Here is a 56,603-nt window from a genome sequence, read left to right on the forward strand (position 1 = left end):
GGGCGCTGATGGGCTGGGCGGCGGCGTTCGGCACGCTCGCGCTGGCGCCGGTCGCGCTCTACATCGCCGCCATCGCCTGGACCATCGGCTACGACACGATCTACGCCCACCAGGACAAGGAGGACGACGCACTGATCGGCGTGCGCTCCACCGCGCGCCTGTTCGGCGAAAAGACGCGGCAATGGCTAATCGGCCTCTACGGCCTGACGGTGGCGCTCATCGCGCTGTCCTTCTGGCTTGCCGGCGTCGGCGTGATCGCCTGGCTCGGCCTTGCCGCAGCCGCGCTGATGCTCGCCTGGCAGATCCGGTCGCTCGACATCGACGATCCGGTGCAGTGCCTCGCGCTGTTCAAGTTCAACCACGTCGTCGGCTTTGCCATCTTCCTCGCGCTGGCGATTGCCATTCCCTTCGCCTGAGCCGGACGCGGAAAAGCCGGCCGCAGGGACGGCCGGCTTTCCGAGGTCAGACGTTCATCGCAGGCTCAACGGCGGGCGATGATTTCCCGGCCGTCGATCTTCATCTGGACGCCGAGCTTGCCCGTCGTGCGGCGCACGAGGAAGCGCGGGCGGCGGTCCGCGAAATAGGAGTGGCGGCGGCGCTGCCTGGCGGGGCGGCTGCCGACGGTCAGGCTGTCGTCGAGCGGGCGGGCGATGCCGTCGGCTTCCACCATCAGCATGGGGATGCGGTAGGCGTCGGCCCAGCTTCGCCAGTCGGCGGCGATGTCGCACAGATCGTGCGCCACCAGAAGCGGGATGCACAGGTCCGGATCGTCGTGATGCAGTTCCAGCGTAACCGTCACGTCGCCGTTGCCGTGGTCGATGGCGCGGGCGGCAACGCCCTTGAAGGCGCGGGCCGGCAGCGCGATGGAGAGCGGCAGGCCACTGGAGGGGAGGACCTTGCGCAGCACGGCGCCGCGCTCGTCGAGGGTGATCGTGGCGTCGGTTCCCTCCGTGCGCAGCTCAAAGGTCACCTGCTGCGGAAAGCGCCTGGGATCGAGCCGGAGCGTGGTGTCGGCCCAAGCCGGCTTGGAAACGGTATTCAGCATGTCTTTCGCCCTTGTTTTCCTTGAGAGCCGTGTCCGGTCTTCTCATCGGGACTTTGCGTCCTCTGTGGGGGAGAATAGGCGCACCCCCTTCCACGCCGCTTAAAAATTGCGGTTAAGAAAACTTTGCAGTTCCTGATGGTTAGCAAAACCGAACGGGCTAGGGTTTAGGAGACGTGAACGCCGCGAGCGCCTTTGCCGAAGGAGAGCCGACAGGCCGGGACAAGCCTCGCGCGCGACAATGCCGGCGATCGGCCTGCGCGCGGCCGGTGACCGGAAGGAACGGGTTCTCCATGCTGTCGACCTATACGAGCTACAACCTCATCTCGAAGGACATGCTGAAGTCGCTGGACCGCACGGCGGCGGAGACGAGCAATGCGCGCGAGGCCGAGTACTACAAGGAGAACATCGGCAAGGTCGGCTCGGTCGACGCGTTTCTCGATGACTACCGGCTCTATTCCTATGCCATGAAGGCCTACGGCCTCGACGACATGACCTATGCCAAGGCCTTCATGCGCAAGGTGCTGGACAGCGACCTGACCGACGCCAACAGCTTTGCCAACAAGCTGTCCGACGAGCGCTACCGCAACTTCGCCAGCGCCTTCAGCTTTTCCGCCTCGACCGCAACGCCCCAGACGGAAACCCAGCTCGACGAGATCATCGGGCTGTATTCCGCCACGGCCGCCAATGCCGGCTCGGCGATCAAGGAGGAGACGCGCTACTACAATATCGTCATCGACACGGTGACGAGCGCCGATCAGCTCCTCAACAACGACCGTCTGCGCAACTATGTGTTCACGGCCTTCGGCATCGATCCGAACACCTATTCGCGCACGGTGGTGCGCGGCGTCCTCGGCAGCGATCCCGACGATCCGGGCAGCTATTTCAACACCACGTTCGGCGTGCGCGCCGAAGAGGCAGCCACGGCGATCGAGGCGGCCAATGCGGAGCTGGCCGGCCTTCCCTCCAACGATGCCAACAAGGCACGGATCGCCGAACTCAGGGCGGAAATCACACGGCAGAACGCGGTCATCGCCAATGCCCAGAAGTATCGCGCGCTGGCGGAGGCCTACAGCTTTGCCAGCGACGGGACGGCGACGGCCGGCACCGTGCAGGATGCGGCGCAGAAGGCGGGCACGAACCAGCTCTACACGCTCTCCAATCCGCGCGTGACGTCCGAGGCGGCGCTGATGAACAAGGACTATTTCGAGAGTCGCATCGGAAGCATCACGACGGCGCACGAACTCGTCAGCGATCCCCGCCTCCTGAACTACATCAAGGTCGCCTTCGACCTCAACAAGGCGTCCGTCGTCAGCTCCACGATCTCCAATATCCTGACGAGCGACCCCGACCCGAACGACGCGACGAGCTACATCAACCTCTTCGGCGGCGCCGACAAGGCGAAGTACGTCGCGCTGCGCGCCGCCTTCAACTTCCAGGAGGACGGCTCGCTTGCGGCCGGCGACACGGCGCAGACGGCCGCACAGACCGCCGCTGCCGCCCGCGGTTACATGGTCCACTACAACGACAAGGACGACGATGCGGACGCGACCGCCGTCAAGCGGTTCAAGAGCCAGATCGGTGCGGTCAAGTCGGTGCAGGACTTCGTCGGGGAGGCGTCGGTCTACAACTTCGCATTGAAGGCGTTCGGGCTCGATCCTGCCAGCGTCTCTGCCTTCACCGTCAAGAGAGTGCTCAAGAGCGACCTCAACGATCCCAGGAGCTATGTGTACCAGCTCAAGGACGACCGCTTCGTCCAGCTTGCCAAGGCGTTCAATTTCGGTGCGGACGGCAATATCACCGCGCCGAAGCTGGCGCAGTCGGAATCCGAGATCCTCGTCATGTCGCGCGCCTATGTGACGGCGAAATCCCGTTTCGGGACGAAGGACGACAAGGCGAAGGCTGAGGAAGAGGCGAAATATTACGCCACGCAGATCCAACGGGTCGAAACGACCAAGGAATTCCTCTCCGATGAGCGTCTCGTCTCCTTCGTGCTGACGGCGAACGGCATCGATCCGAAGAGCGTCGATCCGGTCTTCATGGAGAAGATCTTCGCGTCCGACCTCGACGACCCCAAGAGTTTCGTGAACCGGCAGGCGGACCGCGGCTTCCGCAAGATCGTCGCCTCGTTCAACTTCAACGCCGAGGGCAAGATCAAGCAGCCGGACGATGCCGAGATCCAGTCGCGCCGCGGCATCTACGAGACGATCGACAGCCATGTGCGCCAGATGCTGGAGGAGGAGGCGGGCAACGACAATGCCGGCGTGCGCCTTGCACTCTATTTCGAACGCAAGGCCGCGACGATCACGACCCCCTACGACATCCTTGCCGACGACGCGCTCTTCGAGGTCTTCAAGGTGGTCTACCAGCTTCCCGACGAGGTGGGCAGCGCGAACATCGACGCCCAGGCCGAAATGATCAAGCGCCATCTCGACCTCAAGGAGTTGCAGGACCCGCAGGCAGTTTCGAAGATGATCGTGAAGTTCTCCGTGCTCTACGACCTGAACAATCAGGCGACCACCGATCCCGCCCTCTCGGTGCTGACGAATTCGGGTTCCTCCGGCATCAGCGCGGACCTCATGATGTCGCTGGCGCAGCTTCGCACCGGCGGGGCCTGATCAACCGGCGACGACCTTGCCGGGATTCATGATCCCTGCGGGGTCGAAAGCGCGCTTGACCCTCCGCATCAGGTCCATCTCGATCGGCTCGCGCACGGCGGCAAGCTCGTCGCGCTTCAACTGCCCGATGCCGTGCTCGGCGGAAATCGAGCCGCCGTATTTCAGCACGATGGCGTGGACGAGATGGTTGATCTCGCGCCAGCGGGCAAGGAACGCCTCCTTGTCGGCGCCGACGGGCTGCGAGATGTTGTAGTGGATGTTGCCGTCGCCCATGTGGCCGAAGGAGCAGATGCGCGCGCCGGGGATCGCCGCCATCACCGCCGCATCCGCTTCCGCCATGAAATCCGGAATGGAGGAGACGGGCACGGAGACGTCGTGCTTGATCGATCCGCCCTCGGGCTTCTGCGCCGGCGACATGCTCTCGCGCATGTGCCACAGGGCCTTGCGCTGTTCCCCGCTTGCGGCGATGACGGCATTTTCCACCAGCCCGGCCTCGATGCCTTCGGCCAGCAGCGCCTCCATCATCCGTGTCGCCGTTTCGGCGGCGTCGGAGGTCGAGATGTCGACCAGCACGTACCAGTCGTGCCGGGTGGCCAGCGGATCGCGCACGCCCGGAATGTTTCGCGTGGTGAAATCGACGCCGAGGCGCGGCATCAGCTCGAAGCCGGTGAGCGCCGTGCCGCAGCGGCTGGAGGCGCGTTCGAAGAGGGCGAGCGCGTCCTTCACCGATTTCAGGCCGGCAAAGGCGACCTCGTGGCCGAGCGGACGGGGAAAGAGCTTCAGCACCGCCCCGGTGATGACGCCGAGCGTGCCTTCCGCGCCGATGAAGAGGTCGCGCAGGTCGTAGCCGGTATTGTCCTTCTTCAGCCGGCGCAGGCCGTTCCAGATTTCGCCGGTCGGCAGCACCACCTCCAGGCCAAGGCACAGATGGCGCATGTTGCCGTATGCGAGCACCGCGGTGCCGCCGGCATTGGTGGAAAGGTTGCCGCCGATCTGGCAGGAGCCTTCCGAGCCGAGCGACAGCGGGAAGAGCCGGTCGACGGCTTCGGCCGCCTTATGGATGTCCGCAAGGACGCAGCCGCCGTCCGCGACGATCACGTTGCCGACCGGGTCGACGTCTCGGATGCGGTTGAGGCGGGAGAGGGAAAGCACGACATCCGCCGCCCCCTCGCGCGGCACGCTGCCGCCGACATGGCCCGTATTGCCGCCCTGCGGCACGATCGCGGTGCGCGTTTCCGTGGCGAGCGCCAGGATCGCCGAGACCTCCTTCACCGAGCCGGGCCGCAGCACCAGCGGAGAGGTGCCGTGGTAGAGCCCGCGGCTCTCGACGAGATAGGGGGCGATGTCCCTGTCGTCGGCGAGGGCATATCCGGGGCCGGTGATGTCCGCGAAGCGGGCGATGAGATCGGGGGTGAGCGTCGCCTTGACCATCGCGCGTTTCTCCTAGCTGCGGGGCGCCGCCGCGCGCTGCAGGCGGTCGTTGATCGCCTCGCCGAGGCCGGTCGTGGGGATCGGCGAAACGGCGATGGAGCGCGCGCCCGCCGCATCCGCCGTCTTCATGTAGCCGAAGAGATTGGCGGCCGCTTCGGCAAGGTTGCCGCTGGGGCTGAGGTCGAGCACCAGCGCGGCCTCGCCTTCTCCGGGAAGCGGCGTGCCGCCGAAACGGATCAGCGCCTCACCGGGTTTCACGTCGCCGGCATCGAGGCGCACCGGGGCGTCGGGCGCATAGTGCGAGGCCAGCATGCCGGGCGCCTCGATCGTTGCGCCCGCCTTGTCGCCGCGCGTGACCGGGCGGCCGATGACGCGCTCGACGTCTGCGGCGTCGAGCCCGCCGGGCCGCAAGAGCCGGATCGTCTCCCCCTCGACCTTGAGGATCGTGGATTCGAGGCCGACGGTCGTGGGGCCGCCGTCGAGCACCAGTTCCAGCCGGTCACCGAAATCCTCGGCGACATGGCGGGCGGTGGTGGGGCTGATGCGGCCGGAGGTGTTGGCGCTGGGGGCTGCGAGCGGCCGGCCGAAGGCGGCGATCAGGCGGCCTGCGATGCCGGTCGGCACGCGGATGCCGACCGTGTCGAGGCCGGCGCGTGCCAGCGGATGGATGGGACTTTCCGGTCGGATCGGCACGATCAGCGTCAGCGGGCCGGGCCAGAAGGCCTCGGCGATCCGGCGCGACAGCGGGTCGAAGACCGCGTGCCTTTCCGCCATGGCAAGATCGGCCATGTGGCAGATCAGCGGATTGAAGCGCGGCCGGCCCTTCATTTCATAGATGCGGGTTATGGCCAGCGGATCGGTGGCGTCGGCGGCAAGGCCGTAGACCGTCTCGGTGGGAATGGCGACGGGCACGCCGCGCGCGAGCGTCTCCACGGCGCGTGCCAGCGCGGCCTCGCCATCCGTCCGGGTATCCACGATATCCGCCATGTCGTCCTTCCGTCTTTCTGCTTCCTTTACAGGGCTTTGGCCGTGGCTGCCAAGACCGCGCGGTTGCCTAAAATTCGAGCGACCGGGTTAGAGGGGCCGAAAGAGCCGCCTGTTATACGGGGGCCAACAGTCCCGCACGCAGGTCCCCATCATGACTCACAGAAAATCCTCGAAAACCGACATCGCCTTGCGGATCGCGATGGCGATGAAGCAGATGGGCATTGACGGCCTGCCGCGCAATTACGAACTGGTCTACGAGGCCTATGCCGGCAGCAATCCGGATCTCGTGCGCGACTTCATCGCGCTCGGCAAATACAAGTCGCAGGCCGCCCTCGACGAACTCGGCCGCAAATACCTGCCCCACCAGCACGAGGCGAGCGTGCTGCAGCGTTCGGCGGGCGCGCTCAGCAGCGAGATGAGCAACTTCATGCACCTGCTCAGCCAGGAGCGCTCCTCGCTCAACGACTACGGCCGCCTGATCGGCGAGGCCTCGCAGGTCATCCGCGATGCCGGACGCCTTGGCGAAGGCGCGCTCGGCAGCTCGCTCGAGGCGCTGCAGCGGGCGACCGAGCAGCGCGTCAACCATGCGGCGGAAATGGCGGAGAAGGTCGCGGCGCAGACCGCCGCCATGGAAAGCATCCAGAAGGAGATGGTGGAGTTCGAGGCGACGAAGTTCATCGACCCGCCGACCAGGCTCGGCAACCGCCGCGCCTTCAACAAGGCGCTCGCCCGCGTCTACGCCAATCCGCAGATGCCGCTGCTGTGCGGCGTGGCGATTGCGGAGGTCGATGCCGAGCGGCGGTTCTCGCCCGGCCAGATCGAGGCGCTGTCGGACCATCTCGTCACCTTCTATGGCGGCCTCATCCGCCAGGCCTTCCCGGCGCAGGACCTTGCCGTGCGCTTCGACGGCCTGCGTTTCGGTTTCCTGTTCAACACCGCGGACGAGGGCGAGGTAACGCGCCTTGTCGATCTCCTGCGCGCGGCCTTCCAGGCGGTGCCGCTGCGTGATCCGCGCACCGGCCGCAATCTCGGCAATCTCACGCTTTCCACCGGCGTGTGCATGACGGACCGGGCCGACAGCGCGCTCGACCTTTCGTCCGCCTGCGAACGGGCGCTGGCGGAGGCGAAGGCGGCGGGGGGCGACCAGATCGTCGTCTACGGCCGCGGCGACGAGGTGCCGGCCGGCAAGGAGTGGATGCTCTACAAGGCTTCGTGAGCCCGCGTCAGAGCGCCTCGATGGCCCTGCGCAGGGTTTCGTTGCGCGCACCGAGCATCAGCACGTTCTTCATGGCGAGCTTCGGGTCGTCCGTGCGGAAGATGACGCCGTTGCCGCGCACCGTCCGGTCGATCGTCAGGCGCCCTTCATCTTCCGCCGGCGCGATGGCGACGGCGAAATACATGCGTCCCGGCTTTTGCGAAATGCCGGCGAAGAACTGTTCCCCGTCGCCGATCTCGGCGAGGAAATTGGCCATGTAGAAGGCCCATTGCACATTGTCGAACTCCGCAAAGCGCGAATTGGCAACCGTGATGTGGCAGTAGCCGAGATGCGGCGTCCCGGCGAGCGTGCGGTGGAAGATCAGCTTCGGGAACTGGATCGAACGGTGGAAGCCGTTGATGCGCTCGTGGGTGACGTTGCCCGCCCGCTCCAGCTTGCGGCCCGTCCGCTCGGCCACCTCCTGGTAGCTGAGATAGCGCTTCTCGTTCGGGCTCCAGCTAAAATTGCGCTCGATGCGGCCGGTGCGCAGGAATTCCGTATGAACGGCGGAGCGCGGCGGGTTCGCGCGCTTGAACGCCACGGCGTCGTAGTATCGGAATTTCGTCTGCTGCACGCTTCGACACCCCGTCCTCGCGCCCGGATTGCCGGAAAGCTTATGAAAACGTCGTTAAGCATTCCTTTCCGTGCGGCTGCCTTCTTTTGCGCGTCACAATCATGGTCGCAATATGACAAGAGACTGATCGCGGATGCGGGCGTGCCGAAAGAATGGGCGGCCTGCCGTGAAAATCGGCATATGTAGTTGAGTTAAGTGGAGAAAACCGGATTCTATCTGTGCTCCATGCTCCGTCTTGACTGTCGTCAAATCAGAATGGCATGTCGTTTTCCGACATGCCGCGCCGCCGCGCTTGCGGTTAGATGGAGACACTCAAGGTGCTGCCCCCGCAGGGGGGTGGAGAATTGGGAAGCCGGTTGAAGTCCGGCGCTGCCCCCGCAACGGTGTTGGAGCAAGGTGCAGCAGCGGCCACTGGACGGGAGGTCTGGGAAGGCGTTGCACCGGTCAGGCAAGGCACGACCCTCGAAGCCGTCCGGCTTCGAAAAGGGAACGGCCCGGCAGGACGCTCCTCAGCCCGGAAACCAGCCTGGAGAAACGATCGTGACTGGCTGCGGCGGGCGGCCGGGAAGCGTGCAGCCCGTGCGGTCTTCCGCCCGGATGCCGTCTCCTCCCGTGCGCCTCGGCCCAAATCTGGATTAGTTGAGGATCCGCCATGGACATCAGCAGCGACGTGCTCCGCAAGCTCAAGAACCGGCGCGAGGGCTACAGCCTCGAGCAGGCCTTCTATATCGACCCCGACCACTACAAGCTCGACCTCGAGACGATCTGGTATCGCGACTGGCTGTTCATCGGCCATGACTGCGAGATCCCGAAGGCCGGCAACTTCTTCACCGTGCAGGTCGGCGATTATCCCGTCGTCATCACCCGCGACCGTTCGGGCACCGTCCGCGCGCTGCACAATTCCTGCCGCCATCGCGGTTCGCGCGTGTGCACGCAGCACAAGGGCACCTCGGCCAAGCTCGTCTGTCCCTACCACCAGTGGACCTACGAGCTCGACGGCTCTCTGCTCTTTGCCCGCCACATGGCGGCGGATTTCGACAAGACGCAGCACAGCTTGAAGCAGATCCACTGCGAGACCGTCGGCGGCTACATCTTCATCTGCCTCGCCGACGAGGCGCCCGACTTTTCCGCCTTCCGTTCGACGGCTGAGCCTTATCTCGCCCGCCACCGCCTCGGAGAGACGAAGGTCGCCTTCGAGAGCACGATCATCGAGAAGGGCAACTGGAAGCTCGTCTGGGAGAACAACCGCGAGTGCTACCACTGCGCCGCAAACCACCCGGAGCTCTGCCGCACCTATCCGGAAGCGCCGAGCGCGACCGGCGTGCAAGGGGCGAAGGACGATCCGGTCATCGCCGCGCATTGGGCGAAGTGCGAGGCCGCGGGCCTGCCGAGCGAATTCCGCATCTCGCCGACCGGCCAGTTCCGCGCTGCCCGCATGCCGCTCATCCAGGATGCGGAGAGCTACACCATGTCCGGCGCGCGCGCGGTGCAGCGCCCGCTCTCCAACGACATGCTGGAAAGCCATGTCGGCACGCTGCTGCTCTTCCACTATCCGACGACGTGGAACCACGTCCTCGCCGACCACGCCATCACCTTCCGCGTGCTGCCGCTCGGCCCGGAACTGACGCAGGTCACGACGAAGTGGCTCGTCAACAAGGATGCGGTCGAGGGCGTCGACTACCGTCTCGACGAACTCACCCATGTCTGGACCGAGACCAACGACCAGGACCGCCGGATCGTCGAGGAAAATGCCTTCGGCATCCGCTCGCCCGCCTACCAGCCCGGCCCCTATTCGGCCGAGGACGAGGGCGGCGTCATGCAGTTCGTCGAATGGTACTCGAACTTCATGATCGAGCGGCTCGACGGCGCCAAGAAGCCGCTTACCAAGGTCGCGTGACATGACGGTCGTCAGCCATTTCCACCATTTCGACGAACTCAATCCCTGGCACGACCGCCACAACCTGCTGGAGTGCATCGCCGTCACCGTGGAAACGGCTGATGTGATGACCTTCACCTTCAGCTCCGACCAGAAGAACTGGTTCCGGTATCTGCCGGGCCAGTTCGTCACGCTGGAGCTGCCGGTGTCGGAGGACGATCCGGTCATGCGCACCTACACGCTGTCCTCCTCGCCATCGCGCCCGTTCTCGGTCGCGGTGACGGTGAAGGCGCAGAAGAACTCCATCGGCACGCGCTGGATGTTCGACAACCTGCGCCCCGGCATGAAGCTGAAGGCCTTCGGGCCGCTCGGCGACTTCTCCTTCGTGCGTTATCCCGCGGAGAAGTATCTCTTCATCTCCGCCGGCTCGGGCGTCACGCCGATGATGTCGATGACGCGCTGGATGGCCGATTGCGCGCCGCAGTCCGACGTCGCCTTCGTCACCTGCGCGCGCAAGCCGGAGGACCTGCTGTTCAAGGGCGAGCTCGAATGTCTTGCCGCCCAGATGCCGAACCTTGCGCTCGGCTTCGTCGTCGAGGGCCACAATCCGCGCGACGGCTGGCATGGCCTTCGCGGCCGCATCGACGCGGCGCGCCTTTCGCTGCTCGCCCCGGATTTCCGGGACCGCACCGTCTTCTGCTGCGGTCCGGAACCGTTCATGCGCGGTGTGCGCGACATGCTGAAGGTCTGCGGCTTCAACATGGACCGCTATCACGAGGAGAGCTTCCAGCCGTCGAGCGCCCCCGCGCCGGAGGAAATCGCCATACGTGCCGGCGCCGGCGAGCAGGAGGTCGATGCCGATGCCGTCGCGACCGTCAGCTTCACCATGGCCGGCAAGGAGGGCAAGTGCCCGCCCGGCCAGACGATCCTGCAGACGGCCCGCGCGGCCGGCGTGCGCATCGGCGCGGCCTGCGAGGGCGGGCTTTGCGGCACCTGCCGGGTGATGAAGGTCTCTGGCGAGGTGGAGATGCGCCACAATGGCGGCATCCTCGACGACGAGATCGCGGAAGGCTACATCCTCGCCTGCTGCTCGCGGCCCATCGGGGATGTCTCCATCGAGGCGTAAGGCAAGGAAAAGCCCCCGTCATCTTGGATGATGGGGGCTTCGATGTTTGCTCGACGGCTACCTCCGCACGCGCGTCACCCTCGGGTTTGACCCCGAGCATCCAAGCCACGGTGAGGCTGTGGGGATGGATGGTCGGGTCGAGCCGGACCACGACGGAGGGGAAGCGGTGCTTCCTGCCACCGCAACGAAGCGTGTCAGTCCGCCTTCGCCCGGCGTGCCGGGAAGAGGATGACGTCGCGGATCGACGGGGCGTTCGTCAAGAGCATGATCAGGCGGTCGACGCCGATGCCGAGGCCGCCTGCGGGCGGCATGCCCTGGTCGATGGCGTCGAGGAATTCGTCATCGAGCTGCTTGGCCTTCTCGCCGCGGGCATGGGCCTGTTCGAGCTGCTCGACCATGCGGGCGCGCTGCTCTTCCGGGTCGTTGAGCTCGGAGAAAGCGTTGCCGAGTTCCCAGGTGTTGCAATAGGTCTCGAAACGCTCGACGAGGCGCGGCTCGCCCGGCACTTCCTTGGCGAAGGGCGAGATGTCCTTCGGGAAATGCGTGACGTGGCTCGGCTGGATCAGCGTCGGCTCGACCTTCTCCTCGAAGATGAAGGCAAGGCATTCGCCCCAGGTCCAGTCCTTCTCGATCTCGAAGCCGGCGGCCTTGGCGGCGGCGCGGGCTTCCTCGTCGCTCTTCATGGCGAGGAAGTCGAGGCCGGTTGCTTCCTTGACGGCATCGGGCATCGGCACGCGCCTGAACGGGCCCTTGAAGGAAAGTTCCTTGTCGCCATAGGCAAATTCGGTCGAGCCGTGGATCTTCACCGCAAGCTCGGCGAAGAGGCGTTCCACGAGGTCCATGATGTCCTCGTAGTCGGCATAGGCCCAGTAGCATTCCATCATCGTGAATTCGGGATTGTGCCGCGTCGACACGCCCTCGTTGCGGAAGTTGCGGTTGATCTCGAACACCTTGTCGGTGAGCCCGGAGACCAGCGTGCGCTTGAGGAACAATTCCGGCGCGATGCGCAGGTACATGTCGAGCTTCAGCGTGTTGTGGTGCGTCTTGAAGGGCTCGGCCGTCGCGCCGCCATAGACCGAATGCAGCATGGGCGTCTCGACTTCCATGAAGCCGTCGTTCTCCATGAAGCGGCGGATGCCGGAGACGATCTTCGAGCGCTGCTGGAAGCGAAGCTTGGATTCCTCGTTGGTCATGATGTCGAGATGGCGCTTGCGGTAGCGGATCTCGACATCGGCAACGCCGTGCCACTTTTCCGGCATCGGCAGCAGGGTCTTCGTCAGCATGACAATCTGCTGCGCGTTGATCGTGAGTTCCCCGCGCTTGGTGCGGCGGACGATCCCGGTCACGCCGATGATGTCGCCGATATCGATCATCGGCAGCAGGGCGCGCGCCTCTTCCGGCGTCGTGTCCTTATGGGAGAAGATCTGGATCTTGCCCGAGGCGTCATGGATATCCATGAACATGCCCGAATTGCGCGAGGAATAGACGCGGCCGGCGACGGTCACGATGTCGCCGCTCTCCGTGTCGGGTTCCAGGCCCTCGTATTTTTCCGCAAGCTCCGCATTGGTCATCGTACGGTGGAAATGCGCCGGATAGACCTCGCCGAGCGTCTCGCGGAGCTGGCCGAGCTTCTGGCGGCGGACTTCCGTCGGGTCGGAGGAAAGGGCGGTGTCTGTCTTCGTGTCGGTCATCTTTTCGAACCCTGTTGCGGCTTTCGCCGCGCAATTAATTGCAAACTGGTGCCTGCTGCCCCCTCACCCTGGCCTTCTCCCCGAGGGGAGGGGACCGGAGTGTGTTGCGGGCGCCGCATTCCCTTCTCCCCGCGGGGAGAAGGTGCCGGCAGGCGGATGAGGGGACCCCCTTACTTTCCGCTGCCCACCATCGAGGCCACCACCTGCGCGGCGACCTTCAGGCGCTGGCGCACGACGGAGCGGCCAAGGATGGCCATGCTATCGAAGAGCGGGAGCGAGCGCGACGAGCCGGAAACGGCGACGAAGAGCGGGGCCACCACGACCTTGAGCTTCTTGCCGAGCCGGTCGGCGCTTGCGCGCAGTTCCGCCTCGATGCTCTCGACGGTCCATTCCGGCATCTTTTCGAGATCGGGCTGCACCTGGTTCAGCACTTCGAGGATTTCTTCCGGCGTCGACTTCACCTTGGCGAAGGATTCCGGCGTCAGGCCAAGGTCCGACTTCAGCAGGAAGCCGGCGAGGTCCGGCAGTTCGCCGAGCTTGGAGATGCGCGACTGCGAGAGCTTGAGACCCTCGCGGATGCGGTTGTTCTCCATCGCCCATTCCAGAACGCGCTGCGTGAAATCTTCTTCCGAAAGCTGTTCGCGCAGCCAGCGGCCGTTCAGCCAGTCGAGCTTCTGGATGTCGAAGATCGCGCCGGCCTTGGAGAGGTTCTCCGGGTCGAACTTTTCGGCGAGCTGATCCATGGTCAGCAGCTCCTCGCCCTCGGAGATCTGGATGAAGAACAGGCCGAGGAAGTTCATCAGCGCTTCCGGCAGGTAGCCGAGCGCCGAGTAATAGGAGATCGAGGTCGGGTTCTTGCGCTTGGAGAGCTTCGACTTGTCGTGATTGCGCATCAGCGACAGGTGCATGAAGACCGGCGGCTCGAGACCGAGATATTGATAGATGAGGATGTGCTTGGGCACCGAGGCGAGCCATTCCTCGCCGCGCGCCACATGGGTGATCTTCATCAGGTGGTCGTCCACCACATTCGCCATGTGGTAGGTCGGCATGCCGTCGGCCTTCAGCAGCACCTGCATGTCGACGGCTTCCCACGGGATCTCGACCGGGCCGTAGACGCCGTCGACGAACTTGCACGAGCCCTCGGTCGGGATCTTCATGCGCACGACATGCGGCTCGCCGGCCTCGACGCGCCGCGTCACTTCCTCGGCCGAGAGATGCAGGCACAGTCCGTCGTATTTCGGCGGCTTGCCGGCGGCGCGCTGTTCCTCGCGCATCTTCTCCAGCCGCTCGGGCGTGCAGAAACACTTGAAGCCATGGCCGTTCGCGACGATCTGGTCGACGTAAGGACGATAGATGTCCTTGCGGTCGGACTGGCGGTAGGGGCCGTAGGGGCCGCCGATGTCAGGGCCTTCCGACCATTCGAGGCCGCACCATTTCAGTGCGTCCAGCACCTTCTGCTCGAATTCCGGCGTCGAGCGCGTGGCGTCCGTGTCCTCGATGCGCAGAATGAAGGTGCCGTTGTTCTTTTTCGCAAAGAGGTAGTTGAACAGCGCGATATAGGCGGTGCCGACATGCGGCTCGCCGGTCGGGGAGGGTGCGATACGGACGCGGACGCCGGAAGTGCTCATGGATAGGGCCTGTCTTGACATTTCAGGAGGGGAGAGCCCGGATTTTCGCCGTTTCGGGCGGCGGGAAGAGGCTTTCCATTGGGCTGGGTGAGACCATATTCAGCCCGGCGCGTCAAGAAAAACTCGGGTCCCGCCTATTGCACCGGCCAGACGTAGAGCAGCGCCGGCACGCTGACGATGACGATGAGGACGGAGAGCGGCAGGCCGACGCGGGGATAGTCGGCGAACTTGTAGCCGCCCGGGCCCATGACCAGCGTGTTGCACTGGTGGCCGACGGGGGTGAGGAAGTCGCAGCCCGCGCCGATCGCCACGGCCATCAGGAAGGCCTCGGGCCGGTAGTGCAGGGCGCTTGCGAAGCTCGCCGCGATGGGCGCCATGACGAGCACCGTCGCGGCATTGTTGAGGAAGGGCGTCACCGCCATCGCCGTCAGCAGGATGAGGCCGAGCGCGCCGAAGGGCGGCAGGTGCACGGCGATATCGCCGAGCCAGCCGGCGATGAGCTCGCTCGCGCCCGTCGTGCGCAGGCTGTCGGAGACGGGAATGAGGGCGGCGAGCATGACGAGGATCGGCCCGTCGAGCGCGGCATAGGCCTCGCGCAGCGGCACCGCGCGGAACAGCACCATGGCGACGGCGGCGGCGAAGAAGCCGGTCGCGACCGGCACGAAGCCGAGCGCGGTGGAGGCCATGGCGGCGATCAGCACCAGCACGGGGATGATCGCCTTGCGCGGCGCGCCAAGCAGGATCTCGCGCTGGGCGAGGGGGAGGAGGCCGAGCTCGGGCAGCAGCGTCGGCAGCGCCCGGTTGTTGCCCTGCACCACGATCACGTCGCCAGGACGAAGGCGCACCTCGGAGAGCTTTTCGCGCAGGCGCTGACCCTGCCGGCTGACGGCGAGCAGGTTGATGCCGTAGGAGTGGAACAGCGCGATGGAGCGGGCGGAAATGTCGATGAGGCGGGATTCGTTGCCGACGACGACCTCGATGGCGCTGATCTCGCCCGACTCGCCGCGGCCGGTCTGGATGGGTTTGCCGGAGAGCGACAGGCCGGCGGCGGAGACGACCTTGTCGAGCGCGCCGGCGGTGCCCTCCATCAGGATCGTGTCCCCGGCCGCCAGCCGGACATCCGGCAGCGGCGCGATGTGGACGTGGCCGCGGATGATCGCGGTCGCGATGACCTCACCGTCGCCGTTCCTCAGCACCTCGTTGAGCGACTTGCCGATGGAGGGAGAGCCTTCCTCCACGCTCGCGTCGGAGGAATAGGCGGCCGCTTCCAGCGATTCCTCGATGCTGGCGTTCTTGTTGCTCCGCTCCGGCACGATGCGGTTGAAGAACAGCATGAAGAGGATGCCGCAGACCGTCAGCGTCGCGCCGACGGGGGTGAAGTCGAACATGGTGAAGCTCTCGCCGGTGATCTCCTGGCGAAGGCGCGAGACGACGATGTTGGGCGAGGTGCCGATCTGCGTCATCAGGCCGCCGAGAAGCGCGGCAAAGGCCATCGGCATCAGGAATTTCGAGGCGGGGGTGCCGGACTTGCGGGCGAACTGGAAGGCGAGCGGCATCATGATGGCGAGCGCGCCGATGTTCTTGATGAAGGCCGAGAGCACCGCGACGGAGACCAGCAGCAGCGCGAGCTGGCTGCGCTTCGATGTCAGGTTCGGGAAGAATCGCTTGACCGCGAGGTTTACGATGCCGGAGCGGGCGACCGCCGCGCTCACCATCAGCGCGCTGCCGACGATGATGACGATGTCGTCGGAAAAGCCGGAGAATGCCTTGTCGAAGGGCACGATGCCGACGGCGAGCGCCAGCAGCAGCGAACAGCAGGCGACGAGATCGTAGCGGAACCTTCCCCATATGAACGCCGCCATCATCAGGCCGATGACGACGAAGGCGAAGGTCTGCTCAAGGGTCATATGTCAGTCCGTGCGGCGGGGTGATGCGCGGCATGAATTCCCTTGAGGCCCTGCCGGTTCCACTGAGATCAGCGCAACCGGCCAAAACTTTCGCGGAACAATCCACCCGTTCGAAGATTTGCCAAGAGAAGGCGGGCCGTGTCAACCGGACACGACGGAGATGGAGAACACGGGGATTTTTCCGGTTTCTCCCCGTGGCCAACGAAACGGCAGGCGAGCTCCCCACCCGTCCGGCCCGTCTTCGACAGCTTCTCTGCCTGCCGGCATCTCCCCACAAGGGGTAGAAAGCTGGAGGCTTGCTCATCATCAAAAATTGAATGCCAACGGAGCGGCAGGTTAAGCCCCTCCCCCTTGCAGGGAGGGGCCTTCCGGCTCAATCTCAATGCCCGCCCGCGCCCCTGCTCTTCTGCCGCGCATTGCGCGAGAGCATGTTCAGCAGCTCCACAAGCGCCGAGAACGCCATGGCCGCGTAGATGTAGCCCTTGGGCACATGGAAGCCCATGCCTTCGGCGATCAGCGTCGTGCCGATCATCAGCAGGAACGCGAGCGCCAGCATGACGATGGTCGGGTTCTTCTCGATGAAGTTGGCGAGCGGCGTTGCGGCCAGCAGCATGACGGCGACGGCGACGAGCACGGCGACCACCATGATCGGCAGGTGCGGCGTCATGCCGACGGCGGTGATGATGCTGTCGATCGAGAAGACGAGGTCGAGCAGCAGGATCTGGCCGATGGCGGCGGTGAACGACGTCGTGACCGCGCCGCCCACCACATCCTCCTTGTGGTCGAGCGGGTCGACATTGTGGTGGATTTCCTTCGTCGCCTTCCACACGAGGAAGAGGCCGCCGGCGATCAGGATCATGTCCTTCCAGGAGAAGCCGTGGCCGAAGGCCTCGAAGACCGGGGTGGTGAGCTGCACGATCCAGGCGATTGTACCGAGCAGGGCAAGGCGCATGACGAGCGCCAGGCCGATGCCGATGCGGCGGGCCTGCACCCGGTGCTCTGCGGGCAGCTTGTTGGTCAGGATCGAAATGAAGATGAGGTTGTCGATACCGAGAACGACTTCCATCACGACCAGCGTGACAAGCGCGATCCAGGCGGCCGGGTCCTGCATGAGCGCAAGAATGCTGTCCATCCGGTCTTCCTCTCCATGAATACGGGTGTGAGAATGGACTTCCGTATTTATGCAGAATTCGACCGCTGGCAAGCGGGCGCGCCTGCCCGCCGATCTTATTTCACGAATTCGTCATTCGGCGGCGTCCGGCCGCAAGGGTTTTGTGCCATAGGCGGCGAGGAAGACGCGGATCGCGGACGTCACGTTCCTCTCGATGGCGCTGCGCGGGGGCACCTCCTCCATCGAGCCGAAGATGCGCGGCTTGAAGAGGCCGACGGTGGTGAGCTCGATGAACTGCTTGGCGGCTTGCACGGTGTCCTCGCAGGCGATGATGCCCGCCGCCACCTGCCGGTCGAGATATTCCTGCAGCACTGAGACGGGGTTGATCGGCGTCGCGGAGAAGAAGCGGCTGCAGAGCATCGGCAGGCGGTGATTGGCGGCGATCACCATGCGCATGGCGCGGATCGTCTGATCCGCCGTCATGTGCGTGGCAAACAGCATGCCGAAATCCGCCAGCGTCTCGGTGATCGGCTTGTTGCCGTCGAGCGCATGGCGCACCGTCTCGGTGATCCGGCTGCGCTCGCGCTCGATCATGTAGCCGAAAAGGTCTTCCTTGTTCTCGAAATAGACGTAGATCGTACCCTTGGAGACGCCGGCCGCGCGCGTGATGTCGTTCATGCTGGCGGCCTCGAAGCCCTGCTCCATGAACACGCGCTTTGCGCCGTCGAGGATCTGCTCGCGCTTGGCGGGGTCTTCTCCCGCCGCGCGGCGACCCGCATGCGGGGCGGCCAACTTTTCTACCGTGGTGTGCATTCCCGTGTCAGAGCCCGATTCCAGTATTTCGAACCGCTTGGTTCGATTTCACTTGATATGCGGGAAAAACAGGATTATGTCAAATCGAACCGTACGGTTCAGTTCGAAATTTTCATCCAGAGAATGGTGGAATGCGCATGTCGACTTCACATGGCGCCGGCACGGCGAAGGTTCGCCCGGTCAACGACGATTTTGAGGCCGAGACCGCCGAGGCACGGCCGGTGACGACGGCGGAGGCGCCGGCCCCTGCCGCTGCAGTCGCGCAGCAGCCCGAAAAGAAGAAGGGCGGCCGCCGCATGGCGCTGCCGGTCCTCGGGCTGGTGCTGCTCGCCGCCGCCGGTTGGTACGGCTACCAGTGGTGGACGCATGGCCGCTTCATGATCTCGACGGACGACGCCTATATCGAGGGTGACATCGCGTCCATCTCCCCGAAGGTGTCCGGCTATGTCGCCGCGGTCAACGTCGTTGCCAACCAGATGGTCAAGGCCGGCGATCCGCTCGTCACGCTCGACGACGGCGACTACCGCCTTGCCCGGGAGCAGGCCGAGGCGCAGATCGCGACGCAGAAGCTCGCGCTCCACCGCATCGACGCCCAGATCGACGGCGCCAGGGCAAGCCTTGCCCAGGCCGAGGCCCAGAAGGTGGCCTACCAGGCTGCCCTCAGCGGTGCAGAAGTCGCCGAAAAGCGCGCCAAGGAGCTGAATGCCAAGGCCGTCGGCACCACCGCCTCGCTCGACAGCGCCACGGTGGCGCTCGACCAGGCCAAGGCCAACCTCGTCGGCGCGGATGCCAATATCGTATCCGCCAAGGCGAACATCGCAGTCCTGGAAGCCCAGCGCGCCGAGGCCGATAGCGGCATCCGCACGCTGGAACTGGCCCGCGACAAGGCCACGCGCGACCTCGGCTTCACGGTTCTGAAGGCGCCCTATGACGGTGTCGTCGGCAATGTCTCCGTGCAGGTCGGCGACCTCGTTTCAGCCGGCCAGCGCCTTGCCGCGCTGGTTCCGGTGACGGACCTCTATGTCGAGGCGAATTTCAAGGAGACGCAGATCGCCCATCTCGTGCCCGGCTCGAAGGTGCACCTGCATGTCGACGCATACGAGAACGACGATATCGTCGGCACGGTGTCGTCGATCGCGCCCGCCTCCGGCTCGGTCTTCTCGCTGCTGCCGGCGGAGAACGCCACGGGCAACTTCACCAAGGTCACGCAGCGCGTGCCTGTCCGCATCGCCCTGCCGAAGGATGCGCTGGACAGCGGCAAGCTTCGTGCGGGCCTGAGTGTCGTCGTCGACGTCGACAGCCGCACCGCCCCGGCCGGCTCGGCGATGGCCGCGACACTCGAGTAACGTTCGAATCTATCGTTTATCGCATTCAGCCGCCGGACGATCCCCCCGGCGGCCGAATGCTCCAGCAAGGGAGCGCGGGCCATGGCCGCGACCGCTCAACCGACTGCCGGCGCACTTGCGGCGGCGCCCGCGCATGCCGACAAGGTTCCCGTCCGCCGCGTCATCGCCTTCTTCGCGATGGTCTTCGGCATGTTCATGTCGATCCTCGACATCCAGATCGTCTCGGCCTCGCTGTCGGAGATCCAGCCCGGCCTCGGCGCGGGTGCGGATGAGATCGCCTGGGTGCAGACCTCCTACCTGATCGCCGAAGTCATCATGATCCCGCTGTCGGGCACGCTGGCGCGCATCGTCTCGACGCGCGTGCTCTTCAGCTTCTCGGCCGCCGGCTTCACCATCGCCAGCGCGCTTGCGGCGACGGCCACGAATATCGACCAGATGATCGTCTACCGCGCCATACAGGGCTTCATCGGTGGCGGCATGATCCCCTCGGTCTTCGCGGCGGCCTTCACCATCTTCCCGCCCTCCAAGCGCTCCGTCGTCTCGCCGATGATCGGCCTCGTCGCGACGCTCGCGCCCACCATCGGCCCGACGGTGGGCGGCTATCTCAGCCATGCCTTCTCCTGGCACTGGCTGTTCCTCGTCAACATCATTCCCGGCATCATCGTCACGGTCCTCACCTTCAACCTGATCGACTTCGACAAGCCGGAATTCGGCCTGATGAAGCGCTTCGACTGGTGGGGGCTCATCTCCATGGCGGTGTTCCTCGGCTCGCTGGAATACGTGCTGGAAGAAGGCAACAACAAGGACTGGTTCAGCGACGAGCATATCGTCATGGGGTCGCTCGCCGTCGCCATCGGCGCCATCGTCTTCTTCTGGCGGGCCTTCAAGGTGCCATTCCCGGTGGTGGACCTGCGCGCCTTCGCCAACCGGAACTTCGCCTTCGGCTCGGTCTTCTCCTTCGTCATGGGCATCGGGCTCTATGGCCTCACCTATCTCTATCCGCTCTATCTCGCCCGCATCCGGGGCTACGATTCGCTGATGATCGGCGAGACCATGTTCGTCTCGGGCCTTGCCATGTTCTGCACCGCGCCGATCGCCGGCATGATGTCTTCGCGGCTCGATCCGCGCGTCATGATGATGATCGGCTTCGGCGGCTTTGCGCTCGGCACATGGTCGATGACGCAGCTCACCGCCGACTGGGACTTCTACGAGCTCCTGGTGCCGCAGATCCTGCGCGGCGTCTCGCTGATGATCTGCATGGTGCCGATCAACAACGTGGCGCTCGGCACGCTGCCGCCCGACCGTATCCGCAACGCCTCCGGCCTTTTCAACCTGACGCGAAACCTCGGCGGGGCGGTGGGGCTCGCGGTCATCAACACGATCCTCACCCAGCGCTCGCAGGAACATTACCTGCGCCTGTCCGAGCATGTGCAGTGGGGCAATCCGGTCGCCGTCGAGCAGCTGCGCAACATGGCCTCGAACTTTTCCGCCCATGGCCTCGACGGGCCGACCATCGCCATCAAGCAGATGGCCGGCATGGTGCAGCAGCAGGCCTATATCCTGTCCTTCATCGACATTTTCCTGCTCCTGACCTTCCTCTTCGGCTCGCTCGTCGTCTGCGCCTTCGCGATCAGCAAGCCGCCGTCGGGCGTCGGGGGCGGCAGCGGGCACTGAGTCCGCCCGAAACCCTCTTGCCCGGACATCGGTCCGTCCGCCACAATGGCGGCGTGATCGAAGCCCGGAGACAAGCATGTCCTTCAATCCCACCCGCCGCCATCTCCTGACAGCCGCGGGCGGCCTCGGCCTTTCCCTCGCCCTGCCAAGGCTTGCGGCTGCCGCCGGGGCGCAGCGCGCCGCGACGGACGCCACCTTCCTCTTTTCCTGCGACGTTCATGCCTGCCTCGTCTCGGCGGACGGCCTCAGTCCGAACTGCGCAGCCGAGGGCAAGACGGATGCCGCGCTGCTGCGGCATGTCGGGGCGGTCAACGCGGTCGGCGGGCTCGTCTGGCCGGCGGTGATCGACGGCAAGCCCTCCGGCCTTGCGAGCGCCGGCGCGCCCATCGCCGCGCCGCTCGGCCTCGTGCTCGGCGGCGACATGACGGACGACGGCGGCGGGCAGGTGAAGGTGCCGGGCGAGGGGTGGCAGCTCCAGCAATTCGCCAGCCGCTACCAGCAGGGCACCGGGCCGGACCGGGTGCACTATCCCGTCTATAGCGGCCTCGGCAATCACGACCTCGACCAGGACGGCGTGTCGCCGCATGTCGACTGGTATCGCCGGGAGCTGCGCGACTATGTCGAGCTCAACCACCGCTCCACGGTCTTCTACAAGGCGCCGGTGCCGGTGACGAACTACGATCTCGATTCGGACAACTATTCCTGGGACTGGGGCGGGCTGCACCTCATCCAGCTTCAGCGCTTCGGCGGAGACGATACGAAGGGGGCGATCAGCGGCCTCAACTGGCTGCAGCAGGACCTTGCAACCTATGCCGCCGACGGCCGGCCCGTCGTGCTCTTCCAGCACTACGGCTGGGACCATTTCTCCACCGAGCACTGGGACCCGGCGGCGAAGACCTTCGATCCGACCGGTGCCGGTCCCGCGCACTGGTGGAGCGACGAGGAGCGCGCCGCCCTGCTTGCCGCCCTCAAGGACTACAATGTCGCCGGCATCTTCCATGGCCACGAGCATCCGACGCCGATGATCTACAACCGCGAGGGCTATGATATCTTCAAGCCCATCGCCGCCTTCCTGGGCGGCCTCGCGCTGGTGCGCGTCACCGACACCTTTATGGATGTCGCCCTCGCGAAGGCCGGCGAGAACCCCGCCGATCTCCTCTTCACCCACGCCTTCAGCAAGCGTCTCTAGGCCCGGCAAAACCGGCCTACGGACCTTGCCTGAAAATTTCTGATTTACGTACATCAAAAATTCCTCTAAGGCTCTCGCCACGGAGGAGAGATGAGACCCACGGTTCACGATATCGCCGACAAGGCGGGCGTCAGCCTCGCCACGGTCGACCGCGTCCTGAACGACCGGCCGGGCGTGCGCGGCGTCACGCGCGCGCGGGTCGAGGCGGCGATCGCCGCGCTCGGCTATGTGCGCGACGTCGCGGCGGCGAACCTTGCCAAGGGCCGCGTCTATCCGCTCGTCTTCATCCTGCCGGAGGGCGACAATCCCTTCATGCGCGGGCTGGAGGCGGAGGTGCGCCGCGCCGGCCTCCATTCCGCCGCCGAGCGCACCCGCCTTTCCGTGGCGACGGTGCCGGCCTTCGACGCGGCGGCGCTGGCGAAGGCCATCGATGCCGCCATCGCCGGGGACGTTTCCGGCATCGCCGCCGTCGCCGTGGATGCGCCGGAAGTGTCCGACGCCATCGCCCGCGCGCACGCGGCCGGCATCCCCGTCGTCACCCTCGTTTCCGATCTTGCCGGCTCTGGTCGCGATCATTTCGTCGGCGTCGACAATATCGCCGCCGGCCGCACCGCCGGCAGCCTGATGGGCCGCTTCCTCGGCGGCCGGCCCGGCCCCGTCGCGGTGCTCGCCGGCTCCATGCGGGTGCGCGACCATGGCGAGCGTCTCGAAGGGTTTCTCGCCGCCATGTCGGCCATGCCCCAGGCGCGCGCCATCCTGCCGGTGCTGGAAGGGCAGGACGATCCGGAGCTTTCCTTCTCGCTGATCGCCGATTGCCTCGCCAAGGTGCCGGACCTTGCCGGCATCTACAGCCTCGGTGCCGGCAATCGCGGCCTCATCGCCGCGCTTTCGGCGGGGGGCAGGGGCGATCTCTGCGTGATCGTGCACGAGCTGACCGGCGAGACCCGGGCGGCGCTGGAAAGCGGCGTCGTCGATGCCGTGCTCAACCAGGATGCCGGCCACGAGGTGCGCAGCGCCATCCGCGTGCTGCGCGCCAAGGCGGACGGCCTGCCGGTCAACGCCGCGCAGGAGCGCATCCGCCTCGACATCTTCATCAAGGACAACCTCCCGGCCGACCCGGACGAGGAAAACTAGGAGACAGCCATGTATCTCGGGATCGACCTCGGCACGTCGGGCGTGAAAGCCATGCTGATCGATGCGGACCAGACGGTCGTCGGCTCGGCCTCCGGCAGGGAGGTCGAGACAGCGCGCCTTCACGCCGGCTGGTCGGAGCAGGACCCGGCCGACTGGATCCGCGCGACGGAGGAGGCGATCGCCAGCCTTCGCGCTGCGCACCCCGCCGAATTCTCCGCCGTGCGCGGCATCGGCCTTTCCGGCCACATGCATGGCGCGACGCTGGTCGATGCGGACGACAGGGTGCTGCGCCCCTGCATCATGTGGAACGACACGCGCAGCCACAGGGAAGCCGCCGCGCTCGACGCCGATCCGCGCTTTCGAAAGATTACCGGCAATATCGTCTTCCCCGGCTTCACCGCGCCGAAGCTCGCCTGGGTGAAGAACAACGAGCCCGATATCTTCGCCAAGGTCCGCTGGGTGTTGCTGCCCAAGGACTATCTCCGCCTCTGGCTGACGGGCGAGCATCTTTCCGAAATGTCCGATTCCGCCGGCACGTCCTGGCTCGACACCGGCGCTCGCAGATGGTCCGCCGAACTTCTCGCCGCGACCGACCTCGAAGAGCGCCAGATGCCGGGCCTCGTGGAAGGCACCGAGCCGGCCGGTATGCTGCGGCCGGAGCTATCGTCGAAATGGGGCCTCGGCGAGGGTGTCGTCGTTGCCGGCGGGGCGGGCGACAATGCGGCCTCGGCCTGCGGCATGGGCACGGTGCGCGAGGGCACGGCCTTCGTTTCGCTGGGCACCTCCGGCGTGCTCTTCGCGGCGAATGCCAGCTACCTGCCGAACCCGGAAAGCGCCGTGCACGCCTTCTGCCACGCGCTGCCGAACACCTGGCACCAGATGGGCGTCATTCTTTCGGCGACCGACGCGCTCAACTGGCATTCGCGCGTCACCGGCGCTTCCGCCGCCGATCTCACGAAGGAACTCGGCGAGGTGCTGAAGGCCCCTTCGAGTGTCACCTTCCTGCCCTATCTCTCCGGCGAGCGCACGCCGCACAACGATGCGGCCATCCGCGGTGCCTTCCTCGGCCTCGGCCATGAGAGCGGCCGGCCGGTGCTGACGCAGGCGGTGCTGGAGGGCGTTTCCTTCGCGCTGCGCGACAATCTCGAAGCGCTGAAATCCGCCGGCACGCGCCTTTCCTGCGTCACCGCCATCGGCGGCGGTTCGCGCTCGCATTACTGGCTGAAATCCATCGCGACGGCGCTGAACCTTCCCGTCGACCTGCCGGCCGACGGCGATTTCGGCGCGGCCTTCGGCGCCGCCCGCCTCGGCCTCATCGCCGCGACCGGTGCGAACCCGACGGAGGTGCTGACCGCCCCCGCCACCGCCGAAACCATCGAACCCGAGGCCGCGCTCACCGCCGCCTACGAGGATGCCTACCAGCGCTACCGCCGGCTCTATCCGGCGATCCGCGCCGCCTACTGATCAATGACCATTCGAGAGGAGACACCCATGGCCACCGGCTTTTTCGGCGTTATCGCCAAGATCAGATACGAAGGTCCCGAGAGCACCAACCCGCTCGCCTTCCGCCACTACAATCCCGACGAGATCGTCATGGGCAAGCGCATGGAGGATCACCTGCGCTTCGCCGTCGCCTACTGGCATACCTTCGTCTGGCCGGGCGGCGACCCCTTCGGTGGCCAGACCTTCGAACGTCCGTGGTTCGAGGACAGCATGAAGGCGGCGAAGCTGAAGGCCGACGTCGCCTTCGAATTCTTCCAGCTCCTCGGCGTGCCCTTCTACTGCTTCCATGACGCGGACGTGCGCCCGGAAGGCAGGGACTTCGTCGAGAACACGAAGAACCTCAACGAGATCGTCGACTATTTCGCCGAAAAGCAGGCCGCGACCGGCGTCAAGCTGCTCTGGGGCACGGCGAACCTCTTCTCGAACCGCCGCTACATGGGCGGCGCCGCGACCAATCCGGACCCTGATGTCTTCGCCTTCGCCGCCGCGACGGTGAAGACCTGCATGGATGCCACCCAGCGCCTCGGCGGCGACAACTACGTGCTGTGGGGCGGCCGCGAGGGCTACGAGACCCTGCTCAACACCAATATCGGCCAGGAGCTCGACCAGCTCGGCCGCTTCGTCAACATGGTGGTGGAATACAAGCACAAGATCGGTTTCAAGGGCGCGATTCTCATCGAGCCGAAGCCGCAGGAGCCGACCAAGCACCAGTACGACTACGACGTCGCGACGGTCTACGGCTTCCTCAGGAAGTACGGCCTGGAAAACGAGGTGAAGGTCAATATCGAGCAGGGCCACGCGATCCTTGCCGGCCATTCCTTCGAGCACGAGCTGGCGCTCGCCAACGCGCTCGGCATCTTCGGCTCCATCGACATGAACCGAAACGACTACCAGTCCGGCTGGGATACCGACCAGTTCCCCAACAACGTGCCGGAAATGGCGCTGGCCTATTACCAGGTGCTCGCCGGCGGCGGTTTCACGAAGGGCGGCACCAATTTCGACGCCAAGCTGCGCCGCCAGTCGATCGACCCGGCGGACCTTCTCATCGGCCATATCGGCGGCATGGATTGCTGCGCGCGCGGCCTGAAGGCGGCGGCGAGGATGATCGAGGACAAGGCGCTTTCCGGCCCGCTCGCCGAGCGCTATGCCGGCTGGCAGAAGCCGGATGCGCAGAAGATCCTTTCCGGCGGTTCCTCGCTGGAAGCGCTGGAGGCCTATGTGCGCGACGGCAACGTCAACCCGCAGCCGCGTTCCGGCCGGCAGGAATTCCTGGAAAACGTCGTCAACCGCTACGTCTGACGCCGCCGGGCACGCATCATCCGAGTTATCGCGGGGCGCCTTCGGGCGCCCCTTTTCATCCGCGCGGCGTCATGCCTCACGTTACGTGAGATATACTTTTCAGTGTACTTAATTGTACTTTCGATCTTGGCGTATTTGTGTGATTTTTATCGTTGATAAGCGAGGCTTACGATTTAAATCCGAGCAAAAATTACCATGCATCAATTTTGTGACTGGCATTGTCCTCGATCCTACAGCTTTTGTTTACTGTCTCCTGCAAAAAATCACTACAGACCGAAAGCTTTGATCCCGATTCGGGACTTGGCGTCAGTCGCCATTTCCAACGCAGGAGGATCTGCCCGATGTCAGCGCAGGATGCCAAGACGCAGCAGTTGAATGAACGCCTCCGGTTCGTCGATCTCGACACCGGCCAGCGCGAGGCGTTGCTGAGGGCGCTGCCGACAATCTCCGCCTCGCTCGACGGCGCGCTCGACACCTTCTACCGCAAGGCGCGTGCCACGCCCGAGACGGCACGGTTCTTTTCCAGCGAGGCGCATGTCCAGAGCGCCAAGGGGCGCCAGGTCAAGCATTGGGAGCTGATCGCCTCTGCGAAGTTCGACGCGAATTATGTCGATGCCGTCACGACGATCGGCCGCACGCATGCCCGCCTCGGCCTCGAGCCGCGCTGGTATATCGGCGGCTATGCGCTGATCCTGGAGGCCATCGTCGAGAGCGTCATCGCAAAGCATCTCGAAGGCTTCCTCTACCGCAAGAAGGCGGCGGCGCTCGGCGCGGAGATTTCCTCCATCGTCAAGGCCGCGCTGGTCGACATGGACTATGCCATCTCGGTCTATCTGGAAGCCCTGCAGGAGGAGCGCGAGAAGGTGGAGGCCGAACGGCAGGTGCTGAATGCCGAGCAGGAGGAGGCACTCGGCGCCCTCGATACCTCGCTCAACCGCCTTGCCGGCGGCGATCTCACCGCCGCCATCGACAATCCGCTCGCCCCGCAGTTCGAGCGGCTGCGCTCCAATTTCAACGCGGCGATCGAGAAGCTCGACGACACGCTCGGCGCCATCGTGACGGCGGCGGACGATGCGGCCGGCAATTCCGGCGAGCTCGCCCATGCGACGGATGACATGGCCCGGCGCACGGAGCAGCAGGCCGCCTCGCTCGAAGAGACCGCGGCGGCCGTCGAGGAGATCACCACCATTTCCCGCGAGGCGGCGCAGCGCGCCGAAGAGGCCCGCCGTGTCGTCGCCAGCGCGACGGACGAGGCCAAGCGCTCCGGCGACGTCGTCGAGCAGGCGGTATCGGCCATGAGCGCGATCCAGGAATCGTCCGGCAGGATCACGCAGATCATCGGCGTCATCGACCAGATCTCCTTCCAGACCAACCTCCTGGCGCTGAATGCCGGCGTCGAGGCGGCGCGGGCCGGCGAGGCCGGCAAGGGCTTTGCGGTCGTCGCGCAGGAGGTGCGCGAGCTCGCACAGAAATCCGCGGAGGCCGCCAAGGAGATCAAGGCGCTGATCGACAAGTCCTTCGAGGACGTGCAGCGCGGCGTGTCGCTGGTCAACCGGACGGGCGAGGCGCTGCACCATATCGGCGAGCAGGTCGTGCACATCAACGCCCATATCGACGCCATCGCCAGCTCCGCCCGCGAGCAGTCGGCCGGCATCTCGGAGATCAACACCGCCGTCGGCAGCATGGACCAGATGACCCAGCAGAACGCCGCGATGGTCGAGGAGACCAACGCTGCCACGCACAACCTCATGAAGATCAGCGCGACGCTGAAGGACCTCGTCGACCGCTTCACAGTGACGGCCGGCCGCAGCCAGCCTTCGGCCAAGCCGGCGCAGCGGCGGTACGGGTGAGGGCTGGCACCCCCCTCTGCCCGGCGGGCAGAGGGGGTAACCCCAAACTCTACCGTTTCAAAAACCGCCGGGCCGGGGCCGAGACCGAGTTGCGCACGATGAGGTCCGGCGTCAGCAGGATTTCCGCGTCCGGCGGTTCGCTGCCGGAGAGGAGTTCCAGCAGCAGCGCCATGGAGCTCTTGCCGATGGCGGTGCGCGGCTGGCGGATCGTGGTGAGCGAGGGCGTCATGAAGGTCGCCTGCGGCACGTCGTCGAAGCCGGTCACGGAAAAATCTGTCGGAATGTCGTAGCCGCGCGCACCGAGGCCGATCATCACGCCGATGGCCGTCTGGTCGTTGACGCACATGAAGGCACTTGGCAGCGTGTCGCGCATGAAGAGCTGTTCGAGCGCGAGGCGCCCGCTCTCGATCGTGCCGTCTCCCTCCAGCACGATGCGTTCGCCCGGCGGCACGCCGGCCGCGTCCAGCCCCTCGTCATAGCCCTGCCGGCGGCGGCTGTAGGCAAGGCGGGTGCGCGAATCGCCGATGAAGGCGATCTTGCGGTGGCCCTCGGCGATCAAAAGGTCCACGGCCTTGCGCGCGCCCTCGGTGTCGTCGACGCCGACATAGGGGATGCCGCCCTTGTAGACCGGCTCGAAGACGCCGACGCACGGCGGCAGGCGCGCCGTCATCGACTGGTGGCCGAAGGGCAAAATGCCGGTGAAGAGGATCAGACCGGCCGCCTGGTTGGAATTCAGGAACTTCAGGTATTCCAGCCCGCGCTGCGGATCGTTCTGCGTATGGCCGATCAGGATGCCGTAGCCATGCGCGCGCGCCTCGTTCTCAAGGCCGACGAGGATATTGGAGAAGTTCGGGTCGCCGATGTCGGGCGCCACGACCAGGATCATGTTCGACCGGCCGAGGCGCAGGCTCCGCGCCATGGCATTGGTCGTATAGCCGGTGATGGCGATCGCCTGGTTGACCTTCAGCCGCGTCGAATTCGCCACCTTCTCCGGGGTGTGGATCGCCCGCGAGACGGTCGCGATCGAGACCTGCGCGATGCGCGCGACATCCTCGATCGTGGCGGGACTGGACGACGACAAACTGTTTCTCACTTGGCGGTCGCAGGTCCGGAAAGGCGAAAAACGGCGTCCGGAACGGCGATGATCAAAAGACTTGCGGGGACACTACACAGACTGGCCCGAGGGTCAAACGACGCTTGGTGAAAATTCTCGATATCCAGTGATGTAAACCTTTACATGATCTGTGTAAAGGTTTACATCATCGTCAAGCGGTCGAGGAGCCGCAGGGAGGAAATCGATGAATCCGGACGCTGCCGACGGGGCTCCCGTCGTCCTTGCCGCGCGTCGCATCAGCAAGTCTTTCAGTGGCGTGCAGGTGCTGTTCAGCGTCAATTTCGAGCTTCGTGCCGGTGAGATCCATGCGCTCATGGGCGAGAACGGCGCCGGAAAGTCGACGCTGGTGAAGATCCTCTCCGGCTTCGAGCAGCCGACCTCGGGCGAGATCCTGCTGGACGGCCAGCCGGTGAAGCTGCCGCCGAACGGGCAGGCCGAAGCGCTCGGCATCGTCATCATCCACCAGGAATTCAACCTCGCCGAACATCTCACCGTCACCGAGAGCCTGTTCCTCGGGCGCGAGGTCACGCGCTACGGCGTGCTCGACCGCAAGTTCATGCGCGCCGAGACGCGCCGGGTGCTCGACCAGCTCGGCTCCCATGTCGATGAGAATGCCCTGATCAACTCACTCTCCATCGCCGACAAGCAGATGGTGGAGATCGCGAAAGCCATCAGCCGCGATGCGCGCATCATCTTCATGGACGAGCCGACGGCCGTCCTCTCCCGCGAGGAAACCAACTACCTCTTCCGCCAGGTGCGCAAATTGCGCGAAAAGGGCACGTCCTTCGTCTTCGTTTCGCACAAGCTGGACGAGGTGATGGAACTCACCGACCGCGTCACGGTGCTGCGCGACGGGCAATGGGTGAAGACGGCGCCGACGAGCATTCTCGACGGCGAGTCCATCGCCCAGCTCATGGTCGGCCGCGAGCTCTCCAGCCTCTATCCCGCCAAGCAGGAGCCGAGCGTCGACGAAGAGGTGACGCTGTCAGTCGAGGGGCTTTCCACGCATTACGTCAAGGATGCGAGCTTCGAGGTGCGCAAGGGCGAGATTCTCGGTTTTTCCGGCCTGATCGGCTCGGGCCGTACGGAGCTGATGGAGGCGGTCGCGGGGCTGCGGTCGCGTACGGCCGGCGAGGTCAGGGTGCGCGGCGAGAGCGTGCCGGGCGGCGACGTCCATGCCGCCAACCGGGTCGGCATCGCCTACATGACCAAGGACCGCAAGCACAAGGGCCTGCTGCTGAACTCGCGCATGACGGCGAACCTTACGCTGCAATCGCTGGAGCAGCATGGCAAGTATGGCTATCTGAGCCCGAAGAGCGAGGCCGCCGCGCTGGAGCGCGCCCGCCGGCGCTTCGATATCCGCGTGCGCGACGGGCGCGTCGTCGCCGGGCGCATGTCGGGCGGCAACCAGCAGAAGCTGCTGCTTGCCAAGGTCATGGAAACCGAGCCCGACGTCATCATCATCGACGAGCCGACGCGCGGCATCGATGTCGGCACCAAGCAGCAGATCTACCATTTCATCTCGGCGCTCGCCCGCGACGGCAAGTCGATCGTCGTCGTCTCCTCGGAGATGCCGGAGATCATCGGCCTGTGCACGCGCGTCGCCGTCATGCGGGAGGGCCGCATCGTCGGCATTCTCGAAGGCGAGGAGATCTCCGAGCAGGAGATCATGCGCTATTCGGCGGGCCTGAAGAAAAAGACCGCGGCCTGATCGCCGCCAGCACAACAAATTCACGTCGGGGACGAACATGACGGAAGACGCAGTCGAAACCAAGCCGCGGGGCCGAAGCTGGCGGGATGTGGACCTGAGGGCCGTCGCGCCCTTCGCCGCGCTCGCGCTGCTGCTCATCGTCGGCGCGCTGGTGAACCCCAATTTCATCGGGCTCAACAACCTCGCCAATGTCGCGACGCGCAGCGCCTTCATCGCGATCATCGCGGTCGGCGCGACCTTCGTCATCTCCTCCGGCGACCTCGATCTCTCTGTCGGCTCGATGGTGGCCTTCGTCGCCTCGATCATGATCCTCTTCATGAATTCCGGCGTCATCGCCGATCCCGGCCTGATGCTCGCCGCCGCCATGGCGCTGACGATCGTCATCGGCGCGGCCTGCGGACTTGCCAACGGCCTCATTACCACGGTCGGCAGGATCGAGCCGTTCATCGCAACGCTCGGCACGATGGGCATCTATCGCGGCCTCACCACCTGGCTGTCGCAGGGCGGCGCCATCACGCTGCGCGAGCCGGAATTGCAGGCGCTCTATCGCCCCGCCTATTTCGGCTACATCCTTGGCGTGCCGGTGCCGATCGTCATCATCCTCGTCGTCACCGCCATCGCCGCCTTCGTCCTCTACCGTACGCGCTACGGCCGTCATGTCGTGGCGGTCGGCTCGAATAGCGATGTCGCGCGCTATTCCGGCATCCCGGTCAACCGGGTGCGCACCATCGCCTTCGTCATCCAGGGCCTCTGCGTCGCCATCGCCGTGCTGCTCTACGTGCCGCGCCTCGGCTCCACCTCGGCCACCACCGGCATCCTGTGGGAATTGCAGGCCATCACCGCGGTCGTCGTGGGCGGTACGGCGCTGAAGGGCGGGGCGGGGCGCGTCTGGGGCACGATCTGCGGCGCGTTCATTCTCGAACTGGTTGGCAACATCATGCTGCTGTCCAACTTCATCAGCGAATACCTGATCGGGGCCATCCAGGGCGCGATCATCATCATTGCGATGCTCGTCCAGCGTTCGCTGGTGCGGAAATCGTAGAACCAACCGGGTTTCTGGTCGCCCGGCATTCATGTCAGACCTGCTTTTGGGAGGAAAATCATGCGCAAGAAACTACTCGGCCTGACGGTCGCGGCCATGGCGCTCATCGCCGGTGCCGTCCATGCGGAAGACAAGAAGGTGACGATCGGCGTGTCGATCCCGGCCGCCGACCACGGCTGGACGGCGGGCGTCGTCTACCACGCCGAACGCGTCGCCAAGCTCCTGATGGAGCGCAATCCGGGCCTCAACGTCATCGTCAAGACCTCGCCGGATCCGGCAAGCCAGGCGAATGCCGTGCAGGACCTCGAAACGCAGGGCATCGACGCGCTCGTCATCCTGCCGACCGACCCGGATCCGCTGGTCAACGCCATCAAGGAAGTCAAGGGCAAGGGCACCTTCGTCGCGCTCGTCGACCGCGCGCCGAGCGCCAACGACAATTCCGTGCGTGACCTCTATGTCGCCGGCAACAACTTCGCCCTCGGCCAGACGGCCGGCGAATATATCAAGACCACGACGCCGGATGCCGAAGTCGTCGTTATCAGGGGCATGGCGATCCCGATCGACCAGCAGCGCCAGGATGGTTTCGACAAGGGCATCGAGGGCTCGAACGTCAAGGTCCTCGACCGCCAGTACGGCAACTGGAACCGCGACGACGCCTTCAAGGTCATGCAGGACTACCTGACGAAGTACCAGAAGATCGACGTCGTATGGTGCCAGGACGACGACATGGCCGTCGGCGTCCTCCAGGCCATCGAGCAGGCCGGCCGCACGGACATCCAGTATGTCATCGCCGGCGCCGGCTCGAAGGACATGATCAAGAAGGTTATGGACGGCGACAAGATGATCCCGGTCGACGTGCTCTATCCGCCGGCAATGGTCGGCACCGCGCTCGAAATGACCGCCGCCAACTTCTACGGCCAGGTCCCGGTTCGCGGCGTCTACACCATCGACGCCACGCTGGTGACGAAGGACAACGCGAAGGACTTCTACTTCCCCGATTCCCCGTTCTGATCTGACGACGAGGCGAGCCGCCCGGGTTTTTGCCCGGGCGGCTTGTCCATGACAGCGCCGCACTCTCTGTCGTTATCCTTGGGTCATGCCCGACCATGACGAAGGAGAGGGGAGAGGGCGGAGCGAGGTACTGGCACTGGCTTGGCGGGCGCCCTTGGTGCCGCGTCACCACCGCCCCTCACATTCCATCAACTCTTATAATTCCGCATTGCCCGCCCGGCCAAAGGCCGATAGCTTTCCACGCGCTGCGGTACGTACCGCAAAAATATCATCGACTGGCCGCGACCATGGCCAGCTCCATGGGAGGAAGCCGAAATGAAGACGATCAAGGGCCCCGGCCTGTTTCTTGCACAGTTCGCGGGCGATGCCGCGCCGTTCAATTCCTGGGACTCGATCACCAAATGGGCGGCCGACATCGGCTACAGGGGCGTGCAGGTGCCGACCTGGGACGCGCGCCTCATCGACCTGAAGAAGGCGGCGGGATCCAAGGCCTATTGCGACGAGTTCGCAGGCAAGGCGCGCGAGAACGGCGTCGAGATCACCGAGCTTTCCACCCATCTCCAGGGCCAGCTCGTCGCCGTGCATCCCGCCTATGACGAGGCCTTCGACGGCTTTGCCGTGCCGGAAGTGCGCGGCAATCCGAAGGCGCGGCAGGCCTGGGCGGTGGAGCAGGTGAAGCTGGCGCTGACGGCCTCGAAGAACCTCGGCCTTGATGCTATGGCCAGCTTCTCCGGCGCGCTCGCCTGGCCCTTCGTCTATCCCTGGCCGCAGCGTCCCGACGGCCTTGTCGAGACCGCCTTCGACGAACTGGCGAAGCGCTGGAAGCCGATCCTCGACCATGCCGAGGAGAACGGCGTCGACATCTGCTACGAGATCCATCCGGGCGAGGACCTGCACGACGGCATCACCTACGAGATGTTCCTGGAGCGCACCGGCAACCATGCCCGCGCCTGCATGCTCTACGACCCCTCGCACTATGTCCTTCAGTGCCTCGACTATCTCGACAATATCGACATCTACAAGGACCGCATCCGCATGTTCCATGTGAAGGATGCCGAGTTCAACCCGACGGGCCGGCAGGGCGTCTATGGCGGCTACCAGAGCTGGGTGAACCGCGCCGGCCGCTTCCGCTCGCTCGGCGACGGCCAGGTCGATTTCGGCGCCGTCTTCTCCAAGATGGCCGCGAACGATTTCGCCGGCTGGGCCGTGGTCGAGTGGGAATGCGCGCTGAAGCACCCGGAGGACGGGGCGCGTGAGGGGGCGGAGTTCGTGAAGGCGCATATCATCCGCGTGACGGATAAGGCGTTCGATGATTTTGCCGATGCCGGGACAGACCAGGCGGCGAACCGGCGCATGCTCGGGCTTTAGGCATAGACCCCTCCCAACCCCTCCCCACAAGGGGGAGGGGCTTAACCTGTGGCGGTGCCGCATATTTTCTTCCCCCTTGCGGGGGAGATTGCCGGCAGGCCAGAGGGGGGACTTTTTCAGGAACGCAGGACGGAGGAGAAAATCATGGCAATAGAAGGAAGCGCAAGCCAGGCGCGGGAGCGCCGCATCCGGCTCGGCATGGTCGGCGGCGGCTCGGGCGCGTTCATCGGCGGGGTGCACCGCATCGCCGCGCGGCTCGACGATCAATACGAGCTCGTCGCCGGCGCGCTGTCGTCCTCGCCGGAAAGGGCCGAGCAGTCGGCGCGCGAGCTCGGGCTCGACCCGTCGCGCAGCTATGGCAGCTTCAAGGAGATGGCGATCCGCGAGGCCAAGCTGAAGAACGGCATCGAGGCCGTGGCGATCGTCACGCCGAACCACGTGCATTACGAGGCGGCCAGGGAGTTTCTGAAGCGCGGCATCCACGTCATCTGCGACAAGCCGCTGACCTCGACGCTGGCCGACGCGCGCAAGCTGAAGAAGCTCACGGAAGAGAGCGATGCGCTCTTCGTGCTGACACACAATTACACCGGCTACCCCATGGTCCGGCAGGCCCGGGAGATGATCCGGAACGGCGAGCTCGGCGCGATCCGTCTCGTCCAGATGGAATATCCGCAGGACTGGCTGACCGAGGACATCGAGAGCAGCGGCCAGAAGCAGGCCGCCTGGCGCACGGACCCCACCAAATCCGGCGCGGGCGGCTCTACCGGCGATATCGGCACGCATGCCTACAATCTCGGCTGCTTCGTCTCCGGCCTCGAACTGGAGGAGCTTGCCGCCGACCTAGACAGCTTCGTGCCGGGCCGCAGGCTGGACGATAACGCCCATGTCATGATGCGCTTCAAGGAGAAGGACGGGGTGCGCGCCAAGGGCACGCTCTGGTGCAGCCAGGTCGCGCCCGGCCACGAGAACGGCCTGAAGGTGCGCGTCTATGGCACGAAGGGCGGCCTCGAATGGGTGCAGGCCGATCCGAACTATCTCTGGTATACGCCGTTCGGCGAGCCGAAGCGCCTCATCACGCGGGGCGGTGCGGGCTCCGGCCCGGCCGCCGCCCGCGTCAGCCGCGTGCCGTCCGGCCACCCGGAAGGTTATCTCGAAGGCTTCGCCAACATCTATTCCGAAGCCGCGCGCGCCATCCACGCCAAGCGCAGCGGCGCGAAGGTCGATCCGGCCGTCACCTATCCGACGGTCGACGACGGCCTCAAGGGCATGATCTTCGTCGATGCCTGCGTGCAGTCCTCGAAGCGGAACGGGGCCTGGGTGAAGGTCTGACGTCGAATGCCGGATCGCCGCGGCACGGCGGCGATCCCTTTCCTCAGGAGAAGATGCTGCCGAGGCGGATGACCAGCTTCTTGTCGAACAGGTGGCCGCGCTCGAACATCCAGTTCAGTGCATCCCTCGTTTCCCACGGCCGCTTGTAGGGGCGGGCGCTCGTCAGGGCCTCGAAGACGTCGCAGACGGTGGCGAGGCGGACCTCCCGGCTTATCTGGCCGGCTTTCAGGCCAAGCGGATAGCCGCTGCCGTCGAGCGCTTCGTGATGATGGCGGCAGACATCGAGGATGGTACTGGAAATGCCGTCCTGTTCCTTCAGCAGCCGGTATCCAAGCTCCGGGTGGGTGCGCATCAGGCGCTTTTCATCCGTATCGAGGCCCCCGTTCTTGTTGAGGACCGCGTTCGGGACCATGAGCTTGCCGACATCGTGCAGCAGGCCCGCCACGCCAAGCTCGCGCACCGCGTCCTCGTCATAGTGCAGCAGGCGGGCAAGCCGCATCATGAGGGCGCTGACCGCCAGCGAATGGACATAGGTGCCCTCGTCCTTGGTCTTCAGGCGCGTGACCTTCAGGAAGACGTCGGGGTCCGCCTCGATGCGGTCGGAAATATTGTCGGCCACCGGTCCGAGTGTCTCGGCCTCGAAGTGGCCGGACCGGGCGGCCGCGAAACCGTCGCGCAGGGCGTGCGCCGACTGTGAAACGACTTCAAGGGTTCGCCTGCGCTCCTCGGCCTGCCTGCCGGATGCGGCATCCGTCGTCGCGCCCGCGTCCACCATGCTCTTCTGCGTGTTGACCAGGGCGTAGGCCGCCGATGTCGCGAGGATCACGCGCAGCATCTCGTCGGATTGCACGTAGAAGCGGCGACCGGAAAACTCGTCGTTCGGGCATTCCATCGCCTCGATGAACATGCCTTTTCGCACGAGATGTTTCGGGATCCTTTGCACCACGCCTCCAACACCGCCAAATAGAGCTATGGTGCAGGGAAATACCTAATCCTTGTTTAAGCTGTCTCTGATTTAGGGCGGCGCTCCTTTGGGGTAAGCCCCGATCCGGACGCATTGATTTTTACATCCGCGCGCATTACTGCAACGTTACAGATTTGATTTTCATACCCGAGAAGAGAATGATCCCAGAGACCAAGACCCTCGCCGGCCGTTTCCCCGGCGATTTCGTGTTCGGCGTGGCGACCGCCGCGTTCCAGATCGAGGGCGCGACAAAGACGGATGGCCGCAAGCCGTCGATCTGGGATGCCTTTTCCAACATGCCGGGGCGGGTCTACGGCCGGCACAACGGCGATATCGCCTGCGATCATTACAACCGGCTGGAAGACGACCTCGACCTCATCCAGTCGCTCGGCGTTGCGGCCTACCGCTTCTCCATCGCCTGGCCGCGCATCGTGCCCGAAGGCACCGGGCCGGTGAACGAGAAGGGGCTGGATTTCTACGACCGCCTCGTCGACGGGCTGAAGGCGCGCGGCATCAAGGCCTTCGCGACGCTCTACCACTGGGACCTGCCGCTGATGCTGGCGGGCGATGGCGGCTGGACGGCGCGGCAGACCGCCTATGCCTTCCAGCGCTATGCCCGCACGGTCATCGCGCGGCTCGGCGACCGGCTGGATGCGGTGGCGACCTTCAACGAGCCATGGTGCTCGGTCTGGCTCAGCCATCTCTACGGCATCCACGCGCCGGGCGAGCGCAACATGGACGCGGCGCTGCATGCGCTGCATTTCACCAACCTCGCCCATGGCCTCGGGGTTTCGGCGATCCGCGCCGAGCGGCCGGACCTTCCCGTCGGCCTCGTGCTGAATGCCCATTCGATCTATCCGGGCAGCGACGATGCGGGCGACCGCGCGGCGGCGGACCGGGCCTTCGATTTCCACAACGGCGTCTTCTTCGGCCCGGTCTTCAAGGGCGAGTATCCCGAACGCTTCCTGTCGGCGCTTGGCCACCGCATGCCCGAGATCGAGCCCGGCGACATGGAGACGATTTCCCAGCCGCTCGACTGGTGGGGCCTCAACTATTACACGCCGATGCGTGTCGCCGACGATCCGGCCGAAGGCTCGGACTTCCCGGCCACCGTACCGGCCCCGCCGGCGGGCGACCTCAGGACGGACATCGGCTGGGAGGTCCATGCCCCGGCGCTCGGCGATCTCGTGCGTAAGCTCAATGCCGATTACACGCTGCCCGACTGCTACATCACGGAGAACGGCGCCTGCTACAACATGGGCGTGGAAAACGGCGTTGTGGATGACCAGCCCCGCCTCGACTACATCGCCGATCATCTCGGCGTGACGGCGGACCTTATAAGCGAGGGCTATCCGATGCGCGGCTATTTCGCCTGGAGTCTGATGGACAATTTCGAATGGGCTGAAGGCTACCGCATGCGCTTCGGCATCGTCCATGTCGACTATGAGAGGCAGGTGCGCACGGTGAAGAAGAGCGGCCACTGGTATGCGGCGCTTGCCGGGCAGTTTCCCAAGGGGAACCATCGCGAGGGATAGCTTGGCGCCGAGGTGAGGCGCCCTTCGCGCCTACTTCCCGAGATGACGCTCGCCGCGCTTCTTCGCCAGGTCCATCTGCTTCTGCCGCTGGCGGAAGCGCATGCGGTCTTCCTCGCTGCGGCTCGCATGGCAGTGCGGGCAGGAGACGCCGGGCTCGTAGAGCGGGGAGGCGATCTCCTCGACGGTCAGCGGGTGGCGGCAGGCGCGGCAGAGCGTGTGCTCGCCTTCCTCCAGGCCATGGGTGACGGAGACGCGCTCGTCGAATACGAAGCAGGCGCCCTCCCACAGGCTTTCCTCCGGCGGCACGTCCTCCAGGTATTTCAGGATGCCGCCCTTGAGGTGGTAGACCTCGTCGAAGCCCTCGGCCTTCATGAAGGCGGTCGCCTTTTCGCAGCGGATGCCGCCGGTGCAGTACATGGCGATCTTCGGCTTGTTGTGCAGGCCGGTGTTCCGGCGCACCCAGCCGGGAAATTCGCGGAAGGTCTTCGTGTTCGGATCGATCGCGCCCTTGAAGATGCCGATCGCCGTCTCGTAGTCGTTGCGCGTGTCGATGACGATCGTGTCCGGATCGGAGATCAGCGCGTTCCAGTCCTTCGGCGCGACATAGGTGCCGACGGAGCGGTTGGGGACGATGTCCTCGACGCCCATGGTGACGATCTCCTTCTTGAGCCGTACCTTCATGCGGAGGAACGGCATGTCGCCCGCGCGGCTTTCCTTGTGCTCCAGCGCGGCAAATTCCGGCTGGCTGCGCAGGAAGGAAAGCACCGCGCGGACACCGGCGTCCGGCCCGGCGATCGTGCCGTTGATGCCCTCATGGGCGAGCAGCAGCGTGCCGCGCACGCCGTTTTCCTCGCACAGCGCCTGAAGCGGCGCGCGCAGTTCGGCAAAGCGCGGAACGGAGACGAAGTGATAGAGCGCGGCGACCAGGAAGCCACCGTTCTCAGCGGGCGAAGAGATCTCGTTTGTCATGGCCGCCACATACAGCTTCGCCGCGTTCCAGGCAATGCGGCGTGGTGTACCGGTTCAGGCGAGCTGGCGCAGGCTCGCGCCGTTGCTGATGCCGAGCGCCATCGCCTGGTTGGAATACCGGCTTTCGCCCGTCACCTCGCGGCCCACCCAGTTGGGCATGGCCGGCTCGTCGTGGATCGAGGACAGTTCCACCTCGGCGATCACGAGGCCGCGGTGCACGCCGCCATAGACGTCGACTTCCCAGACATGGCCCTCGTGCGGCACCCGGTAGCGCACCTTCTCGATGACGTTGCCGACCGCGTGGCGCAGCATGTCCTCGGCCTCGTCGCGATCGATGTCGAATTCGTATTCGTCACGCACCAGCGCGGTGTGGCCGACTTTCAGCGTGATGCGCGCGCGCCCGTCGCCATAGATGCGGACCCGGAGCGACCGGTCTTCCTGGGCGACGATATAGGCCTGCCTTATGGCGATGCCGTCATCCGCGAAGGTGCGCCATCGCTGGCCCGACACCAGGAACTTCCGCTCGATCTCTTTAGCCATCGGCTCGCTTTCGCTGTTGGAGATGGGCTTGGGCGAGGGGAAGACTACACGATAAGTGTGTCATGACAAGGCCATGAATCATGCTTTAGGCTCGACAGAACGTCGCGGACGCGATATGCCGCTTTCAATTCAATCGTTTTAAAAAGGTGGTCCCATGAGCGCGAAAAACGCCAAGCTGCTTTCCGTCCTGAAGCTTCAGCCGGTGGTGCCGGTGCTGGTCGTCGACGACGTCAAGACGGCGGTTCCGCTGGCGCGCGCGCTGGTCGCGGGCGGGCTGAAGGCGATCGAGATCACGCTGCGCACGACCGCCGCGCTGGAGGCCATCCGCGCGGTCGCCAACGAGGTCGAGGGCGCCGTCGCCGGTGCCGGCACGATCCTCAACGCCGCGCAGTACGAGGCGGCCGTCGAGGCGGGGTCGCAGTTCATCGTCAGCCCCGGCACGACGCAGGAACTGATCGACGCCGCGGCGGATTCCGAAATCCCGCTGCTGCCCGGTGCGGCCACCGCCAGCGAGGTCATGGGCCTTCGCGAGGAGGGCTACCAGGTCATGAAGTTCTTCCCGGCCGAACAGGCGGGCGGCGCGGCCTACCTCAAGTCGCTTTCCTCGCCGCTTGCCGGCACGCTGTTCTGCCCGACGGGCGGCATTTCCCTGTCGAATGCCCGTGACTACCTCTCGCTGCCGAACGTCGTGTGCGTCGGCGGCTCCTGGGTCGCGCCGAAGGAGCTTGTGGCCAAAGGGGACTGGGCGGGCATCGAGAAGCTCGCTGCCGAAGCTGCGGCCCTCAAGGGCTGATCCTCGGGGCCGATCCCCGGGGCAGGGACAGGTTCAAGGCAATTTCAGACGGGCGGCCATTGGCCGCCCGTTATGCGTTTGTAATTTGGAAGGGGCATTCCTATCTTGCCTTGCAGCCGGCCCTTGCCGTGACTGGAGAAACGGAGACCGCCCATGTTTGACGCCAAGAAGTTGCTCGACCAGTTCCTCGGTTCGCAGGTGCCCGGCGCGGGCGGAACCGTGCGCGACCGCGCCGGCCAGGTCACCCAGCTTGCCAAGGACAATCCGCTTGCCACCGTCGCGATCGCCGGCGTCCTGCTCGGCACGGACGGCGGCCGCAAGGTCGCGGGCTCGGCGCTGAAGCTCGGCAGCCTTGCCGCCATCGCCGGCCTCGGCTACCAGGCCTACAAGAACTATCGCGACGGCCAGAACCCGGTCGAAACCGCCGGGGCCGGCACGCCCGAGCTGCTGCCGCCGCCTGTCGATTCCGGCTTCCATCCGGATGCCGTCAGCACGGATTTCGCCCTCGTTCTCGTGCGCGCCATGATCGCCGCCTCGCGCGCCGACGGCCATATCGACGATGCCGAGCGCGCCCGCATCCTGGACAAGCTGAAGGTCTCGGGTCTCGGCGAGGACGCCGCGAAATTCCTCGAGGACGAGCTTGCCAGCCCGGTCGATCTCGACGCCATCGTCGCGGCGGCGAGGAGCGAGGAGCAGCGCGTCGAGCTCTATACCGCCTCGCGCCTTGCCATCGAGCCCAAGTCGCGCGCCGAGCGCGGCTATCTCGACCTGCTCGCCGGTCGCCTCGGCCTTGCCGATGCGCTGGTCGACCATATCGAGGCGACGGTTTCGGCCGCCACGGTCTGACATCAGCCGGGGAAGCGGCCGAACGCCGCTCCCCGTTTTCCGCATTGCCTCGGTCCGCCCGCTGCTCTATCCCTTCGGCAAGACCGAAGGAGGATTTTCATGCGCGATCTCAAGGACTGGAAAGGTTGCCCGCCGCCGGCGCCGGTGACGCTCGAGGGACGCACTGTGCGCCTGGAGCCTTATGACCGCGCGAAGCACCTTCAGGCGCTCTGGGACGCCTTCGGCGGCATGGGCATCAACCCGCTGCTGCGCTACTTCGCGCAGGCCGATTTTGGAGGCATCGAGGATTTCGATGCGTGGTCCGAGGCGGTGATCCGGTCGGGCTGGGTGCGCGAGGTCATCGTCGACAAGGCGAGCGGCAAGCCGGTCGGCATGGCGCATTACATGCGGCCGGACCCGGCCAACGGCGTCGTCGAGATCGGCGGCATCGCCCATGGCGGCGGCATGTCCCGCTCGCCGCTCTCCACCGAGGCGCAGTATCTCCTCGCCAAGCACGTCTTCGAGGATCTCGGCTATCGCCGCTACGAGTGGAAGTGCCACAACGGCAACGAGGCCAGCAAGCGCACCGCGGCCCGTCTCGGCTTCACCTTCGAAGGCGTCTTCCGCCAGCACATGCTCTCCAAGGGCGAGAACCGCGATACCGCCTGGTTCTCGATCATCGACAGCGAATGGCCGGTCGTCGCCAAGGCGTTCGATGCCTGGCTGCTGCCGGAGAATTTCGACGCCGAGGGGCGGCAGAAGCGCAGGCTGGAGGACATCCGCGCCGAGATCGCCAGGGCGGGCGCGGCATGAGCGGGGACGGCAAGGGCAAGTCGGCGGCGCTTGCGGCGCTTTTCATCCTGCTCGGCACGGGCATCGCGTTCTATTTCCTGCCGCGCGTCATGATCGCGCTCGGCGATGTCTCGCCGTGGCTGGCTGGCGTCTTCGGCACGCTGCTGGTGCTCGGCTTCTTCCTCGTGTTCTGGCTCAGGGCGCGCTACCAGCGCAGCCGCGGCAACTAGCGCGTCCGCGCTCAGCCCTGCAGCGACGCGCCGAGCAGGAGCAATCCCAGGATCATCACCAGGGCCGCGCCGCCGATCTCGATGGCGGTGCCGACGCGCACGGCGGCCGAGCCGTTGCCGGCGAAGCGCACGGCCGCGCCCTTGGCGGTGACGGCGAGCGTGGCGAGGATCGAGACGGTGATGGCCGTGCCGATCGACATGGCGAGCACGGCGAGAACGCCGCCGAGATAGAGGCCGTTCAGCAGCGCAAAGCTCAACACGATGAGCGCGCCGGAGCAGGGGCGCAGTCCGACGGCGACGATGGCGGACCATGCCTCGCGCAGCGCGAAGCGCTCGCCCTTCAGCAGCGAGGGATCCGGCGCATGGGCGTGGCCGCAGGTCGCGCAGACCTCGCCGGCATGGTGGTGGTGCGCGTGATCGTGATGATCGTGATGATGGTGATCGTGGACCTCGACCGCCATGGCGCCGAGCGCCGAGGGGCGGCGGGCGGGACGCAGCTTGCGGAAGAGGAGCCAGGCGCCGAAGAGGGCGATGAGGGCGTAGCTGCCGGTCTCCAGCGCCCGCGTCGCGTCCGTCATGGAGACCGTGGTGCCGCGCAGGAAGAGATAGGCCGCCCCGACCAGCAGGATGGCGACGATGCCCTGCAGGATGGAGGAGAGGAAGGACAGGGCGACGCCCCGCTTCAGTTCCACCTCGTTCGCCAGCATGTAGGAGGAGATGACGGCCTTGCCGTGGCCGGGGCCGGCGGCATGGAAGACGCCATAGGCGAAGGAAAGGCCGGCCAGCGTCGTGGCCGCCCACGGGTTTTCGCGCATGTCCTTCAGCGCACCCGTCATCAGCCGGTAGAAGCCCTGCTGCTGTGCGTTGATCCAGGCGAAGAGGCCGCCGAAGGCGCCGGTCGTGTTGAAGCCGGGTTCCGCCGAGCCGATGCCGAGCGGGGACTGGGCGTGGGCGAGGGTCGCGGTCGCCGCGACGGCGAGCGTCAGGGTGATGAGCGCAAGCGCGCGGCCACGGGTCAGCATGTGACCTCCAGGCGGGTGGCGAAGAGTCTGGACATGTCGGTGCCGGCCGGGTCGTTGAAGAAGGCTTCCGTCAGGCTGCCCTGGTTCTGGGAGAGCACCTCGTCGGGATCCGGCCGTACGACCTCGTGCTTGCAGGCGTTGAGTTTGTCGCCGATGGTGACGAGGTCGCCGTCCGAGGCGAAGTCCATCGAGGCATACATGGTGGGATCGTAGACGCCGAAGGTGAGCTTGCCCTTGAGCGGCATGACCTCGCCCGGCTTGACGGTGAAGAACATCAGGAGCTGGCCGTCCTTGAAGTCGACATTGATGACGTCGGGCTTGGAGACCTTCACCGCTTTGCCGTCCTCGGTGATCGTCGTGTAGTAGCTGAATTCCTCCAGCGACTCGAGCACGGTCTTGCCGACCTCGGCCAGTTCGTCCGGGTCGAGCTGGCCGTTGCTGTTGCTGTCGAAATCCATGACGACGCTTGCGGAGAACATCTCGTCGAAACGCCAGACGTTGCGCAATTCGCTGATCGTGCCTTCCTCGTTCCCCACCACCTCCAGCCGCGCCTCGGCGAAGACGTGCGGATGGGCAAGGGCGGCCACCGGGGCGAGGAGGGCCCCCCCGGCGACGAGAAGAGGAAGGAATCGCATGGGTTTTCAAACCTCCCGGGCGGCGTGAATCGGCCGGATCAATGTACCGCAAATGGGTCGGAATTGGGACCTGTCATGCCTCGATGCCGGGATTGCGGCGGAACCAGGCGTGCAGGAAATCGACGAAGGTGCGGACCTTGGCCGGCAGGTAGCGCCGGTGCGGGTAGATCGCATAGATGCCGCGGTCGGTCGGAAGGTAATCCTCGAGGATCGAGACGATGCGCCCCGAATCGAGGCATGGGCGGGCGATGAAGGCCGGCACCTGCGCCACACCGAGGCCGCTTGCCGCCGCGCGCACCGCGGCCGTCGGGCTGTTCACCTCGATATGGCCGCCGACCGGCACGGAAAAGCCCGCGCCCTTCTCGTCGACGAAGCGCCAGTTGCTGTGCGACTTGCCGTTCGTATCGATGATGCAGGGCAGGCGGGCAAGGTCGCTCGGGTGGTTGATCGGGCCGACGCGCTCGATGAACTCCTCCGTCACGCAGATCTTCAGGAAGAAATCGCCGAGCTTGCGGGCGATGAGGGCCGAATCCTCCAGCCGCGTGATGCGGATCGCGACGTCAAAGCCTTCCTCGACCAGGTCGACGAAGCGGTCGTCCGAGACGATCTCCAGCGAAAGCTCGGGATGCTCGCGGCCGAAATCGATCAGCGACTGGCCGATATCGGCATCGACGAAGGTGCGCGGGGCGGAGACTTTCAGCTTGCCGCGCAGGTCCGTGTTCTTCTCGCGCACGAGATCGGCGAGGTTGTCTATCTCCTTCAGGATGTCGGAGGCGGTGCGGTAGTAGGTGTGGCCGGCCTCGGTCATAGAGAACTGGCGGGTGGTGCGGTTGAGAAGCAGCGTGCCCAGCTCGTCCTCCAGCTCCCGCACATATTTGGACAGCAGCGCCTTGGAGCGGCCGGTCTTGCGGGATGCTGCGGAAAAGCCTTCGGCGTCGATGACGTCGATGAAGGCCCGGATTCGGGTCAATGTATCCATGTATCCCCACTTGGCTATCCGCCGCTTCGTCTCGCGGACGGTGCGAAGGGAGGCGGGCCTCCGGCCAGAGAGCGGCGGCCGGTGTTTTATAAACGATCTTTGAAAACCAGTCCGGCGAATGTCGTGGCTGTCACAATATTTTCAATAGCAACCCGCAAAAAACTCTTGATTACGACAGCGATTCTTCCTATCTCCGCGCTTGCCCAAAGTCGCACGTGCCTGTGGGTGTCCGCCGACCCTCGATTTGGTGAGGATCATCGGTAAGGTACCTGGACCTAACCGCTCCAGTCGCTATTCCGGCCAACCGGGAAATGCGAGGACATCTTGAAGCAACGACGGTGCGGGCCTTTCTGGTGTCTGCCGGCTTTCCAACAGCCGGGGTTACTGAAGAGGCACACCTTCATTGCCGGACGTGCGGTCGGGTTCTCCCGCCAATCCATGGCAGACAAAGCCGAATTGAAGCCTAGGCGGGCTTCGGTTCACCGTTCGCGCATTTGCGCATGCTTGGTTCCGGGGTCTCCACCGGCTGGTTCCAGAGCGTTGCCGCATCTGCCCTTTGTCCTCCGGGGTTTTCCCGGAGAAACCTGGATATGGGGAATACCGAGATGGCTTCTGCACGTATTATCGACTTCCTGAACACCCGACGTCCCGACGGCCCGTGCCTCGTGGTCGACCTCGATGTCGTGCGCGACAACTTCAAGGCCTTCCGCTACGCGCTGCCCGACAGCGCCATCTACTATGCCGTGAAGGCCAACCCGGCGCCGGAAATCCTGCGCCTGCTCGCCTCCATGGGCTCCAACTTCGATTGCGCGTCCGTCGCCGAGATCGAAATGGCGCTCGATGCCGGCGCGACCGCTTCGCGCATCTCCTTCGGCAACACGATCAAGAAGGAACGCGACGTCGCCCGCGCGCATGCGCTCGGCGTCTCGCTCTTTGCCGTCGACAGCCATGAGGAAGTCGAGAAGATCTCCCGTGCCGCCCCCGGCGCGCGCGTCTTCTGCCGCGTCCTGACGGATGGCGAGGGCGCCGAATGGCCGCTGTCGCGCAAGTTCGGCTGCGTGCCGCAGATGGCCGTCGACGTGCTCGTCTACGCGCACCAGCTCGGCCTCACGTCCTACGGCGTCTCGTTCCATGTCGGCTCGCAGATGACGAAGCTCGACGCCTGGGATTCGGCCCTTGCCGATGCCAAGCGCGTCTTCGTGCAGCTCGCCAAGCAGGGCATCGAGCTGAAGATGGTCAATATGGGCGGCGGCTTCCCGACGAAGTACCTGCGCGACGTGCCGTCGGCCGAAGCCTATGGCCAGGCGATCTTCGGCGCGCTGAAGAAGCACTTCGGCAACCACATCCCGGAAACCATCATCGAGCCGGGCCGCGGCATGGTCGGCAATGCGGGCGTGATCAAGGCGGAGGTCGTCCTCGTCTCGAAGAAGTCGGACAACGACAACCATCGCTGGGTCTTCCTCGACATCGGCAAGTTCGGCGGCCTTGCCGAAACCATGGACGAGGCGATCCGCTACCCGATCCGCACCGGGCGCGACCAGGACGAGATGGAGCCCTGCGTGCTCGCCGGCCCGACCTGCGATTCGGCTGACGTGATGTACGAGAAGAACATGTACCCGCTGCCGATCACCCTTTCGATCGGCGACGAGGTTCTGATCGAAGGCACCGGCGCCTACACGACGACCTACTCGGCCGTCGCCTTCAACGGCTTCGAGCCGCTCAAGGCCTACGTCATCTGACGACCGGGCGCTCCCGTCCCTGCGGGAGCGCCAGCTTCACAATTCATTCTGGATACCGTCTGAATCGGTTTTGAGTGCGGGAGGCCCGGAGATGGCCACTGTTCTTGATTCTGTGCGTGCGTTTTTCGCGCATGCCGCCTTCACCATCGACCGGGAAAACGCCGGCGACATCGTCGCGCGCGAGCGCCTGCTCGACCGCGTCATGGGCGAGGGGCGCTTCCGCAAGTCCTCCGAAAAGCTGCGTCGGGGACGCCTGCCGGCCGAGGGCCTCGCCCTTGTCGCGCGCGATGCGGATGGCCATGTCATCGGCACGGTGCGCCTGTGGGATGTCGAGGCGGGCGTCGATGCCGATGGCAATGCCGTTCCGGCGCTGCTGCTCGGCCCGCTCGCCGTCGATTGCGCACACGAGGGCAAGGGGATCGGCGGGGCGCTGATGCGCGCGGCGATCACCGAAGCGCGCAGCCGCGGCCACGGCGCGGTGCTGCTCGTCGGCGATCCCGAATACTATGAGCGCTTCGGCTTCTTTGCCGAGAAGGCGCGGCACCTCGTCATGCCCGGCCCGTTCGAGCGTCGCCGCTTCCTGGGACTGGAGCTGAAGGACGGCTGGCTGGGCGGCGCGGCGGGCGTCCTCGTCGCGAGCGGCCGGCGCCTTTCCGCGGGGCTGCGCAAGGCGGCCTGAGGGCGGGATGATCCAATGGGAATTTGATTTTTATCATTGTTATCATTGGAGAAATTTCAACACTCGCGCAAATTCAGGCGATAGTTGAAGTTCGTCAAGCCTTCATTTGATTCATCTCAAATGGTTAGGCCTTCCGGCCGCTTCATAGTCACGCCGCAAAGAAGAGTCGTGACTGATGGAGAGACGACATGAAGAATATGGGTATGGGCATGCTGGGCGCCGCCGCCCTCAGCCTGGCCGCTATCGCAAGCCCGCTGCACGCGGCTGACCTCGCCGAACGCATGGCGCCGCCGGAGGCGACGATCGACGTCGCGGCGAAGAGCCCGTGGCAGATCCGCGTGCGCGGCCTCGGCGTGATAACCGAGAACAGCGGCTTCGTCGACGGGATCCCCGGATCCGACCTGTCCTTCTCGGATACGGTGGTGCCGGAACTCGATATCTCCTACTTCTTCACGGACAATATCGCCGCCGAACTCATTCTCGGTACGACCTATGCGAATGTGACGGCCGACGGCTCGATTGCCAGCCTCGGCAAGGTGGGCAAGACCTGGCTGCTGCCGCCGACATTGACGCTGCAATATCATTTCACCGATCTCGGCGCCTTCAAGCCCTATGTCGGCGCGGGCGTGAACTACTCGCTGTTCTATCACCAGTCCGGTTCCGGCGCTTTCACGGACCTCGACGTGAAGAATACGCTGGGTGCGGCGCTTCAGGTGGGCTTCGACTACATGCTGGACGACCACTGGGGCATGAACTTCGACGTGAAGAAGCTGTTCCTCGAACCGGAGTGGAAGGTCAATAGGGCCGGTACGCCCCTCACCGGCAAGGCCAAGCTCAATCCCTGGCTGATCGGCACGGGCGTGACCTACCGCTTCTGAGCAGGGGAAGGACCTGCTTCACTGAGGCGGGTTTCCAGGCTTATCCATCAACGCGGCCGGGGATTTGACACTCCGGCCGCGACATCCTATGTACGGACGAAGGGTGAGAGCCCCTGCCGTCCGCGAGCGCAAGCTTTGGTGAAGTCTCTCCAGAATCGATCGGTCTTCCAGCATCACGCATGCGAACCGGTGGCAATGCGGGCCCCCTCCGAAACGACGCATGCCACGACTGGAGTTCCGACATGCGTCCATCATCGACGCCACTACCCTCTCTCGATGCCCTGAAGGACCAGGCAAGGCGGCTGCGCGCGCGCTTTTCCGCCGAGGGGCAGGACATTTCCCATTCCCGCGCGCTCGAGCTCATCGCCGCGCAATACGGCTTTCGCGACTGGAACACGCTGCATGCGGCCGTCGGCAACCGGCCGCCCTTCGATCCCTGGATGCTGGGCGCGCGCGTGCGCGGTCATTATCTTGGCCAGCCGTTCGATGCCGAGGTGCTGGGCGTGCAGGCGGTGACGAGCCAGCCCGGCCGCTACCGCATGACCCTGCGTTTCGACGAGCCGGTGGACGTGGTCACCTTCGAAAGCTTCTCGGCCTTCCGCCACCGCGTGACGTGCACCGTCGACGAGACGGGGCGGACGACCGAGAAGACCTCCAACGGCAGGCCGCATCTCGAACTCGAATGGTGATCGCTCAGAACGATCCCGAAAACCGCATCGCAAGGCCGTCGACCCTGAAGCCGGCGGCCTTGTCCGTTTCGCGGCGCACGAGGTGGCTGTATTCCAGCGCCGCGGCGGCACCCTTTGCGAGCGTATAGGTGAGGGTCGCGGTCGTCGCGGTCGCGCGCGTGCGGTAATCGTAATAGAGCCAGTCGCTGCGGGCGTGCTCGTAGGCGAGGGCGAGCTTCAGCCGTTCCGTCAGCGCCGTTTCCAGCGACAGGCCTGCGGTGCGCACGTCCTCGCCAAGCGGGTCGTCGATGTCGGCGAGCTGCATGTCGCGCCCGAACTTCGCCTTGAAAACGGTGTCCCGAGGGAGCGGGATGGCGAGTTCCGCCTTCAGGAAGGGCCGGGTGCGGCCGACCGTCAGGCCGAGCTCGGGGCTGCCGACGCGCACGATGCCTGCCTCCGCCATCAGCGTGATGCCGTCGCCGAAGGCGCGTCCATAGGCCAGGGAACCGCGCAAGGTCTCTGCCGGGAAGCGGTCGAGCGGATGCTGCTGGCCGGCCGGAATGCGGTTCGTGCGGTATTGCAGCGTAATGCCCGCCTCGCCGCCGAGAAGCGGGCGGATATGGCCGCCGGTGAGATCGAGCAGCCGGTTGTCCGCTTCGAGCCGGGTGTGCGGAAGGGCGGGCAGGGTGAAGCGTGCCTTTCCCCGGTGCAGACTGGACAGGGCGGCGACAAGACGGCTCTTGCCGCCTGCGTGCTCAACGGTGATCCCGGCGCTGGCGGCGGCGGCGACCTCGGCCTTCCGGTAGCCGATCAAGAGCCCCGGCAGGGCGAGGAAGAGGTCGCCTTCCTGCCGGTGCTCGATGCCGCCCCTGAGGGTGAGCTTCACCGCCTCGCCCAGATCGCGGTCGAGGCCGAATTCGACGCCGGCCCGCCGCTCGTCGGAGAAACGGTAGCGGGCGAGGCGCCTGGCGCTCGCATTCAGCCCGTAGGCGAATTCGGAGTCCTCCAGCGCCAGGCTGCCACGCAGGGAGAGCTTGGCCTCGGTGAATGGAGAGGAAAGAGCGGACGGATCCTTGAAGACATTCCCGGTCCAGCCGCCACCGACGCTGTAATCGATGGTTGAGTCGGCGTTTGCCGGGTTGCAGAAGGCGGCTACGAAAACCGCACAAAGGAGGCCGCGAAACAAGCCCATCGGAATTTGCCCCTGTCCGTTTCTGAAACGGAATCCTAGGGTTGCATGGTTAAAAATTCCCTCATTGGTTGATTTTAACCTGACAAATGCAAAGTAAAGTACCTGGAGTTGTGTCCGGTAGGGATTCGTTAAACTTGTCTTTATTATGGTTAACTATTTGCTATAATTGGGAAATCGGGTTGAGTAAATCGAAGTTCATATTACCTTTGATTGTGCATCCAAGAGGTGTGCAACCAAAGGAGAGAGAGCATGAACAAGACCCGCATCATCGCCATCGCAACCGTCATCGCCCTTGCCGGCGCCGGCCAGGCTTCGGCCGGCGGCCTGCTCGGCCTCGGCATCCTCAGCGGCAACAAGACCAAGACCGGCGGCATCGTGATCGCCCCCAGCATCGGCGTCGGTAACGTCCTCAGCGACAACGACGGCAACAAGGTGCTGAACGGCGTGCTGAGCAACAATCTCAATGGCACGCTGTCCGGCATCCTGAACGGCAATGCCCTCGGCATCCTCGGCGGCAGCGACTGCGGCTGCAAGTCCCGCAAACACTGACCGCACCTTCCCGCCCTGCCCCTGCGGCCAGTGGGCCCGGGAGAGCTTGCTCTCCCGGGTTTTCGCATGGGTTCAGCCGGCGAGATCGATCACGCCGCAATCGCCGGCGTCGCTGGCGAAGGCGAGGAGCTTGCCGTTGCGGCTCCAGGCCATGGAGGTAACAGCGCCCTTGCCGGGCCGGCGCAGCAGCACTTCGCGGCTGTCGGCGAAGCGGGCGGCGAGCACCATGCCGTCGGAATAGCCGATGGCGACGACGTCCTCGCCCGGATGGCAGGCGACGGAAGTCACCATGACATCGGCGCGGGTGCCGAGTTCCAGCGGCGGCTTGCCCATCGGGCCGTCCTTGGCCGAGAAGGGCCAGACGATGGCGGCGGGCGCGCCGGAGGAGGCGAGCCACTTGCCCTTGACGGACCAGGAGAGCGACTTCACCTTGGCCGGATAGCCGGTCATGCGCATGTGGCGGGTCTCGGCGCCGGGCTTGGCATCGAGCTTCCAGCCGTGCAGCGCGTTTTCCTGCATGCTGGTGACGACGAAGCGGCCGTCCGGCGAGAAGGTGATGCCGGTATGGGCGCCCTTCCATTCGAGATCGACCGGCGGGGCGGCCATGGCGACCCAGTGCAGCGATGCGCCGTTGTAGCGGGCGGCGCCGATGCGCAGGCCCTTCGGCGCAAACGCGATGCCCTCGACCGAGCGGCCCTCGGTGAATTCCCTGATCGTGCCGTCGGCAAGGCGCACGCGCGCCGTGCGGCCTTCCGCGAAGCCGACGGCGCCCTGCGGGCCGGCGGCGACGACGGAGATCCACTTGCGCGGCACTTCGGCCAGAAGCGTCGCGCTGCCGTCGGCGGCGATGCGCAGCACCTTGCCGTCCTCGCCGCCTGTTATCAGCGTGTCGTTCGCCTCGTCGCGCACGCAGGCGAGCAGGCCGTCATGCGCCTCGGTGACCTTCTCGCCCTGGTCGAGGCGGTGGATGGCGCCGGAGGCGGTGGCGAAGAACGGCACGTCGCCGAGGAAGGCGGCCGCAATGACGTGGCCGTCGAGATCGAGAGGCGCGACTGTCGGCATTATCGGGTCTTTTCCTTCACGCTTTCCGGCATCATGCTTTCTGCGCCTCGCAGGCCTTGAACGTGCGCTCGATCTTCTCGCGGTCGAGATCGCGGCCGATGAAGACGAGGCGGCTTTCGCGCTTCTCGCCATCCTTCCAGGCGCGCTGGTGGTCGCCCTCGACGATCATGTGCACGCCCTGCACGACATAGCGCTCGTCATCGCCGGCAAAGGCGATGATGCCCTTGAGGCGCAGGATGTTCGGGCCGTCCGTCTGGGTGATCTTCTGGATCCAGGGGAAGAAGCGCTCGGGGTTCATCTCGCCGCCGCGCAGCGAGATCGACTGCACCGTCACGTCATGGATCGGCGAGACGCCGTGGTCGTGGTGATGGTGGCCATGGTCGTGGTGGTGATGGTCGTGATCATGATCATGATCATGATGGTGGTGATCGTGGTCGTGATCATGGTGATTATGGTCATGGCCGCAATCGGGGCCGCAGACATGGTCCGGGTGATCGTGGTCGAGGAAATGCGGATCGTTCTCCAGCGCGCGTTCCAGGTTGAACGCACCCTGGTCGAGAACCTTGGTGAGGTCGATCTCCGAGCGGGTCGTGCGGTGGATGCGGGCGGACGGGTTGATGGCGCGCACCGTGGCCTCGACCCGGGCGAGTTCTTCGGGGCTCACGAGGTCGGTCTTGTTGATCAGCACGACGTCGGCAAAGGCGATCTGGTCCTCGGCCTCGCGGCTGTCCTTCAGGCGCAGCGGCAGGTGCTTGGCGTCGACGAGGGCCACCACGGCGTCGAGCTCGGTCTTCTGGCGCACGTCGTCGTCCATGAAGAAGGTCTGGGCGACCGGTACCGGATCGGCAAGGCCGGTGGTCTCGACGATGATGGCGTCGAAGCGGCCGGGGCGGCGCATCAGGCCTTCCACCACGCGGATCAGGTCGCCGCGCACGGTGCAGCAGATGCAGCCGTTGTTCATTTCGTAGATTTCCTCGTCCGACTCGACGATCAGGTCGTTGTCGATGCCGATCTCGCCGAACTCGTTGACGATGACGGCATATTTCTTGCCGTGGTTGTCGGTGAGGATGCGGTTCAGCAGCGTCGTCTTGCCGGCGCCGAGATAGCCGGTGAGCACGGTGACGGGAATGGGCTTGGGAAGGGCTGTTTCGGTCATGGGAACCTCGAACGGGTACGGGGACGCCAAGCGTCCGGTCGGCGACTGATATAGGAGATCGCAAGGGCCAGCGCAAATCCCGGACGCGACGTTTCGCGGTCAGCGGAGCGCATCCGCGTCGAAGGCGGCGACGTCCTCGAGGAGGGCGACGAGGCCGCGAACGGCATGGGCGATGAGTTGCTCTCCCTTTTCCGCCGTCGCGGCGGCGGCATCGCCGGCCGCACCCTTCGGGTTGAGGTCGGACATCTTCCAGCCAAAGGCATGCGGACCATAGGCGCGCAGATGCGCAAAGCGCGCGGCGAACTCCGCCTGGCGCGAGCCGAAGCGCTCGGCCGTGTCCATGCGGACCAGCTCGGGGTGGAGGGCGAGCATGACGGAGGTTTCTATGTCTCCGCCGTGGATGTCGATGGCCTTGTTTTCCGGCGAAATCCAGCCCTCCGGCTGGCCGAAGCGCGTCCAGGCGGTGGCGACGACGAGCATGTCGAGTCGGATGCGCGCCTCGGTCGCGACGATGGTCATCAAGGGTGAATTGCCGCCATGGGCGTTGAGCAGCACGAGCTTGCGGATGCCGAAGCGGTGGAGGTCCTCGGCGATGCGCAGCCAGCGCTCCACCGCCTCGCCATAGCCGAGCGAGCGGGTGCCCGGCACGTCGAGATGCTCGGGCGAGTAGCCCACCGGCTCTGCGGGCAGGACGGTGACGGGCAGGTGCGGCGGCAGCGCGGCCATCAGCCTGTCGGCGATGCCCTCGGCGATCAATGTGTCCGTTTCCAGCGGCAGGTGCGGGCCGTGGCCCTCATGGGCGCCGAGCGGCAGGACCGCGATCCAGTCCGCGCGGTCTTCCGGCGCCAGCATGGGGTCGTTTTCGGTCCATCGCGTCCTGGGATGCGCCATGGTGTCTCTCCGATCCTTACTTGCCGCCAGCCTTCTTCCTCTGTCATACAAGGCCGCGCCCGCGATGCAAGGGCGGTGCAGGAGGCGATGCATGGGCAAGAAGCACAAGGACGGCAAGGACGGCAAGAAGGCCAAGAAGAAGAAATCGCACGAGGATGTCTCGGGCACGGGCCTTGCCACCGCCGTCGTGAATGCGGCGCGCTCGATGCGCACGGTGCTTTCCCGCAATCTCCTGGCGACCGGCCTTTATGCAGGACAGGATGGCGTGATCCTCGCGCTCGCCGAGGAGGGCGGTCTGACGGCCGGCGCGCTGGCTGCCCGGCTCGGCGTCAAGGCGCCGACCATGACGCGCACCATCGGCCGCCTGGAGGCGCAGGGCTTCGTCGAGCGCAGGCCCGACGAGACCGATGGGCGGCTGACCGTCGTGCATCTCACCGAGGCCGGCCGCGCGTCCGTCGACCGCATCACCGAGGCGGGCCGCCTCAGCGAGCGGCAGGCGGCCGACGGCTTCAGCGAAAAGGACGTGCGCCATCTCCTCAAGCTGCTGCGCGCCATGGACGAGAACCTGCATGCCGCCATGCCGGACACGCGGGGTGAAAAGGCGGTTGCCGAGGACATTTAAACTGTTTAAATAAACGGTTTTAAAGCCGCGTTGCTGCGCGTTCTTGGGGAGGGGTCGTGGCACAGAAAATCAAGCTTTCCACCATCGCGGAGACGCTCGGCGTTTCCACGGCGACGGTATCGCTTGCGCTGAGGGACAGTCCCCTTGTCGCCGCTACGACGCGGGACCGGATCAAGGAACAGGCACGCGCGCTCGGCTATATCTACAACCGCCGCGCGGCGAGCCTTCGCACCTCCCGCTCGGGCATCATCGGCGTCGTCGTGCACGACATCATGAACCCGTTCTATGCGGAAATCCTCAAAGCCATCGAGAGCGAGCTCGACCGCGACCGGCAGACCTTCATCCTCTCCAACCACTACGATTCGGTCGAGAAGCAGCGCAATTTCGTCGAGACGCTGCTGCAGCTCGGCGGCGACGGGGTGATCATGTCGCCGGCCATCGGCACGCCGCCGGAGGACATCCAGCTTGCCGAGGACAACGGCATGCCGGCGATCCTGATCGCGCGCTCCATCGACGGCCTCGACGTGCCGATCTTCCGCGGCGACGACAGCTACGGCATATCGCTCGCCACCAACCACCTGATCGGCCTCGGCCACCGCACCATCGCCATGGTGGGCGGCACGGACCAGACGTCCACCGGCCGCGACCGCTACCAGGGCTATGTCAACGCGCTGCGCAAGGCCAATATCGAGGTCGATCCCGGCCTTCGCATCCCGGGCCCGCGCACCAAGCAGGGCGGCTTCGAGGCGGCGGTGCATTTCCTCTCGCTGCCGCAGAAGCCGACGGCGGCCGTCTGCTGGAACGACCTCGTGGCCATCGGCCTCATGAACGGCATCGCCCGCGCCGGCCTCGTGCCCGGCCGCGACGTCTCCGTCACCGGCTATGACGACCTGGAGGAGGCGGCGATCGCCACGCCCGCCCTCACCACGGTCTGGAACGGCCAGTCGGAGGTCGGGCGCAATGCCGCCCGCGCGCTGCTCGACAAGCTCTCCGGCAGCCACGAGCCTGACGGCATCCATCTCATCAAGCCGGAAATGCGCATCCGGCAATCGACCGGACCGCTGAAGCCGCATCCCGAAGGCTGAGGGCCTGTCGCAGAAGGAGGTTTTCGCCATGGCGTCGAAGACACGCATTCTCGTGCCCGGCACGATCCGCGAGCGGGTGCTCGATCGTCTGAGGGAGGGCTTCGACGTCGTGCGCATCGACCGGGCGGATCCCTCCCTTCTCGCCCGCTCCGAGGCGGCGAGCATTTCGGGCGTTGCCGTTTCGGGCAGCTTCGGCGCTGCGATGATCGAGCACCTGCCTTCGCTGGAGATCATCGCGAGCTTCGGCGTCGGCTATGACGGCATCGACGCGCAGGCCGCCGCCGGGCGTGGCATCGCCGTCACCAACACGCCGGACGTGCTGAACGACGAGGTGGCGGATACCGCCATCGGGCTCCTCATCAACACCGTGCGCCGCCTGCCGCAGGCGGAGGCGTGGCTGCGCGAGGGGCGCTGGACGCGCGAGGGCGCCTTCCCCCTGACGCCGCTCAGCCTGCGCGGGCGCAAGGCCGGCATCTATGGCCTCGGCCGCATCGGCCTTGCCATCGCCGAGCGGCTGAAAGGCTTCGGCATCGAGATCGCCTATCACACGCGCCGGCCGCACGAGGGCGTGCCCTATGCCTACCATCCGTCCCTGACGGCGCTCGCCGAGGCCGTCGATATCCTGATCGCCATCGTGCCGAAAACGCCGGAGACGCACAGGACGATCGACGCGGCGATCCTGCGGGCGCTCGGGGCAAACGGCGTGCTGATCAATGTCGGGCGCGGCTGGACGGTGGACGAGGCGGCGCTGGCCGCGGCGCTGGAGGACGGCGTGATCGCCGCCGCGGGCCTCGACGTGTTCTACGACGAGCCGAACGTGCCGGAGGCGCTGCTCGCCCAGCCGAACGCCACGCTGCTGCCGCATGTCGCCTCCGCCTCGGTCGTGACGCGCGATGCCATGGCCGATCTGGTGGTGGACAATCTCTTTTCCTGGTTCGGCCGGGGCGCCGCGTTGACGCCGGTGCCGGAAACGCCCTTTACGCGAAAAACGGGGTAGGGGACGGAAAGCCTTCGTTAACCATTCCGCAAGCTTGCGGGCGCATAATTCCTGCGTCGAACCGCGATGAAGGAGAGCCCGATGAAGATGCTGACGATTGCCGTTCTGGCCGGTGCCGTTTCCTTCGGTCTTTGGAGCTACCGGACGCAGGCGCCCGGCATCGATCCCATCG

The 56,603-nt window shown here is 65.5% G+C and carries 51 protein-coding genes and 1 riboswitch (2 of these 52 only partly in view); of the genes, 31 read left to right on the forward strand and 20 right to left on the reverse strand.

The genetic code is table 11. The features are described from left to right. Positions 1 to 416: the 3' end of a 4-hydroxybenzoate octaprenyltransferase gene (gene ubiA, locus L0976_RS04650; RefSeq protein ID WP_234186333.1), read on the forward strand. 538 nt of this gene lie to the left of the window's left edge; the window shows 416 of its 954 coding nt (coding positions 539-954); the start codon falls outside the window, past its left edge; the stop codon is at positions 414 to 416. A 65-nt stretch (positions 417 to 481) separates the two neighbouring features. On the opposite strand, the gene L0976_RS04655 is transcribed toward ubiA, so the two are convergent. Next, on the reverse strand, positions 482 to 1,045 hold the full coding sequence (locus L0976_RS04655) for a DUF6101 family protein (protein ID WP_234186334.1): 564 nt from the start codon (positions 1,043 to 1,045) through the stop codon (positions 482 to 484). A gap of 290 nt (positions 1,046 to 1,335) precedes the next feature. Between L0976_RS04655 and L0976_RS04660 the strand changes: the two genes are divergently transcribed. Then, positions 1,336 to 3,660: a DUF1217 domain-containing protein gene (locus L0976_RS04660; protein WP_234186335.1), complete on the forward strand. Its 2,325-nt coding sequence runs from the start codon at positions 1,336 to 1,338 to the stop codon at positions 3,658 to 3,660. On the opposite strand, the gene L0976_RS04665 is transcribed toward L0976_RS04660, so the two are convergent. Continuing rightward, entirely contained in the window at positions 3,661 to 5,091 is a 1,431-nt protein-coding gene (locus L0976_RS04665) for an FAD-binding oxidoreductase (RefSeq protein ID WP_234186336.1), read from the reverse strand. Positions 5,092 to 5,103: 12 nt separating this feature from the next. Further along, positions 5,104 to 6,078: an L-threonylcarbamoyladenylate synthase gene (locus tag L0976_RS04670; RefSeq protein WP_234186337.1), complete on the reverse strand. Its 975-nt coding sequence runs from the start codon at positions 6,076 to 6,078 to the stop codon at positions 5,104 to 5,106. A 151-nt stretch (positions 6,079 to 6,229) separates the two neighbouring features. Here L0976_RS04670 and L0976_RS04675 point away from each other — a divergent pair, with 151 nt between their 5' ends. After that, positions 6,230 to 7,294: a diguanylate cyclase domain-containing protein gene (locus tag L0976_RS04675; RefSeq protein WP_234186338.1), complete on the forward strand. Its 1,065-nt coding sequence runs from the start codon at positions 6,230 to 6,232 to the stop codon at positions 7,292 to 7,294. Between the two features lie 7 nt (positions 7,295 to 7,301). Here the strand turns inward: L0976_RS04675 and L0976_RS04680 are convergent, their stop codons facing one another. Beyond that, positions 7,302 to 7,907: a DUF6656 family protein gene (locus tag L0976_RS04680; RefSeq protein ID WP_234186339.1), complete on the reverse strand. Its 606-nt coding sequence runs from the start codon at positions 7,905 to 7,907 to the stop codon at positions 7,302 to 7,304. A gap of 298 nt (positions 7,908 to 8,205) precedes the next feature. Continuing rightward, positions 8,206 to 8,452, forward strand: a riboswitch (cobalamin riboswitch). A 107-nt stretch (positions 8,453 to 8,559) separates the two neighbouring features. On the opposite strand from L0976_RS04680, the gene L0976_RS04685 reads away from it, so the two are divergent. Both L0976_RS04685 and L0976_RS04690 read left to right on the forward strand, forming a co-directional pair. Then, on the forward strand, positions 8,560 to 9,804 hold the full coding sequence (locus L0976_RS04685) for an aromatic ring-hydroxylating dioxygenase subunit alpha (protein ID WP_234186340.1): 1,245 nt from the start codon (positions 8,560 to 8,562) through the stop codon (positions 9,802 to 9,804). Position 9,805: 1 nt separating this feature from the next. Further along, positions 9,806 to 10,909: a hybrid-cluster NAD(P)-dependent oxidoreductase gene (locus tag L0976_RS04690; RefSeq protein WP_234186341.1), complete on the forward strand. Its 1,104-nt coding sequence runs from the start codon at positions 9,806 to 9,808 to the stop codon at positions 10,907 to 10,909. A 194-nt stretch (positions 10,910 to 11,103) separates the two neighbouring features. On the opposite strand, the gene lysS is transcribed toward L0976_RS04690, so the two are convergent. The 5 genes from lysS to L0976_RS04715 form a co-directional block, all read right to left on the reverse strand. Next, complete coding sequence (lysS, locus tag L0976_RS04695) at positions 11,104 to 12,600, reverse strand: lysine--tRNA ligase (RefSeq protein ID WP_234186342.1); 1,497 nt, start codon at positions 12,598 to 12,600, stop codon at positions 11,104 to 11,106. A gap of 170 nt (positions 12,601 to 12,770) precedes the next feature. Beyond that, positions 12,771 to 14,228: a glutamate--tRNA ligase gene (gene gltX, locus L0976_RS04700; protein WP_234186343.1), complete on the reverse strand. Its 1,458-nt coding sequence runs from the start codon at positions 14,226 to 14,228 to the stop codon at positions 12,771 to 12,773. A 134-nt stretch (positions 14,229 to 14,362) separates the two neighbouring features. Beyond that, on the reverse strand, positions 14,363 to 16,135 hold the full coding sequence (locus tag L0976_RS04705; RefSeq protein ID WP_234186344.1) for an SLC13 family permease: 1,773 nt from the start codon (positions 16,133 to 16,135) through the stop codon (positions 14,363 to 14,365). A 379-nt stretch (positions 16,136 to 16,514) separates the two neighbouring features. Beyond that, a complete protein-coding gene (locus tag L0976_RS04710; protein WP_234186345.1) occupies positions 16,515 to 17,267 on the reverse strand; it encodes a TerC family protein in 753 nt (250 codons plus the stop codon). Between the two features lie 111 nt (positions 17,268 to 17,378). Continuing rightward, positions 17,379 to 18,059, reverse strand: coding sequence for a TetR/AcrR family transcriptional regulator (locus L0976_RS04715; RefSeq protein WP_203316151.1), 681 nt, complete (start codon positions 18,057 to 18,059; stop codon positions 17,379 to 17,381). 137 nt (positions 18,060 to 18,196) lie between these two features. Here L0976_RS04715 and L0976_RS04720 point away from each other — a divergent pair, with 137 nt between their 5' ends. The 7 genes from L0976_RS04720 to L0976_RS04750 all read left to right on the forward strand — a co-directional run bounded on the left by L0976_RS04720 (position 18,197) and on the right by L0976_RS04750 (position 28,054). Further along, positions 18,197 to 19,405, forward strand: a complete 1,209-nt coding sequence (locus L0976_RS04720; RefSeq protein ID WP_203316150.1) for an HlyD family secretion protein — start codon at positions 18,197 to 18,199, stop codon at positions 19,403 to 19,405. An 81-nt stretch (positions 19,406 to 19,486) separates the two neighbouring features. Next, positions 19,487 to 21,079, forward strand: coding sequence for a DHA2 family efflux MFS transporter permease subunit (locus L0976_RS04725; RefSeq protein ID WP_234186346.1), 1,593 nt, complete (start codon positions 19,487 to 19,489; stop codon positions 21,077 to 21,079). Between the two features lie 106 nt (positions 21,080 to 21,185). Beyond that, a complete protein-coding gene (locus L0976_RS04730; RefSeq protein WP_370643597.1) occupies positions 21,186 to 22,268 on the forward strand; it encodes a metallophosphoesterase in 1,083 nt (360 codons plus the stop codon). Positions 22,269 to 22,358: 90 nt separating this feature from the next. Continuing rightward, entirely contained in the window at positions 22,359 to 23,402 is a 1,044-nt protein-coding gene (locus L0976_RS04735; protein WP_234186348.1) for a LacI family DNA-binding transcriptional regulator, read from the forward strand. Between the two features lie 9 nt (positions 23,403 to 23,411). Then, on the forward strand, positions 23,412 to 24,866 hold the full coding sequence (gene xylB / locus L0976_RS04740; RefSeq protein WP_234186349.1) for a xylulokinase: 1,455 nt from the start codon (positions 23,412 to 23,414) through the stop codon (positions 24,864 to 24,866). A 27-nt stretch (positions 24,867 to 24,893) separates the two neighbouring features. Continuing rightward, entirely contained in the window at positions 24,894 to 26,204 is a 1,311-nt protein-coding gene (gene xylA, locus L0976_RS04745; protein WP_234186350.1) for a xylose isomerase, read from the forward strand. A gap of 341 nt (positions 26,205 to 26,545) precedes the next feature. Next, positions 26,546 to 28,054, forward strand: a complete 1,509-nt coding sequence (locus L0976_RS04750) for a methyl-accepting chemotaxis protein (RefSeq protein ID WP_234186351.1) — start codon at positions 26,546 to 26,548, stop codon at positions 28,052 to 28,054. Positions 28,055 to 28,103: 49 nt separating this feature from the next. Here the strand turns inward: L0976_RS04750 and L0976_RS04755 are convergent, their stop codons facing one another. Further along, complete coding sequence (locus tag L0976_RS04755) at positions 28,104 to 29,135, reverse strand: LacI family DNA-binding transcriptional regulator (protein WP_203319811.1); 1,032 nt, start codon at positions 29,133 to 29,135, stop codon at positions 28,104 to 28,106. Between the two features lie 217 nt (positions 29,136 to 29,352). On the opposite strand from L0976_RS04755, the gene L0976_RS04760 reads away from it, so the two are divergent. From L0976_RS04760 to L0976_RS04780, 5 genes are all read left to right on the forward strand, one after another. Then, a complete protein-coding gene (locus L0976_RS04760) occupies positions 29,353 to 30,879 on the forward strand; it encodes a sugar ABC transporter ATP-binding protein (protein ID WP_234186352.1) in 1,527 nt (508 codons plus the stop codon). Positions 30,880 to 30,916: 37 nt separating this feature from the next. Next, on the forward strand, positions 30,917 to 31,921 hold the full coding sequence (locus L0976_RS04765; RefSeq protein WP_234186353.1) for an ABC transporter permease: 1,005 nt from the start codon (positions 30,917 to 30,919) through the stop codon (positions 31,919 to 31,921). Positions 31,922 to 31,981: 60 nt separating this feature from the next. Beyond that, a complete protein-coding gene (locus L0976_RS04770) occupies positions 31,982 to 32,932 on the forward strand; it encodes a substrate-binding domain-containing protein (protein ID WP_203316141.1) in 951 nt (316 codons plus the stop codon). 315 nt (positions 32,933 to 33,247) lie between these two features. Next, a complete protein-coding gene (locus L0976_RS04775; RefSeq protein ID WP_234186354.1) occupies positions 33,248 to 34,300 on the forward strand; it encodes a sugar phosphate isomerase/epimerase in 1,053 nt (350 codons plus the stop codon). A 144-nt stretch (positions 34,301 to 34,444) separates the two neighbouring features. Then, positions 34,445 to 35,629 (forward strand): Gfo/Idh/MocA family protein, encoded by a 1,185-nt coding sequence (locus L0976_RS04780; protein WP_234186355.1) that lies wholly within the window; start codon positions 34,445 to 34,447, stop codon positions 35,627 to 35,629. Between the two features lie 43 nt (positions 35,630 to 35,672). Here the strand turns inward: L0976_RS04780 and L0976_RS04785 are convergent, their stop codons facing one another. Next, positions 35,673 to 36,536: an HD-GYP domain-containing protein gene (locus tag L0976_RS04785; protein WP_203316138.1), complete on the reverse strand. Its 864-nt coding sequence runs from the start codon at positions 36,534 to 36,536 to the stop codon at positions 35,673 to 35,675. 215 nt (positions 36,537 to 36,751) lie between these two features. Between L0976_RS04785 and L0976_RS04790 the strand changes: the two genes are divergently transcribed. After that, positions 36,752 to 38,128, forward strand: coding sequence for a GH1 family beta-glucosidase (locus L0976_RS04790; RefSeq protein ID WP_234186356.1), 1,377 nt, complete (start codon positions 36,752 to 36,754; stop codon positions 38,126 to 38,128). Between the two features lie 30 nt (positions 38,129 to 38,158). On the opposite strand, the gene L0976_RS04795 is transcribed toward L0976_RS04790, so the two are convergent. Together L0976_RS04795 and L0976_RS04800 are read right to left on the reverse strand one after the other, a co-directional pair. Then, complete coding sequence (locus L0976_RS04795) at positions 38,159 to 39,097, reverse strand: rhodanese-related sulfurtransferase (RefSeq protein WP_234186357.1); 939 nt, start codon at positions 39,095 to 39,097, stop codon at positions 38,159 to 38,161. A 54-nt stretch (positions 39,098 to 39,151) separates the two neighbouring features. Beyond that, on the reverse strand, positions 39,152 to 39,637 hold the full coding sequence (locus tag L0976_RS04800; protein ID WP_203316135.1) for a CYTH domain-containing protein: 486 nt from the start codon (positions 39,635 to 39,637) through the stop codon (positions 39,152 to 39,154). A 154-nt stretch (positions 39,638 to 39,791) separates the two neighbouring features. On the opposite strand from L0976_RS04800, the gene L0976_RS04805 reads away from it, so the two are divergent. The 4 genes from L0976_RS04805 (at position 39,792) to L0976_RS04820 (ending at position 42,277) form a co-directional block, all read left to right on the forward strand. After that, positions 39,792 to 40,430: a 2-dehydro-3-deoxy-phosphogluconate aldolase gene (locus L0976_RS04805; RefSeq protein ID WP_203316134.1), complete on the forward strand. Its 639-nt coding sequence runs from the start codon at positions 39,792 to 39,794 to the stop codon at positions 40,428 to 40,430. A 153-nt stretch (positions 40,431 to 40,583) separates the two neighbouring features. Then, the gene (locus L0976_RS04810) at positions 40,584 to 41,276 is read left to right on the forward strand and encodes a tellurite resistance TerB family protein (RefSeq protein WP_234186358.1); all 693 of its coding nucleotides are present in this window, start codon (positions 40,584 to 40,586) and stop codon (positions 41,274 to 41,276) included. Positions 41,277 to 41,375: 99 nt separating this feature from the next. After that, positions 41,376 to 42,068, forward strand: a complete 693-nt coding sequence (locus tag L0976_RS04815; protein WP_234186359.1) for a GNAT family N-acetyltransferase — start codon at positions 41,376 to 41,378, stop codon at positions 42,066 to 42,068. After that, positions 42,065 to 42,277, forward strand: coding sequence for a hypothetical protein (locus L0976_RS04820; RefSeq protein ID WP_234186360.1), 213 nt, complete (start codon positions 42,065 to 42,067; stop codon positions 42,275 to 42,277). Before L0976_RS04815 ends, L0976_RS04820 begins: the two co-directional genes overlap by 4 nt. Positions 42,278 to 42,288: 11 nt before the next feature. On the opposite strand, the gene L0976_RS04825 is transcribed toward L0976_RS04820, so the two are convergent. The 3 genes from L0976_RS04825 to L0976_RS04835 form a co-directional block, all read right to left on the reverse strand. Then, the gene (locus tag L0976_RS04825) at positions 42,289 to 43,299 is read right to left on the reverse strand and encodes a nickel/cobalt transporter (RefSeq protein WP_234186361.1); all 1,011 of its coding nucleotides are present in this window, start codon (positions 43,297 to 43,299) and stop codon (positions 42,289 to 42,291) included. Next, the gene (locus L0976_RS04830) at positions 43,293 to 43,934 is read right to left on the reverse strand and encodes a DUF1007 family protein (RefSeq protein ID WP_234186362.1); all 642 of its coding nucleotides are present in this window, start codon (positions 43,932 to 43,934) and stop codon (positions 43,293 to 43,295) included. The genes L0976_RS04825 and L0976_RS04830 overlap by 7 nt, the downstream gene beginning before the upstream one ends. 73 nt (positions 43,935 to 44,007) lie before the next feature. Further along, on the reverse strand, positions 44,008 to 44,913 hold the full coding sequence (locus tag L0976_RS04835) for a LysR family transcriptional regulator (RefSeq protein WP_203316128.1): 906 nt from the start codon (positions 44,911 to 44,913) through the stop codon (positions 44,008 to 44,010). Positions 44,914 to 45,518: 605 nt separating this feature from the next. Between L0976_RS04835 and odc2 the strand changes: the two genes are divergently transcribed. From odc2 to L0976_RS04855, 4 genes are all read left to right on the forward strand, one after another. Continuing rightward, positions 45,519 to 46,652 carry an ornithine/lysine decarboxylase gene (gene odc2, locus L0976_RS04840; RefSeq protein WP_234186363.1) on the forward strand — a complete coding sequence of 378 codons (1,134 nt, stop codon included), beginning with the start codon at positions 45,519 to 45,521 and terminating at the stop codon, positions 46,650 to 46,652. A 91-nt stretch (positions 46,653 to 46,743) separates the two neighbouring features. Continuing rightward, positions 46,744 to 47,331, forward strand: coding sequence for a GNAT family N-acetyltransferase (locus L0976_RS04845; RefSeq protein WP_234186364.1), 588 nt, complete (start codon positions 46,744 to 46,746; stop codon positions 47,329 to 47,331). 197 nt (positions 47,332 to 47,528) lie between these two features. Continuing rightward, positions 47,529 to 48,209 (forward strand): OmpW family protein, encoded by a 681-nt coding sequence (locus L0976_RS04850; RefSeq protein ID WP_370643598.1) that lies wholly within the window; start codon positions 47,529 to 47,531, stop codon positions 48,207 to 48,209. A 242-nt stretch (positions 48,210 to 48,451) separates the two neighbouring features. Further along, entirely contained in the window at positions 48,452 to 48,898 is a 447-nt protein-coding gene (locus tag L0976_RS04855; protein ID WP_203316124.1) for a glyoxalase superfamily protein, read from the forward strand. A 4-nt stretch (positions 48,899 to 48,902) separates the two neighbouring features. Here L0976_RS04855 and L0976_RS04860 read toward each other — a convergent pair whose 3' ends face one another. Beyond that, positions 48,903 to 50,069 (reverse strand): hypothetical protein, encoded by a 1,167-nt coding sequence (locus tag L0976_RS04860; RefSeq protein ID WP_234186365.1) that lies wholly within the window; start codon positions 50,067 to 50,069, stop codon positions 48,903 to 48,905. A 249-nt stretch (positions 50,070 to 50,318) separates the two neighbouring features. On the opposite strand from L0976_RS04860, the gene L0976_RS04865 reads away from it, so the two are divergent. After that, a complete protein-coding gene (locus L0976_RS04865) occupies positions 50,319 to 50,618 on the forward strand; it encodes a hypothetical protein (RefSeq protein WP_234186366.1) in 300 nt (99 codons plus the stop codon). A gap of 72 nt (positions 50,619 to 50,690) precedes the next feature. Here L0976_RS04865 and L0976_RS04870 read toward each other — a convergent pair whose 3' ends face one another. From L0976_RS04870 to L0976_RS04880, 3 genes are all read right to left on the reverse strand, one after another. Next, the gene (locus L0976_RS04870) at positions 50,691 to 51,680 is read right to left on the reverse strand and encodes a WD40 repeat domain-containing protein (protein ID WP_234186367.1); all 990 of its coding nucleotides are present in this window, start codon (positions 51,678 to 51,680) and stop codon (positions 50,691 to 50,693) included. Positions 51,681 to 51,711: 31 nt separating this feature from the next. Next, positions 51,712 to 52,836, reverse strand: a complete 1,125-nt coding sequence (locus L0976_RS04875; protein WP_234186368.1) for a GTP-binding protein — start codon at positions 52,834 to 52,836, stop codon at positions 51,712 to 51,714. Between the two features lie 99 nt (positions 52,837 to 52,935). Continuing rightward, positions 52,936 to 53,727, reverse strand: coding sequence for a creatininase family protein (locus L0976_RS04880; RefSeq protein ID WP_234186369.1), 792 nt, complete (start codon positions 53,725 to 53,727; stop codon positions 52,936 to 52,938). A 91-nt stretch (positions 53,728 to 53,818) separates the two neighbouring features. Here L0976_RS04880 and L0976_RS04885 point away from each other — a divergent pair, with 91 nt between their 5' ends. The 4 genes from L0976_RS04885 to L0976_RS04900 form a co-directional block, all read left to right on the forward strand. Next, positions 53,819 to 54,349 (forward strand): MarR family winged helix-turn-helix transcriptional regulator, encoded by a 531-nt coding sequence (locus L0976_RS04885; protein ID WP_234186370.1) that lies wholly within the window; start codon positions 53,819 to 53,821, stop codon positions 54,347 to 54,349. 56 nt (positions 54,350 to 54,405) lie between these two features. After that, the gene (locus L0976_RS04890) at positions 54,406 to 55,434 is read left to right on the forward strand and encodes a LacI family DNA-binding transcriptional regulator (RefSeq protein ID WP_203316117.1); all 1,029 of its coding nucleotides are present in this window, start codon (positions 54,406 to 54,408) and stop codon (positions 55,432 to 55,434) included. Between the two features lie 28 nt (positions 55,435 to 55,462). Then, positions 55,463 to 56,431: a 2-hydroxyacid dehydrogenase gene (locus L0976_RS04895; RefSeq protein ID WP_234186371.1), complete on the forward strand. Its 969-nt coding sequence runs from the start codon at positions 55,463 to 55,465 to the stop codon at positions 56,429 to 56,431. An 81-nt stretch (positions 56,432 to 56,512) separates the two neighbouring features. After that, positions 56,513 to 56,603, forward strand: the beginning of a protein-coding gene (locus L0976_RS04900) for a hypothetical protein (RefSeq protein ID WP_203316115.1). Its footprint extends 314 nt past the window's final position; only the first 91 of its 405 coding nucleotides appear in the window; the start codon lies at positions 56,513 to 56,515; the stop codon falls past the right edge of the window.

It is taken from the genome of Shinella sp. NM-101 (assembly GCF_021401195.1).
Lineage (GTDB): Bacteria > Pseudomonadota > Alphaproteobacteria > Rhizobiales > Rhizobiaceae > Shinella.

Bases quoted from the DNA above. Each gene is read 5' to 3' on its own strand.
- L0976_RS04655 (WP_234186334.1), bottom strand. From the start codon at position 1,045: ATGCTGAATACCGTTTCCAAGCCGGCTTGGGCCGACACCACGCTCCGG.
- L0976_RS04660 (WP_234186335.1), top strand. From the start codon at position 1,336: ATGCTGTCGACCTATACGAGCTACAACCTCATCTCGAAGGACATGCTG.
- L0976_RS04665 (WP_234186336.1), bottom strand. From the start codon at position 5,091: ATGGTCAAGGCGACGCTCACCCCCGATCTCATCGCCCGCTTCGCGGAC.
- L0976_RS04670 (WP_234186337.1), bottom strand. From the start codon at position 6,078: ATGGCGGATATCGTGGATACCCGGACGGATGGCGAGGCCGCGCTGGCA.
- L0976_RS04675 (WP_234186338.1), top strand. From the start codon at position 6,230: ATGACTCACAGAAAATCCTCGAAAACCGACATCGCCTTGCGGATCGCG.
- L0976_RS04685 (WP_234186340.1), top strand. From the start codon at position 8,560: ATGGACATCAGCAGCGACGTGCTCCGCAAGCTCAAGAACCGGCGCGAG.
- L0976_RS04690 (WP_234186341.1), top strand. From the start codon at position 9,806: ATGACGGTCGTCAGCCATTTCCACCATTTCGACGAACTCAATCCCTGG.
- lysS (WP_234186342.1), bottom strand. From the start codon at position 12,600: ATGACCGACACGAAGACAGACACCGCCCTTTCCTCCGACCCGACGGAA.
- gltX (WP_234186343.1), bottom strand. From the start codon at position 14,228: ATGAGCACTTCCGGCGTCCGCGTCCGTATCGCACCCTCCCCGACCGGC.
- L0976_RS04705 (WP_234186344.1), bottom strand. From the start codon at position 16,135: ATGACCCTTGAGCAGACCTTCGCCTTCGTCGTCATCGGCCTGATGATG.
- L0976_RS04710 (WP_234186345.1), bottom strand. From the start codon at position 17,267: ATGGACAGCATTCTTGCGCTCATGCAGGACCCGGCCGCCTGGATCGCG.
- L0976_RS04715 (WP_203316151.1), bottom strand. From the start codon at position 18,059: ATGCACACCACGGTAGAAAAGTTGGCCGCCCCGCATGCGGGTCGCCGC.
- L0976_RS04720 (WP_203316150.1), top strand. From the start codon at position 18,197: ATGTCGACTTCACATGGCGCCGGCACGGCGAAGGTTCGCCCGGTCAAC.
- L0976_RS04725 (WP_234186346.1), top strand. From the start codon at position 19,487: ATGGCCGCGACCGCTCAACCGACTGCCGGCGCACTTGCGGCGGCGCCC.
- L0976_RS04735 (WP_234186348.1), top strand. From the start codon at position 22,359: ATGAGACCCACGGTTCACGATATCGCCGACAAGGCGGGCGTCAGCCTC.
- xylB (WP_234186349.1), top strand. From the start codon at position 23,412: ATGTATCTCGGGATCGACCTCGGCACGTCGGGCGTGAAAGCCATGCTG.
- xylA (WP_234186350.1), top strand. From the start codon at position 24,894: ATGGCCACCGGCTTTTTCGGCGTTATCGCCAAGATCAGATACGAAGGT.
- L0976_RS04750 (WP_234186351.1), top strand. From the start codon at position 26,546: ATGTCAGCGCAGGATGCCAAGACGCAGCAGTTGAATGAACGCCTCCGG.
- L0976_RS04760 (WP_234186352.1), top strand. From the start codon at position 29,353: ATGAATCCGGACGCTGCCGACGGGGCTCCCGTCGTCCTTGCCGCGCGT.
- L0976_RS04765 (WP_234186353.1), top strand. From the start codon at position 30,917: ATGACGGAAGACGCAGTCGAAACCAAGCCGCGGGGCCGAAGCTGGCGG.
- L0976_RS04770 (WP_203316141.1), top strand. From the start codon at position 31,982: ATGCGCAAGAAACTACTCGGCCTGACGGTCGCGGCCATGGCGCTCATC.
- L0976_RS04775 (WP_234186354.1), top strand. From the start codon at position 33,248: ATGAAGACGATCAAGGGCCCCGGCCTGTTTCTTGCACAGTTCGCGGGC.
- L0976_RS04780 (WP_234186355.1), top strand. From the start codon at position 34,445: ATGGCAATAGAAGGAAGCGCAAGCCAGGCGCGGGAGCGCCGCATCCGG.
- L0976_RS04785 (WP_203316138.1), bottom strand. From the start codon at position 36,536: ATGTTCATCGAGGCGATGGAATGCCCGAACGACGAGTTTTCCGGTCGC.
- L0976_RS04790 (WP_234186356.1), top strand. From the start codon at position 36,752: ATGATCCCAGAGACCAAGACCCTCGCCGGCCGTTTCCCCGGCGATTTC.
- L0976_RS04795 (WP_234186357.1), bottom strand. From the start codon at position 39,097: ATGACAAACGAGATCTCTTCGCCCGCTGAGAACGGTGGCTTCCTGGTC.
- L0976_RS04800 (WP_203316135.1), bottom strand. From the start codon at position 39,637: ATGGCTAAAGAGATCGAGCGGAAGTTCCTGGTGTCGGGCCAGCGATGG.
- L0976_RS04805 (WP_203316134.1), top strand. From the start codon at position 39,792: ATGAGCGCGAAAAACGCCAAGCTGCTTTCCGTCCTGAAGCTTCAGCCG.
- L0976_RS04810 (WP_234186358.1), top strand. From the start codon at position 40,584: ATGTTTGACGCCAAGAAGTTGCTCGACCAGTTCCTCGGTTCGCAGGTG.
- L0976_RS04815 (WP_234186359.1), top strand. From the start codon at position 41,376: ATGCGCGATCTCAAGGACTGGAAAGGTTGCCCGCCGCCGGCGCCGGTG.
- L0976_RS04820 (WP_234186360.1), top strand. From the start codon at position 42,065: ATGAGCGGGGACGGCAAGGGCAAGTCGGCGGCGCTTGCGGCGCTTTTC.
- L0976_RS04825 (WP_234186361.1), bottom strand. From the start codon at position 43,299: ATGCTGACCCGTGGCCGCGCGCTTGCGCTCATCACCCTGACGCTCGCC.
- L0976_RS04830 (WP_234186362.1), bottom strand. From the start codon at position 43,934: ATGCGATTCCTTCCTCTTCTCGTCGCCGGGGGGGCCCTCCTCGCCCCG.
- L0976_RS04835 (WP_203316128.1), bottom strand. From the start codon at position 44,913: ATGGATACATTGACCCGAATCCGGGCCTTCATCGACGTCATCGACGCC.
- odc2 (WP_234186363.1), top strand. From the start codon at position 45,519: ATGGCTTCTGCACGTATTATCGACTTCCTGAACACCCGACGTCCCGAC.
- L0976_RS04845 (WP_234186364.1), top strand. From the start codon at position 46,744: ATGGCCACTGTTCTTGATTCTGTGCGTGCGTTTTTCGCGCATGCCGCC.
- L0976_RS04850 (WP_370643598.1), top strand. From the start codon at position 47,529: ATGGGTATGGGCATGCTGGGCGCCGCCGCCCTCAGCCTGGCCGCTATC.
- L0976_RS04855 (WP_203316124.1), top strand. From the start codon at position 48,452: ATGCGTCCATCATCGACGCCACTACCCTCTCTCGATGCCCTGAAGGAC.
- L0976_RS04860 (WP_234186365.1), bottom strand. From the start codon at position 50,069: ATGGGCTTGTTTCGCGGCCTCCTTTGTGCGGTTTTCGTAGCCGCCTTC.
- L0976_RS04865 (WP_234186366.1), top strand. From the start codon at position 50,319: ATGAACAAGACCCGCATCATCGCCATCGCAACCGTCATCGCCCTTGCC.
- L0976_RS04870 (WP_234186367.1), bottom strand. From the start codon at position 51,680: ATGCCGACAGTCGCGCCTCTCGATCTCGACGGCCACGTCATTGCGGCC.
- L0976_RS04875 (WP_234186368.1), bottom strand. From the start codon at position 52,836: ATGACCGAAACAGCCCTTCCCAAGCCCATTCCCGTCACCGTGCTCACC.
- L0976_RS04880 (WP_234186369.1), bottom strand. From the start codon at position 53,727: ATGGCGCATCCCAGGACGCGATGGACCGAAAACGACCCCATGCTGGCG.
- L0976_RS04885 (WP_234186370.1), top strand. From the start codon at position 53,819: ATGGGCAAGAAGCACAAGGACGGCAAGGACGGCAAGAAGGCCAAGAAG.
- L0976_RS04895 (WP_234186371.1), top strand. From the start codon at position 55,463: ATGGCGTCGAAGACACGCATTCTCGTGCCCGGCACGATCCGCGAGCGG.